The sequence below is a fragment of the Flavobacterium sp. ARAG 55.4 genome (assembly GCF_051846875.1).
Lineage (GTDB): Bacteria > Bacteroidota > Bacteroidia > Flavobacteriales > Flavobacteriaceae > Flavobacterium > Flavobacterium plantiphilum.
Genome location: NZ_JBPYCT010000011.1, coordinates 111,215 through 166,376, shown reverse-complemented (window position 1 = coordinate 166,376; position 55,162 = coordinate 111,215). Strand labels below are relative to the sequence as shown.

The window sequence follows — 55,162 nt, the reverse complement described above, 5'->3', positions numbered from 1 at the left end:
TTAATATTGTAGGATTGTTAAGAATTAAGAGAATGAAATTACTGCTGCATAAAATTTTTCATTGGGAATATTGGCCTTTTCAAGTGGTTTATATTCCTATTTACTTTCTTTGGGGCTATTATGCCATTAGAGCCAAATCGCTTTTTTTCTTTAATGCATCCAATCCGAGTATAAAAAATGGAGGGTTTATTATGGAATCTAAAAAAGCCATCTATAATTTAATTCCACAACAATATTATCCTAAAACCGAATTGGTAAAAGAAGGAACTTCTTTAGCAGAAATTCAAATTTTAATAGAAGAATCAGGAATTCAATTTCCATTTATAGCAAAACCTGATATAGGTTTACGCGGTTCCGGCGTGAAAAAAATCAACAATATTACCGAGTTGAATCAATATGCCCAAAAAGCTAATTTTGATTTTTTATTACAGGATTTGATTCCGTATGAAAATGAAATCGGGATTTTTTATGTGCGTTATCCCAATGAAAATAAAGGCAGAATTACTGGAATTGTTTCTAAGGAATTTTTAATCGTAGTAGGCGATGGAATCTCAACGATTGAAACTTTAATAAAAAAGAATCCACGATTCGAATTGCAATTAGCTACTTTGCAAAAAGAATATGGAACCCAGCTTTTAGAGGTTTTAAAAATAGGAGAGAAGCGCAATTTAGTTCCTTATGGTAATCATGCCCGTGGGGCCAAATTTATCGATGGAAGCCATTGGATTTCTCCAAAATTAGAAGCTACTATTGATGCTATTTGTGTACAAATACCAGAATTCTTTTTTGGAAGATTAGATGTAATGTATACTACTATGGAAGAATTAGAATCGGGTAAAAACTTTGCTATTGTGGAGTTGAACGGTGCTGCCAGTGAGCCTACACATATTTATGATCCTGCTCATTCGGTATTTTTTGCCTGGAAAGAATTAGCCCGACATATTACCTATATGTATGAAATTAGTTTGTTGAATAACAAAAAAGGCGTTCCGTTTTTATCACATAAAGAAGGAATGAAAGAATATCGAATGCATTTGGCGCAAAGTCAAAAAATTGTCAATTTCTAATGATGAAGATAATTCAAAATATTGCGGTTGGATTTATAGTTAGCTTTTTAGGTTCCTTACCATTGGGTTATCTTAATATTGTTGGGCTTGAAGTGTATTCTAAATTAGGCTTGGAACCTTTAGTTTTTTATATTTTAGGAGTTATTTGCATAGAAGCTTTTGTTGCCTATTACACTTTAATATTTGCGCATCAATTGGTTCAGAATAAAAAGCTCATGAAAGGGATTGAGGTTTTTGGAGTATTCTTTTTGTTGGTTGTTGCTTTTATTTTTCACCAAAAATCATCGCACACAGTTCATGGTGAGGGCTATTTAGATGCCTATTTGCAATGGCCTGTTTTTGCAGTGGGTGTTTTCTTGAGCTGTTTTAATTTTTTGCAAATTCCTTTTTGGCTGGCTTGGAACCTGTATTTTCTTAATGGCAATTATATCAGTATTTATAAGCGATTGAAATTTTATTATGTAGGAGGAACTATGGTGGGTGTTTTCTTTGGAATGCTGTTTATCATTTATTTTTTGGATAAAATTCATAAGCAAATTGCCTTTTTAACCGATTATATGATACCTGTAATTATTCCTGTTTTCTTTGTTTGTATGTCTGGATTGCAAGGCTATAAAGTGTACAAAAAGTACTTTTATAACAAAATGGCATTAGAAGAAAAGGAATCTGAATAGGTTCATTGATTTTGTTTATTTTTGTGGCATGAAGAAAATTATTATCACAGGAACCAGCAGAGGAATCGGATTTGAATTGGCTTTAAAGTTCGCCAATGCAGGACATCAGGTTTTGGCCATTTCGAGAAAAATACCTCAGGAATTAATTGCAAATGAAAATATTACTTGCCTTTCAGTAGATTTAGCAAACGAATCCGATTTAGCGCAAGTAGAACAATTTCTTTCTTCCACCTGGAAACAAGTAGATGCTGTGGTTCATAATGCAGGTAGTTTAATTTGTAAACCCTTCGAAACTCTAACTCAAACTGATTTTGAAAATGTATATAAAGTCAATGTTTTTGCTGTTGCAAATTTGACTCGCATTTGTATTCCGTTTTTGCAAAAAGGAAGCCATGTGGTTACTATCAGTTCTATGGGAGGTGTTCAGGGAAGTTTGAAATTTGCAGGTCTTGCCGCTTATAGTTCCAGTAAAGGAGCAGTGATTACGCTTTCGGAATTATTAGCCGAAGAGTACAAAGAACGTGGTATTGCTTTTAATGTTTTGGCACTTGGAGCAGTTCAGACAGAAATGCTAGAAGAAGCTTTCCCAGGTTATCAGGCATCTATTTCGGCAGCAGGAATGGCAAATTATATTTATGATTTTACACTAAACGGAAATAACTATTTTAACGGAAAAGTATTAGAAGTTTCAACAACTAATCCTTAAAGAAGTTATAAGTTAAACGTTAAGAGTTAAGTGAGATTTGATTAATTTTTTTATAGTATTTATTGTTTGAATTTTACTGATAACCCATAACTGATAACTCACAACCCATAACTTAAAAAAAATTGAGCGATACATTAGCTAAATATATTCCGGAACATGCAGTCAAACCCGTATTTGAGTTGATTGTAGAAAACAGAGTACATTTAAAAATTGTTAACGAGCGCCTGACACGTCATGGTGATTATAGAAAAGCGGTGAACGGAAAACATGAAATTACCGTAAACGGAAGTTTGAATAAATACCGTTTTTTAATTACGCTTATTCATGAAATTGCGCATTTAGTGGCTTTTGAAAAATTTGGTCGCAACATCAAACCACATGGAAACGAATGGAAGTATGTTTTTCAGCAACTGATGGTTCCTTACATTCGACCTGAAATTTTTCCCAATCAATTACTACCTTTATTAGCAAGACATTTTAGAAATCCAAGCGCTAGTAGTGATACCGATACCACTTTATCACTGGCTTTGAAACAATTTGATCCCCAAAACGATAAGAATTATGTTTTTGAAATTCCTTACGGCAGTGTTTTCCGAATTAAAAACGGAAAGGTTTTTAAGAAAATAGCGGTGCGTACCAAGCGCTTTGAATGCTTAGAAATTAGTTCCGGAAAGCTATATTTATTCAACCCAAATGCTGAGGTGGAGTTGATTAAAAACACCAATTAAAAATAAATTTTAAAATAAAAATCCCAAATTCAACTATATTTTATAATTGGAATTTAGGATTTTATAATCGTAATTTTTAAAAGAGCTATTCTTTTAAATACGCTTCTCTTACTTTTTTAAATAAATTAGAAGAATAGACAAAGTCTACAACTGCCTGATTATCGGTTTTAAAAATCTCTTCTTTATTCCCCTGCCATTCTTTAAGTCCATTTTTTAAGAAAACAATATTGTCTCCTATTTCCATAACTGAGTTCATATCATGGGTATTGATTACAGTGGTAATGTCGTATTCCTCGGTAATTTCCCTGATTAGGTTGTCAATTAATATGGATGTATTGGGATCTAATCCCGAGTTAGGCTCATCACAAAATAAATATTTAGGCTTGTTTACAATGGCACGGGCAATAGCTACACGTTTTTGCATTCCGCCTGAAATTTCAGAAGGTAATTTATTATGGGCATCTGTCAGCGCAACTCTTTTTAAAACAAAATCCACACGTTCTTTAATTTGTGCTTTGCTGTTATTGGTGAACATTCGGAGGGGAAAAGCTACGTTTTCTGCTACTGTCATGGAGTCAAACAGAGCACTTCCCTGAAATACCATTCCAATTTCAGTTCGGAGTTCTCTTTTTTCATCGTCGTCCAGATTCGAATAAATCCGGCCGTCAAACTCAATGGTGCCAACTTCAGGATGATGAATTCCTAATAAACTTTTTAATAAAACTGTTTTTCCGGATCCACTTTGCCCTATAATCAGGTTCGTTTTTCCTGTTTCAAAAACAGTACTTATTCCTTTAAGGATTTTGCTGTCTCCAAATGATTTTTCTATGTTTTTTACTTCTATCATGATCCTAATAACAACTGAGTTAGTATATAATTAAAAAGTATGATGGATACTGATGTCCAGACAAAAGATACGGTACTTGCTTTTCCTACTTCTAATGCTCCACCTTTCATATAATAGCCGTGAAACGATGGTATGGTTGCCAGTAACATTGCAAAAATGAACGTTTTTATAAAAGCATAAGTAATATGAAACGGAATAAACTGCATTTGGGCACCGGTAATAAAATCATTACTGGTAGTAAAACCCCCGTAAACTCCGGCAAGCCATCCTCCAAAAATTCCTAAGAACATACTGATTCCAATGACAAACGGATATAATAATAAAGCGATGATTTTAGGGAAAACTAAATAATTTAAAGAGTTTACTCCCATAACTTCCAGAGCATCTATTTGTTCCGTAACACGCATAGTTCCTATACTGGAGGTAATGAATGATCCCATTTTTCCGGCCATAATTACCGAAATAAAAGTAGGAGCAAATTCAAGAATTACCGATTGTCGGGTTGCAAAACCAATAAGGTATTTTGGAATTAAAGGATTTGTTAAATTTAAAGCTGTCTGAATTGAAACAACTCCACCAACGAAAAAAGAAATAAAAGCAACAATACCAAGTGAATCTATAATTAAATCGTCTATTTCTTTAAAAATAAGATTGCGCATTACAGACCATTTAGTCTGTTTATTAAAAATTTCTTTCAACATCAGGAAGTATCTCCCTAGTTGTGATATATAGCGGATAAGCATCATAGTTTTTTGATTATGGGCTAATTTACGAAATTAGTTATAAGTTATGGGGTATGAATTACGGGTTTTTGTTTAGAAAAGCTTCTCTTTTATTTTTTTTAAGCGATAATTTCGAATAAATTTTGCTTGTTCTGCATTAACCATTAATGGTTTTTTTTCTGATTTTGCTTTTAGAAAACCATTGATATAATCAAAAAACAATAAAGGTCTCTTTTTCATAAACGATAATTTTGCCGAAGCGATTGCTGTAATCCAGAATCCGTAACCTAAAGTGTAGAAAGCTTCGCCTTGTTTGTAACGGGCTGTTTTGTTATAATTAGCGCCGGTAGGTTTTAAGTGTTTTACATGTAAGCTTTCATCTGTGACAATTTTCCAATTATAGAATTTACAAAGTAATTCGTCTACAGTGTCCCAGCCCATCTGTGGTTTTAAACCGCCAATTTGTTTAAAAGTTTCTTTTCGGTACGCTTTTAATGCACCGCGAATGTGATCTTTATCGGTTAAGTTTTCCAGAACCCAGTCGCCATTTTTTTCGATATAACAAAATCCTCCCACCATCCCGATAGTTGGATCAGAATTAAAATGTTTGGTAATAGTTTCGAAATAATTAGCGGGAAAAATTAAGTCAGCGTCTAATTTTACAATAACATCATAATCTTCATCCAGAGTTTCAAAACCTTTCTGAAATGCCTGAATTACTTTGCTTCCGGGTAAATGAATGGCGCTTGATTTTTTTTCTACCAGTGTAATAAACGGATTTTCTTTGGCGAAAGCCCAAACAATTTCAGCAGTTCGGTCAGTAGAATTATCATTCACAATTACCACTTTTTTAGGTAAAAGCGTTTGCGAAACCAAGGATTCTAAAGTCAGGGCAATAAATTCTTCTTCGTTGTGAGCAGGAATAACTAGGTAGTAGTTCATTGTGATAATTATGAATTATAAATTATGAATTGTAAATTCCAATAACATAATTTGTGGCAATTTTTGAATCATTCAATCTTTTTATCATTCAATTTTTCAGCAAAAACAATGTAGTATCTTGGTGTGAAATAACGTAATAAAGGTCTAAAACCTAATTTCTTTACAGGATGAGTGAATTTTTCTCTCGCTGTGATTGTCCAGCCAGTTTTTTCTAAAAGCCAGTCTAATTGCCAGTCTTCAAATTCATGATAATGTCTGTCCCACATATCAGTTTTACTTCTGTAAGCAGGAGAAAACCATAGTCGTAAAGGGATTGAAATTACTAACTTATCGCATGTTACATTTTCTAAAACGGTATAAGGATTTAATAAATGTTCGAAAATTTCAAAAGCAGTAAAAACAGTGTAGGATTCCATTTGTAAAGCCGTTTGGTCTTTGTCTAAATCTTCTCCTTTAGTGTTTATCACCTGATATCCGTTTTCTTCCATTATTTTTGAAAATGGATTCGGAACTCCTAAGTCAAAAATGGTTTCAGAAACGGAAACGTGTTTTTTTAAAAAATTTAAAGTGTGCCTGAATCTTTTATTAGGAAATGTTTTTTCGTACATTGTTTACAGCGTTATAATAGCAACGGCAAATGTACGAAGATATATTGCTTCTATAGTGTTTTTTATACCGCAAATTCGCAAATTAGAAAACACTTAAGGGATGAAATAATTTGCGAATTTGCGGTTGAATTTTTATGTTTTTGCTTCTAATTAATGAAAAATCCGCAACTTAAATAATTTCAGGTTGCGGACTTTATTATAATATAATTTGATTCTAAAAATTAGTATCTATAAACAAAAGCATTGATGTTCATTCCTGCTCCTACTGAAGCGAAGATTAAGATATCTCCTTTGTTGATTTCGTGGTCTTTAATTTGTCCGTTTAATATCAAATCAAAAAGTGTTGGAACTGTAGCTACACTACTGTTTCCTAAATCATGAATACTCATAGGCATAATATTATCCGGAGCAGTTTTATCATATAATTTGTAAAAACGGTCAATGATAGCTTCATCCATTTTTTCATTAGCCTGATGAATCAGAATTTTTTTAACGTCTTCTATTGCAATACCACTTTTATCCAGACAGCTTTTCATAGCAGTAGGAACGTTGCTTAGCGCAAATTCATAAATTTTTCTACCATACATTTTGATGTATTTGGTATTTTGGTCTAAGCCTGGGTGGTATGATTTTCCGTAGAATAAAAATCCCGCTTCTTCTTCAGTATAAGAGGCCGTTTCATACGAAAGCATTCCGGTTTCGTTATCAGAAGCTTCAATAATTGTTGCTCCGGCACCGTCAGAATAAATCATCGAATCACGGTCGTGATCGTCTACTACTCTCGAAAGCGTTTCAGCACCTATAACCAAACAACGTTTTGCCATTCCGGATTTTATAAAAGCATTCGCTTGTAAAACCCCTTCAACCCATCCGGGACAACCAAAAATAAGGTCATAAGCCACGCATTTTGGATTTTTAATCTGTAATTTATGCTTCACACGACTGGCTAAACTTGGAATCATATCTGATTGTACACTTCCAAATTTTACATCGCCAAAATTGTGAGCAAAAATGATATAATCAATGGTTTCCGGATCGATTCCTGCATTTTTAATTGCTTTCTGTGAAGCCAGAAAAGCCAGATCAGATGTGTTGTAATGACTTTCTGAATAACGCCTCTCTTCAATTCCGGTTATTGCTTTGAATTTTTTTATAATAACTTCATTCGATTGTTTGATAGGTGTTCCATCTTCATTTAAAAATTGATGAAGTTCAAAGTATTTGTCGGAAATCACTCTTTCGGGAATGTAACTTCCTGTTCCAGTTATTTTTATTTTCATTAGGCTGTTTCCATTAAAAATAATAGCGATAATTTAATATTTTCAAAACAAAGAGAAAATAGTAAATGCTATACATTTGGCAAAATTACTGATATTTTTTAAAGAATTTTCAAAATCAGCTGCTTTTAATTTCTGATTTAAGAAAGTTGTTTGAATAAAAAATATTTAGTTGTATAATTTTCTGTGAGTTATAAAAATGCCCCGAAATAAACGAGGCACCTTTTTAATTATGATTTTTCGAACTAGCTTTCCATATACGCTTCAATAGGAGCACAAGAACAAACTAAGTTTCTGTCTCCAAAAGCATCATCGGCTCTGCGAACACTAGGCCAGAATTTGTTTTCAGCGATATATTCTAATGGGAATGCAGCTTCCTCACGGCTGTATGGGAAATCCCAAATCTCATTAGTGAGCATGGCTAAAGTATGCGGTGCATTTTTCAACACATTGTTTTTATCTTCAATCGTAGCAGCTTCAATTTCTTTTCTGATTGATATCATCGCTCCGCAAAAACGATCTAATTCTTCTAAGTTTTCACTCTCTGTTGGTTCAATCATTAAAGTTCCGGCAACCGGGAAAGAAACAGTAGGAGCGTGGAAACCATAATCCATCAAACGTTTAGCAATATCAGTTACTTCAATTCCTTTTTGTTTGAACGGACGGCATTCTAAAATCATTTCGTGTGCTGCACGACCCATTTCTCCGGAATATAAAGTGTCGTAATGACCGCTTAATTTTTCTTTGATATAATTTGCATTCAGGATAGCGTGTTCTGTAGCCGATTTTAAACCTTCAGCACCTAACATTCTAATATATCCGTAAGAAATCAAACAAACTAAAGCGGAACCCCATGGTGCTGCAGAAATAGCTGTAATGGCATTTTCTCCTCCGGTGGCTACTACTGGATTAGTTGGTAAGAACGGAGCTAATTGAGGTGCCACACAAATTGGTCCTACACCTGGTCCACCACCACCGTGAGGGATAGCGAATGTTTTGTGTAAGTTCAGGTGACAAACGTCAGCGCCAATAGTTGCTGGATTCGTCAATCCTACTTGTGCATTCATGTTCGCACCATCCATATAAACCTGTCCGCCGTTATCGTGAATGATTTGAGTAATTTCTTTAATAGCACTTTCGTAAACTCCGTGAGTGGATGGATACGTAATCATAACGCAAGATAAATTGTCTTTGTGTAAAATGGCTTTTTCACGTAAATCTTCAACGTCAATGTTTCCGTTTTCAAGGGTTTTTGTAACGACCACTTTCATTCCTGCCATTGCCGCAGAAGCAGGATTGGTTCCATGAGCTGATGAAGGAATTAAAGCAATGTTTCTGTGGTGGTCACCACGAGATTCATGATAAGCCTGGATAACCATTAAACCGGCATATTCTCCCTGAGCACCAGAGTTAGGTTGTAAAGTAGTAGCCGCAAAACCGGTAATTTCGTTTAAGTATTCTTCCAGTTTAGTAAGCATCTCCTGGTATCCTTGTGCTTGATCTAAAGGCGCAAATGGGTGAATACTGTTCCAGCTTGGAGCACTTAATGGCAACATTTCGGCTGCAGCATTCAATTTCATCGTACAAGAACCTAAGGAAATCATCGAGTGATTTAAGGCTAAATCTTTGCGCTCTAACATTTTGATGTAACGCATCAAAGCGGTTTCAGAATGGTATTTGTTGAATACTTCGTGTTGTAAGAATGTTGAAGTTCTTACCAGACTTTCAGGAAAATGATTTGTATTTGATAATTCATCAATTCTGATGGTAGCTAATCCTTTTGCAGCAGCAAAAATAGAAACTACTTTATTCAAATCAGCAAAACCTATTGTTTCATTCAATGAAATAGAAACTGAATTTTCATTTGGATAAAAGAAATTCACTTCGTTAGCTTCCGCAATTTCTCTTACTTTTTTAGCATCTGCTTTGATTACAATGGTGTCAAAGAAAGCAGTATTGGTTTGTTCGAAACCTAATTTGGCTAAAGTATTTGTCAAAGTCACTGCCGAAGCATGTACTTTGTTAGCAATATATCTTAAACCTCTTGGTCCGTGATAAACCGCATACATACTCGCCATTACCGATAATAAAACCTGAGCTGTACAAATGTTTGAGGTTGCTTTATCACGTTTGATGTGTTGTTCACGTGTTTGTAATGCCATACGCAAAGCACGGTTACCATTAGTGTCTACGGTAACTCCGATAATTCTGCCTGGCATCGAACGTTTGTATTCGTCTTTAGTAGCAAAGTAAGCCGCATGAGGACCACCATAACCCAACGGAATTCCGAAACGTTGCGTAGTTCCAAGAACCACCGCAGCACCCATTTCTCCCGGAGGCGTTAATTTAGCTAAACTTAAAATATCAGCAGCAACGGCTACTTTGATATTGTTTTCGGCAGCTTTTGCAATAAAATCAGTATAATCATTTACTTGTCCAAATTTACCCGGGTATTGTAAAATAGCTCCGTAGAATTCTTCAGAAAAGTCAAAATCTTCGTGATTTCCAACTACTAATTCTACGCCTATTGGAGTAGAACGCGTTTGTAAAACAGATAATGTTTGGGGTAAAATTTCTTCAGAAACGAAGAATTTACAAACATTGGCTTTCTTTTGTTCTCTGGTTCTTACGTCAAATAATAAAGCCATGGCTTCAGCGGCAGCAGTTCCTTCGTCAAGAAGAGATGCATTAGCGATTTCCATTCCGGTTAATTCAATAACCATGGTTTGGAAATTCAAAATAGCTTCCAGACGACCTTGGGCAATTTCTGCCTGATAAGGCGTGTAAGCTGTGTACCAACCCGGGTTTTCAAAAACATTTCGTTGAATAACAGCCGGAACAATAGCCTGGTTGTACCCTAAACCAATGTAGGTTTTGAACATTTTATTTTTATTTCCTAAAAGAGTAATATGTTTTAAATACTCATATTCGGTCATTTCAGGATCTAAATTTAGAGGTGCTTTTAGACGAATGTCATCTGGAAGTGTCTCATAGATGAGTTGTTCTATGGAATCAACTCCAATTGTTTTTAACATCTGTTGTAGGTCGGATTCCTCCGGGCCTATGTGTCTTAGAGCAAAAGCGTCTGTTTTCATTTGTAGATAAATATCTGTTTTAAATCGGAAAATGGAATTAACTCCTTATTTAATAATTACATTTTGGAGACGTTGAATTTTATTTCACATAAATCAGAATTTGTAGGATAACAAATTTAAGTTTATGCTCCTTTCCTGTAGCTATAAAAAAGTTTGTTTTTTCGTGGCGCAAAAATAAACATAATTCCGTTTTAAATCATTGTTTTTTAGGATTCATTTTATTTGAATAAAAGGATTTTGTAAATATTCTGACTAAATGTTTATTTTTGTTAGATGATTCGTATTCAGGCCCTTTTTGATTTTTACCTCAAATCCAGTATTCATGTGGCTTTGTCGGTTTATGCTTTGGTACGAATGACCCAATTTATGTTTGCTATTCCGTATGATGAACCCATAGCTTTATTTGCTTTTTTTGGAACTATTGTGGGGTATAACTTCGTGAAATACGATGCTTTGGCCAGAGCCAAAAAAAGAATGATGCGCAATGAGTTGAAACTAATTGCCGGTTTGAGCTTTTTTTCGTTTTTGGCGGTTGGCTTTTATTTCTTCCAATTGCAGTTGGTGACTCAAGCTGTTGCTGTAGGTGTTTTGATTATGACTCTTTTGTACACGCTGCCTTTTTTTCCTAATCGAAAAAATGCCCGTAACTGGGCTGGTGTAAAAATTTATATTGTTTCGCTGTGCTGGGTAGGAGTCACTTTGATGTTGCCATTGGTCAATGCACATCAGAATTTAGGTTTGGATTTCTTCATCAAATGCATCCAGCGTTTTATATTGGTTTTTGATTTGATATTAGTTTTCGAAATCATTGATTTGGCCAATGACGATCCGCATCTTAAAACCGTTCCGCAGCAAATAGGAGTAAAGCGAACTAAATTGTTAGGTTTGTTGTTACTGATTCCTTTTTATTTTTTAGAGCTTTTTAAAAATAATTTTATCGAAAAACAACTGTGGGTGAACTTGGCTTTAGTAGTGATATTGTCGTTGTTTTTAGTTTTTTCCAATGAAAAACGATCTAAGTATTATTCTTCTTTTTGGGTTGAAAGTGTGCCGATTTTGTGGTGGTTGATGGTGGTTTTGTTTTAAAAATGCTAATATTGGTGATTATAATCACCAAAAACAACATTAAATTGGTGAATATGTTCACTGAAAAACACTTTAAATTGGTGAATATAGTGTTTTTTATGTATCTTTGTTGAAAATTATACGGAGATGATAAATCGATTTCTACTATCAAACATAACCGAAAGACTCAATAAAGGAAAGGTAATTGTGCTTGTTGGTCCACGTCAGGTGGGGAAAACAACTCTCGTTAAAAATTTGTTGAAGGGGATTCCTTTTTTGTTTCTTGATGGAGATGACTCTGTTGTGGTTGAAACCTTATCGAATGCTAATACTGAAACGCTTAAGAATATTATTGGTGATAATAAATATGTTTTTATAGATGAAGTACAGCGCATTCCTAATATTGGTTTGAAATTAAAAATCATCGTAGATCAAATTAAAGATGTTCAGGTTATCGTGAGTGGTTCTTCGGCTTTTGATATTAATCATGTTACTCAGGAACCACTTACAGGTCGAAAATTTGAATATCATTTGTATCCAATTTCCTGGAACGAATTCGAGAAAAATATGGGTTACATGAAAGCCCAACAGCAATTGGAATTACGCTTGTTATACGGAATGTATCCTGATGTGATTAATAATTTAGGGAACGAATATGAAATTCTGAAAAATCTCGTATCGAGTTATTTGTATAAAGATATTTTGAGTTTAGCCGGGATTCGAAAATCAGAAGTTTTAGAGAAAATTTTGCAGGCTTTGGCTTTTCAAATTGGAAGTGAGGTGAGTTATAATGAAATTGCCCAACTGGTAGGTGTAGATAAAAATACGGTCAGTAATTATATTGATTTGCTTGAAAAAAGTTTTGTGATTTTTAGATTAAACAGCTTTAGTCGCAATCATCGAAATGAAATTAAAGCCAATAAAAAAATCTATTTTTATGACAATGGTGTTCGAAATATGTTGATTGGGAATTTTAATTTTTTAGAATTCCGTCAGGACAAAGGAGCACTTTGGGAAAATTTTTTAATTTCCGAAAGAATGAAATTGTTGAGTTATGAAAACAGAAATGCCAAACCGTATTTTTGGCGAACCACCCAACAGCAAGAAGTAGATTATATAGAAGTTGTTGCTGACGAAGTAAATGCTTTTGAAATTAAATGGAAAGTAAAAAAAGCCAAACTACCCAAACCTTTTTCAGATAATTATAAAGGTAGTTTTACTATCGTGACTGCCGATAATTTCAGGGAGTTTTTGAAATAAAAAAAACCGAAGCATCACTACTTCGGTTTGTATTTGAAATCTTATATCTGAAATCTAAATCAATCCTGCTCTTTTTAACAAAGCATCTGGTTTTGGTTCCTGACCTCTAAAACGTTTGTACAAAGTCATTGGATGTTCAGTGCCACCTTTAGACAATACATTGTCTTTGAATTTGGTAGCGACCTCTTTGTTGAAAATGCCATTTTCTTTGAAATATTCAAAAGCATCAGCATCTAAAACTTCGGCCCATTTGTAACTGTAATATCCGGAAGAATAGCCACCCTGGAATATATGAGAGAACGCTGTACTCATAGCATTTTCAACAACGTCAGGATACAATTGGGTATTTTTAAATTGCTCGGTTTCAAAATCTTTTAAATTAGTAATATTTGTTGGATCCTGTCCGTGCCAAGCCATATCTAACAAACCAAAACTCAATTGGCGTAAAGTTGCCATCCCTTCTTGAAAACTAGCACTTTCTTTGATTTTTTCTACATATTCCTGCGGAATTACTTCTCCGGTTTGGTAATGTGTTGCGAATAAAGCCAGAGCTTCCGGTTCGTAGCACCAGTTTTCCATTACTTGAGATGGTAATTCTACAAAGTCCCAGAAGACCGAAGTTCCGGATAAACTTGGGTAAATCGTGTTAGCTAACATACCGTGTAATCCGTGACCAAATTCATGAAACAAAGTCGTTACTTCGTTAAAAGTTAATAAAGATGGTTTGGTTTCGGTAGGTTTTGTAAAGTTGCAAACGTTCGAAATATGTGGTCTTTCATTAACGCCGTCTTTTACATATTGCGATTTAAAAGAAGTCATCCAGGCACCATTGCGTTTTCCTTTTCTTGGGAAGAAATCGGCGTAGAAGATGGAAATTAAGTTGTTGTTTTCGTCTGTAACTTCATAAGTCATTACTTCTTCGTGGTATTTGTCAATATCAAATACTTCGGTAAAAGTCAATCCGTATAATTTTCCAGCAATGGTAAACGCTCCGTTTAAAACCTTTTCTAATTGGAAATATGGTTTTAGTTTTTCGTCGTCTAAATTAAATAATTGCTGTTTTAATTTTTCTGAATAATAAGCACCATCCCATTTTTCAAGTTGCTCAATGCCGTCTAATTCTTTTGCGAAAGCAGTTAATTGTTCGAATTCTTTTAGTGCTGCTGGTTTGGCTTTTGCCAATAAATCATTTTCAAAAGCCATTACTTTTTCAGGACTTTCGGCCATACGTTCTTCCAAAACAAAATTAGCGTGCGTTGCATAACCTAATAAATTAGCTCTTTGCTGACGCAGTTTTACAATCTTCAAAACAATTTCTTCATTGTTGAATTCATTGTCTTGAAAACTTCTGGCACCAAAAGCAATTGCCATTTTTTTACGCAATTCTCTGTTGTCAGCATAAGTCATAAACGGAAGATAACTTGGATGGTCTAAGGTGAAAATCCAACCTTCTTTTTCCTGGGCTTTCGCCAATGAGCGAGCGGCTTCAATAGTTCCTTCTGGTAATCCCGCCAAATCATTTTCATCCGTTAAATGCAATTCGAAAGCATTGGTTTCAGCCAAAACATTTTCGCCAAATTGCAAACTCAACTTCGATAATTGTTTGTCAATTTCTCGTAATTGGTCTTTTTTATCTTCAGGAAGATTGGCTCCGTTGCGGGAAAAACTTTTATATTTTTTATCTAAAAGTGTTGCTTGTTCAGTGCTTAAGTTCAGTGTGTCTTTTTGCTCGTAAACGGCTTTTACACGTGCAAACAAATCAGCGTTTAAGGTAATGTCATTTCCGAATTCAGATAACATAGGCGAAACTTCCTGTGCGATTTTTTGCATTTCGTCATTGGTTTCAGCCGAATTCAGATTAAAAAAGATACTGGACAGCCGATCCAGAATAGCACCTGAATAGTCCATAGCTTCAATGGTGTTTTCAAAAGTTGGTGCTTCCGGATTTTTTACAATGGTATCAATTTCGGCCTTTGCCAAAGCAATGGCTTCCTGAAAAGCAGGGAAATAATCTTCGATATTGATTTGCGAAAAAGGAGCGGTGTTGTGTTTGGTGTCGAAATGTTGGGTAAGGACACTCATTATTTTGTTATTCATAATTATTGAAAATATTATATTGTATTAATAAAGAAAACCATTAAGAGTTAAATGTATTAAGTCTTAATGGTTTTAAAAATTATTTTGGCAAAAAATTATTTTAAACTTTCCGAAGCTTTAATAACGGCTTCTTTCAAACCTAATTTGTAAGCAACAATTTTGTCTAATACGTCAGTATTCGAACTTCCGATGATTTGTGCGGCAAGAATTCCAGCATTTTTAGCTCCGTTTAAAGCAACTGTAGCTACAGGAACTCCGCCCGGCATTTGCAAAATTGATAAAACAGAATCCCAGCCGTCAATAGAATTACTTGATTTTACAGGAACACCAATTACAGGAAGTGGCGACATAGAAGCAACCATTCCTGGTAAATGTGCAGCGCCACCGGCACCTGCAATAATCACCGAAATGCCACGTGTATGTGCATTATTGCTGAAATCGAATAATTTTTCCGGAGTTCTGTGAGCTGAAACAATATCAACTTCTGTTTCGATTCCAAATTCTTTTAATATGTTAATCGCATCCTGCATGACTGGCATGTCAGAGATACTTCCCATGATTACGGCTACTTTGCTCATTATATTTTATTTAAAGATTAAATGATTGAAAGATTTAAAAATTATTATATCACAATCTTTAAATTTTTCAATCTTTAAATTTTTTAATTATTTTGAAATTACTCTAATGGTATTCTTTACATCCTCGGCAATTTTTCTTGCTTCAGCCATGTTTTCATTTACAATAGTTACGTGTCCCATTTTTCTAAACGGGCGTGTTTCTTTTTTACCGTAAATGTGTGGTGTTACGCCATTCCATCCTAATATTTTTTCGATATTCTGATAAACAACATTTCCGGAGAAACCTTCTTCGCCTACTAAATTTACCATAATTCCGGCCACTTTACTGTCCGTTTTTCCTAAAGGTAAATCTAAAATAGCACGTAAATGGTTTTCAAACTGCGAAGTATAACTGGCTTCAATAGAATAGTGACCTGAATTGTGAGGACGCGGAGCCACTTCGTTTACAATAACTTCATCGTCCTGAGTCTGAAACATTTCTACAGCTAACAGTCCCACATGGTTGAAATTTTTAGACACATTCAGGGCAATTGCTCTTGCTTTTTCGGCGACTTTTTCGTCTATTCGGGCTGGACAAATAACATATTCTACCTGATTGGCTTCGGGATGAAATTCCATTTCGACCACTGGGTAGGTTTTGATTTCGCCCGAAGGATTGCGACAAACAATGACTGCCAATTCGTTCTTGAACGGAATCATTTCTTCGGCAATACATTCTACAGTGGCAAGATTATCCAGATCCGCCATTTCACGAATGATTTTTACGCCATTTCCGTCGTATCCAAATTCAGTGCATTTCCAGACAAAAGGCATTTTTACTTTAGCATCTAAAAGTGCTACCACCAGACTTTTTAAATCAGGAAAACGCTTGTAAGGTGCAGTAGGAATATTGTTTTGAGTATAAAAATCTTTTTGTGTTCCTTTATTTTGAATTTTTCTTAATGTTTTAGGAGAAGGATAGACTTTTAGACCTTCGCTTTCCAGTTTTTCTAAGGCTTCAAGATTGACCAATTCAATTTCGAAAGTAAGTACATCAACCTTTTTTCCAAAATTATAAACCGTTTCAAAATCCATTAAATCTCCTTTAAAAAACTGATTGCACGCCATACGGGAAGGTGCTTCGTCACTTGGATCTAAAACGTAAGTTTGTATGTCAAATTTTCTGGTGTCGAATAACAGCATTTTTCCTAATTGTCCGCCTCCCAGAATTCCTAATTTAAAATCAGAAGAAAAATAATTCATTGTGTTGAAAGTTTATTGGCGCAAAGATACTTTTAAATGATTGAATTGGAAAATGCTATTTTATTTTCTTCAAAACTTCCCGTGCCACTGCTTTGTAAGCAGCAGAATGGTTTGCATAATCTTTGCTCAGGATGATCTGAAGTTCGGGATGAATCCAGTCATACTGATTTCCCAAAACATATAAAGTTCTTATTGAATAAGCTTTCGTGGCCACTTTTGTGTCATTTATAAGCCAGTCAAAAGAAGTCTCAATAATATCCTGCAGGTTTTCTTCGGAAAGAAAAATGTTGTTTTTTGTTTTTTTGAAATGGGAAAATACTAATAGCTGAATAATTTTAGCAATGGGTCTCATTGCGCTTTCATCTGTTAAATCTTTAAGATTTTTGCATAAAAAATCAAGATAAGGTTGAAGCCAGTTTAACTTTTTATAGGAAACAAATTCTAAAACCCAGCAGGCTTTATGATTGTTTTTATCTTCAGTAGAAAGGCAAATCGAAATTAATTCATCCAAATCATTTTTGTTTTCTAAAATGTATTCAGCTATTAGAAGCCGGTCTTTAAGGTACGCTTTTAGGTGTTCCAGCTTGGACTGAAGTTCAGTAATCATTTTTAAGTCAAAATAAATCGTTATACCTCATACTGCTATTTATCAGCAGTAACTTTCCAAACCGTATTTCCGCTGTCATCATTTACTAAAAGGGATCCGTCATTCATAACGGTTACAGCAACAGGGCGCCCATAGACTTTTGCTTTCTCTTTATCATCAATAAATCCGGTCAGGAAATCTTCGGGTTTTCCGGAAGGTTTTCCGTCTTTAAAAGGAACAAAAACTACTTTATAACCACTTATTTTAGCACGGTTCCAGGAGCCATGTTGTCCTACAAAAGCACCGTTTTTGTATTTCGCAGGAAATTTATCTTTATCATAAAATGCCAGTCCTAAAGAAGCGGTGTGAGAACCGACAGGAATATCAGGGACAATTGCCTTTGCGGCCAAATCTTTATGAGCACCTTCCAGTCTCGGGTCCAAATTGTTTCCGTAATAAGAATAAGGCCATCCGTAAAAGCCCTCTTTTTTGACACTGGTAATGTAATCCGGAACCAAATCGTCACCCAGTTCATCACGCTCATTAACAGCTGTCCAAAGTTCATTGTTTGCAGGATTCCAGTCCATTCCTACAGGATTTCTAAGTCCCGAAGCATAAGTTATTTCTCCCGTTCCGTCAGGATTTATTTCTAAAATATTAGCACGTCGGATTTCTTTCTCCATTCCGTGCTCTCCTATATTACTTGCTGAACCCACGGATATATAGATTTTAGTTCCATCAGTATTTGCTAGTAAATTTCTGGTCCAGTGATTGTTATATCCGCCGGCAGGGAGTTCCAGAATTTTTTCGCCTTTTGTTTCCAGTTTTAAAGGGTTATTTTTATAAGGATAGCGATATAATCCGTCTGTGTTAGCAATGTAGAAAAAGTTGTTTAAGACAAGCATTCCAAAAGGTTTGTTAAGACCGGAAATAAAAACATTGCGGGTTTCAAATGTGCCATCTTTATTGCCGTCACGAAAAACAGTTATTTGATTTTTACTTGCTTTTGTGCCGCTTTCAACAACAAAAATGTCATTGTTTGGTGCGATATAAGTCCAACGTGGATTTTCTAAATTATCAGCAAATTTTGTTACTGTAAAACCTTCGGGAGCTATTGGAGTTTTTCCTTCCGGCCATCCCACAACATTACTGTTTTTGGTAACTGATTCTGTGGCATAAGGTGGAGGAAGTGTCAAATCGCCTATTGCGGTTTTGACCACAACTGATGGTTTTTCTGCTAATTTTTCTTTTGTTTCTTCTTTTACCTTACCGTTGCAGGCGGTTAAAAGTAGTATTGAAACTGTTGAGAGTATCTGGATTATTGTTTTCATTTTATTCTGTATTAAAATTTAGGTAGCTACAATTTACTTAAATTTAATTTTTTGAAAAAAATATATGTCGAAAAATAAGTCTTATTTAACATTTTTTATGAAAATTACACTGCGTTTATTTTGATACTCAGGTTTAGTTGGAATTCTGTATCTTTGCGCATTATTTTAAAATAAAAAATAATGATTCAACTTCACGATAAACAATTTGTTCCGTTTATTTCTGCCGAAGAAATTGATTTTTCCCTACGGCAAATGGTGAATCAGATAGAAGCTGATTTTGCTGATGAAATTCCGGTTTTTGTAGGGGTATTGAATGGATCTTTTATGGTGGTTTCTGATTTTGTAAAAAAATATAAAAAACCATGTGAAGTGAGTTTTGTGAAAATGGCTTCTTATGAAGGGATGAATTCTACTAATGAAGTTAAGGAATTAATAGGACTGAATCAGGATTTAACAGGACGAACTGTAATTGTAATTGAAGATATTATTGATACAGGCAATACCATAGTAGAACTGAAAGCGTTATTTAAGAAACAAAATCCAAAACATTTTAAGATAGCGACTCTTTTTTTAAAACCCGAAGCGTATAAGAAAGAGGTCAAAATTGATTATATCGGAATTCAGATTCCAAATAAATTTATAGTAGGTTTTGGTTTAGACTATGACGGTTTAGGACGAAATTTACCGGAAGTATATCAATTGAAAGATTGAAAGATTCAAGAATTAAAAGATTAAAAAAAGGAATACATATGAAAGTTTAAGGAGAAAGATTAGAAGTTTCTTAAACCCTTAAATTTTTAAATTTTTAAATTAAATTTTATGACTAACATTGTTTTATTTGGCAAGCCAGGAGCTGGAAAAGGAACTCAGGCAGAGTTTTTAAAAGGGAAATACAATCTGACACATCTTTCAACAGGAGATATTTTTAGATTTAATATCAAAAACGAAACAGCATTAGGCAAACTGGCACAAACTTATATCAACAATGGCGAATTGGTTCCGGATGAAGTTACCATTAAAATGCTGCAAAGTGAGGTAGAAAACAATCCGCAATCTGCAGGATTTTTATTTGATGGTTTTCCAAGAACAATTGCACAGGCAGATGCTTTAGATGCTTTTTTAGCAACAAAAAATGAAAAAATTACCGCTACTATTGCATTGGAAGCAGATGATGAAATTCTTGTAGCAAGATTGTTAGAAAGAGGAAAAACTTCCGGAAGAGCTGATGATCAGGATGAAGAAAAAATTAGAAACAGATACCAGGAATACAATGAAAAAACAGCGCCTTTAATTGGTTTTTATAAAGAGCAGGGAAAATTTCATGCCGTAAATGGTATCGGTTCTATTGCAGAAATTACGGAGCGTTTGAGTAATGTAATTGACAATTTATAATTAAAATTGTTTGTTTTTTAAAGTTTAAAGTTACTAAAGGTTTTTTTAGCAGCTTTAAACTTTAAATTTTTAAAACGAAAACAAAATAATGGAACTATTAATCATTCTTTTTTTAATCTTATTGAACGGGCTTTTTTCAATGTCTGAAATTGCATTGATTTCAGCAAGAAAATCAAGACTTGAAAATTCGGCTAAAAAAGGAAATTCAAGGGCTCAGGCTGCATTAGATTTAGCTAATTCACCTAATAAGTTTCTGTCAACTGTTCAAATCGGGATTACATTAATCGGGATTCTTACCGGTATTTTTAGTGGCGATAAAATTACAACAGATGTTGAAATTTTTGTGTCAGGTTTTGATTTTTTGAAATCTCAGGCACATTCTGTAGCTGTGGGGATTGTAGTGGTAATTTTGACTTTCTTTTCTTTAGTTTTAGGAGAATTATTGCCTAAAAGAATTGGGCTGAATTATCCGGAAACCATTGCTAAGTCGGTGGCTATGCCTATGAAAATAGTTTCTATTGTTACAGCACCGTTTATCTGGCTGTTAACACATTCGACAGAATTTTTATTAAAAGTGCTTCAAATTAAACCTTCTGCTGATGGAAAAGTAACTGAAGAAGAAATTAAAGCCATTATTAAAGAAGGAACCGAAGTAGGCGAAGTTCAGGAAATAGAACAGGATATTGTGGAGCGGGTTTTTCATATTGGAGACCGTAAAATAAATTCGCTGATGACGCACAGAAAATCGGTAGTGATGTTGCCTTTACTGGCAAATAAAGATCAGGTAAAGGAATTTATGCTTCAGGAGCTGCATTCTTTTTATCCTGTGTATAAGGACGATTTTGATAATATCGTAGGGGTGGTAAGTCTTAAAAATATATTTGCTACTATTGAGAAAGAAAATTTCAATTTAGAAGCAATTATAACTGAAGCACCTTATTTAATGGAACATACTACGGCTTATAATGCATTGGAAGGCTTTAAGAAAACGGGGGTGCATTATGCTATTGTAGCCGATGAATACGGGGTTTTTCAGGGAATGATTACGTTAAATGATATCCTGGAAGCATTAGTAGGAAACGCTTCTGATTTTTATAAAGAAGATTTTCAGTTGATAGAAAGAGAAGACGGAACATGGTTAGTTGACGGTCATTATTCGCTACATGATTTTCTCACTTATTTTGAATTAGATGAATTGCTGAGCGACTATGATGTCACTACTGTGAGCGGACTTATGATGACTGAACTTTCACATATTCCGAAACAGGGGGAAAAATTACATTGGCATAAATTTGAATTGGAAGTAATTGATATGGATGGTGTGAAGATTGATAAAGTAATGGTGAAAGCCTTAAAATAATAGTATTCAGGTTTCAGATTTCGTATTCGGTAAAAAGACTGATTGTGAAAAACTGATAATTGATTGCTGAAATATTAAAAAAAATGACAGAGGGAAATTTTGTAGACTACGTAAAAATATTTGTTTCTTCCGGAAAAGGAGGGAAAGGTTCTACGCATTTACATAGAGAAAAATTTATTGAAAAAGGCGGTCCTGATGGTGGAGATGGTGGTCGCGGCGGACATGTTTATTTAGTGGGTAACAAGGGACTTTGGACTTTGTTTCATTTAAAATTTGCCCGTCATATTAAAGCAGGTCACGGTGGAGACGGTGGTGGAGACAGAAGCACAGGAGCTGACGGTGAAGATAAATATATCGAAGTGCCTCTGGGAACTGTTGTGAGAGATAAGGAAACTCAGGAAGTTCTCTTTGAAATTACTGAACATGGAGAGAAAAAAATACTTTGTCAGGGTGGAAAAGGAGGTTTAGGAAACTGGCATTTCAGAAGTTCTACCAATCAAACGCCTCGTTATGCGCAACCAGGATTGCTAGGAGTAGAAATGGATGTGATTTTAGAATTAAAAGTCTTGGCAGATGTAGGTTTAGTTGGTTTTCCAAATGCAGGAAAATCTACTTTGTTGTCTGTGTTGACTTCGGCTAAACCAAAAATAGCAGATTATCCGTTTACCACTTTAAAACCAAATCTGGGAATTGTTGCTTACAGAGATTTTCAATCTTTTGTAATTGCAGATATTCCCGGAATTATTGAAGGTGCAGCCGAGGGAAAAGGCTTAGGTCATTATTTCTTGCGTCATATTGAGCGAAATTCAACTTTGTTGTTTATGGTACCCGTAGATACGCCAGACATCAAAGCGGAATATGATATTCTGGTGAATGAATTGACCAAATACAATCCTGAGATGCTAGATAAAGAACGTCTTTTGATTATTACAAAATGTGATATGCTGGATGACGAATTGAAAGCGGAACTCAAAGTAGAACTCGACGAAGCTTTTAAAGATGTTCCTTATATGTTTATCTCTTCTGTTGCACAGCAGGGATTAACAGAATTGAAAGACAAACTTTGGAAAATGTTGAACGACTAAGAAACATTTTTGAAATATAAAAACCACTAAGAGATTGAATTTCTTAGTGGTTTTTTTGTTTTAAGAAATTCTCATTATATTTTCATTCTTTATACGTATCAAACAAGTATTGTAATGTCTCCGGAATGTTATTGGCTTTCATTTTTGGATAAATGAGGTCTTGATTGAGCCAGTTTTCGATAATTTGTTCGAAATTTTTGCCGACTTCATAAACTACAGGGACGCCCATTTTTTTGAGTGCAGCAGCATTACATTCCTGTTCATAATGATTCATGATAGGTATAGAAAGAACCTTTTTACCCAGATGCAAGGCTTCGGCCGGAGTTTCAAAACCACCTCCTGTGATGATTCCTTCGCAGGAAATTAAGCTGTCATTAAATTTTTGCTGATTTACAGGGAAATACGTAATATTTCCAATGGTGTGTTTGAATTCAACTCCCTGTAGAAACCAGTGAAAATGAATGTCACTTACTTTATTAAAGGCTTTCTCAAGACAATCTTTATCAAAAGAAGGGAGGTAAACCGTTATATGTTTCAGGTTTGTTGGTTCGGCCTGGACAATTTCGTCTTTGATGATGGGTGGAAGAATAAAAGAATCGTATTTTTCAAAATGTAATCCTATGTTTTTAGGAGATGGCGCATAGTGTTTGAGAATCATTTCGCCCATAATACTTTTTCTCTCAGGTCGTGGAGTATTGGCAGAAATAAAACTGGCCTGATGCCCTAATTGCACCGAATGTACTTTTTGCATTTTACAGGCTAGCGCAGTAATAGAATCAAAATCATTGATGATAACATCATAATTTTTTAACGGCAATGCATCGGCATCTTTGTAAATTTGTCTGGGTCTGATGTTTTTTGCAATTTCCCAGTAGTTCAATCCGCCGCATTTGCTGTAATGCAAACTACAACCGTTACTCTTGTATTTTACAGGTAATTGAATGTCTAAAGTGGCATTGCATCCGCTTAAAAGGAAATCGACTTCACCAAATTTTTGCAGGTAAGGATACAATTGCGTGGCTCTGCTGATGTGTCCGTTTCCTGTTGCCTGAATGGCATAGAATATTTTCATATTTACGACTTAAAATGTAATAATTAACATTTTTTTTTCTTTTACGAAAGTATTCTCCGGATGTTATTATAAGGTTGTTTTAAGATTGCTATTCTGTTATTATTTATGTTTTTTATATGAGATAAAGTTTTTATAATCCTTTTTAATTTCCTTATTTTTGAAAAATGAAACAGCTTTTAATTGTCTTTTTATTTCTGCCTTTATTGGTTTTTTCTCAATCAGATTTTGAGAAAGCGCAACAGTTTTTTCAGGCAGGGAAGTGGCAGGAATCTCAGGAAATTTTTGAAAAAATAGTAAAAACAGAACCTTCTAATATAAATGTTTTAGAAAAACTGGGCGATATCGCAGGACATCTTAAAAACTGGGATGCAGCATTAATGTATTATGGAAAATTAAAAAAAATTAAACCTTCAGAAGCTGATTTTTATTTTAAATACGGAGGGGTTTTAGGAATGAAAGCATTAGAAGTAAATAAATTTAGAGCTTTTGGGATGATTGATGAGATTAAAAGCTCTTTTGAAAAAGCAATTCAACTCGATCCAAAACATATAGAAGCAAGGTGGGCCTTAATTGAGTTGTATCTCAAGCTTCCTGGTATTGCCGGTGGTAGCGAAAGTAAAGCACTGAAGTACTCTAATGAATTAATGCAGCTTTCTCCGGTAGATGGTTATTTATCCAGAGGACATATTGAGGAATATTTTAACCGGTATAAAAATGCCGAACAACAATATAAAAAAGCGATTAATGTTGGGAATTCTAAAAAGGCTTATTTAAAACTGGCTAATTTATACAAGAATAAGATGAATCAACAGGAAAAAGCTTCAGCAATTTTAGAAACTTTAAAAAACAGCAATTCAATTCCCAAAAAAAATATATGAAAACTCATTTTATAGCTATTGGCGGAAGTGCTATGCACAATCTGGCTTTAGCACTACACAACAAAGGATATCAGGTCACAGGAAGTGATGATGCTATCTTTGAACCGTCAAAATCCCGTTTAGAGAAAAAAGGAATACTGCCAGCTGAATTAGGCTGGTTTCCCGAAAAAATAACTGGAGATATTGAGGCAGTGATTCTAGGAATGCATGCTAAAGCAGATAATCCAGAATTACTGAAAGCACAGGAATTAGGATTGAAAATTTATTCTTATCCGGAGTTTTTATACGAGCAGTCTAAAAATAAAACCCGTGTTGTTATTGGAGGTTCTCATGGGAAAACCACTATTACTTCTATGATTTTACATGTTATGCATTATCATAATATTGAAGTAGATTACATGGTTGGTGCCCAATTGGAAGGTTTTGACACTATGGTGCATCTTACTGAAGAAAATGATTTCATGGTTCTGGAAGGAGATGAATATTTATCTTCACCGATTGACCGACGACCAAAATTTCATTTGTATCAGCCCAATATTGCTCTGATTTCAGGTATAGCCTGGGATCATATCAATGTGTTTCCAACCTATGAAAATTATGTGCAGCAATTTGAAATTTTTATTGAAAAAATTACCAATGGTGGAATTCTGGTGTACAATGAAAATGATGCTGAAGTATGCCGCGTAGCAGAAGCAGCAACCAATCCTATTAGAAAATTACCGTATTCTACACCAAATTATAAAGTAGAAGACGGAACAACTTTGCTGGAAACTCCAGAAGGCGATATGCCCATCGAGGTTTTTGGAGCGCACAATTTGAATAATCTGGCTGGAGCCAAATGGATTTGTCAAAATATGGGTGTAGATGAAGCCGATTTCTATGAAGCTATCGCCAGTTTTAAAGGAGCCTCTAAGCGTTTAGAAAAAATAGCAGAAAGTAAAGCTAAAGTAGCTTATAAAGATTTTGCACATTCTCCAAGTAAAGTGGCAGCAACGACTAAAGCCGTTAAAGAACAATATCCAGACAGAAAAGTGATAGCGTGTTTAGAATTGCATACTTACAGTAGTTTGAATGCCGAATTTTTAAAAGAATATGAAGGAGCATTGGATCATGCAGATGTTGCCGTAGTTTTCTATTCTCCGGATGCTGTAAAAATCAAACAATTGGAAGAAGTAAGCTATGAGCAGATTGCTCATGCCTTTAATCGCAAAGATTTGATTATTTATACCAATCCAAAAGAATTTAAAGAATATCTTTTTAATTTAAATCTCGATAATACAGCCTTGTTGTTAATGAGTTCAGGTAATTATGGCGGATTGAATTTTGATGAGGTGAAAGGGTTGATAGCGTAGTTTTTATTGTAAGAAAAATTGTTTTCGGTTTAAAGATTAAACGTTATATTTACAAGGTACAATTTGTTGTAAATGAATCTTTTGCTATGGAAAATAATTCCTTCCCGATTACCAATTGGTCTGAAGATGATAAGCCCAGAGAGAAATTAATGCTCAAAGGCAAAAGTGCTTTAAGTGATGCTGAATTAATTGCTATTCTGATAGGGTCAGGAAGCAGAAACGAGTCAGCAGTTGATTTAAGCAAAAGAATCTTAGGCAGTGTGGATGCTAATTTGAATGCCTTAGGTAAATTGACAATGACACAGTTAATCAAATTTAAAGGGATTGGTGAAGCTAAAGCAATTTCTATAATCGCTGCGATGGAATTAGGACGGCGAAGAAGAGGAGAGGAGGTGATTGAATTAACTAAGATTACATCAAGTAAGACAGTTTTTGACATTATGCAACCCATTATTGGCGAATTACCACATGAGGAATTTTGGATTTTATATTTAAATAATTCCAATAAAGTAATTTCGAAAGCACAGCTCAGTATTGGTGGTATTACAGGAACGCTGGTCGATGTTCGTCTGGTTTTTAAAATGGCACTTGAAAAAGGCGCAACCGCATTAATATTATGTCATAATCATCCATCAGGAGCTTTATTACCCAGTGATGCCGATAAGCAAATTACCAAAAAATTAAAACTTGCCGGAGACAGCTTAGATGTTAAAGTTTTGGATCATTTGATTGTGACTGAAACAAAATATTATAGTTTTGTAGATGAAGGAATATTTTAAAAGCAAAAATGAGAATTGAGAATATAAAAGATGTTTTTTTTGACTTAGATCATACACTTTGGGATTTTGATAAAAATTCCAAAATTACCTTTGAAAATATCTTTGCCCGAAATCATCCCACCGTTCTTATTGATACCTTTATCACTCATTATATTCCTATCAATCAAGCCTGCTGGAAATTGTATCAGTATGATAAAATTACGCATCAGCAATTGCGGTATGACAGACTAAAGCTGTCTTTTGATGCTATAGGATATGAAATTACAGATGATGCTATTGCACTTATTTCAGAAGAATACATCGAATTGCTTACTGAAAATAATCATCTTTTTGATGGTACTTTAGAGATATTAAATTATTTGAGTCAAAAATATAAACTGCATGTAATAACCAATGGATTTGCGAATGTTCAGGTTAAAAAAATAAATAATGCCAAACTTAATACTTATTTTGCTACCATTACTAATTCGGAAATGGCAGGGGTAAAGAAACCAAATCCTATTATTTTTGAGTATGCTCTGGATTTGGCAAAAGCCAGAAAGGAAAGCAGTATAATGATTGGGGATTCTATAGAAGCAGATGTTTTAGGAGCATTAGATGCCGGAATTGATGCTATTTATTTTAACGAAAGCAGACAGAATGTAACGCATGCGGTTAAACAAATTAATCATTTATTAGAACTTAAAAACTATTTATAATTATGAAAAATATTTTTCTATTCCTTTTGTTATTATTATCCGGTGTTGGATTTTCACAATCTTTAAATGACTATAAAACAGTTGTTGTTCCATTAAAATATGAGTTTTTAAAATCCGAGAATCAATACAGAATGGCGACTTTATCTAAATTTAATTTGAATAAAGTAGGTTTTGATGTCTATTATTCTAATGAAGTGGTTCCCGATAATATAAACAGATGCTCAGTTTTGAACTATGATATTGTTAAGGAAGGCGGTTTTTTAGTAACCAAATTGTATGTTACTTTTAAAGATTGTTATGGTAAAATAGTTTATCAATCCGAAATTGGTTTAAGTAGAGAAAAGGACTTTCAGGTAGCTTATAATGATGCACTGAATAAAGCTTTTAATTCAATTTATGAATTAGAATACCAGTATAATGGCGGAACAAATGTTGTGGTGGAAGAAAAACCTGAAAAACCTGAAAAATTGCAAAAGCCCGAAAAAGCAGAGAAGCTTGAAACAGCAGCTCCGTCAGTAGCTCTTGATCCGGACGAATTGCTTTTTGCTCAGCCACTTGCAGGAGGAAACTATCAGTTAATTAATAGTAAACCAAGTGTTGTGATTAAACTTTATAAAACTTCGGATGCTAATTCATTTTTGGCTCAAAAGGGAAGTCAGCAAGGTGTTTTGGTTAAGAAAGATAATCAATGGTTTTTTGAATATTTTAAAAATGATCAATTGATTTCCGAAAAAATAAACGTTAAATTCTAATAAAAAACGGCTTTCAAATTATTTGAAAGCCGTTTTTTTTAATATCCGTATTTGTCTTTCCATCGGTTTTTAAGAAACTCGCGAGTAGTTTTTTCTCTGGCATTTTCTCCGGGAACATAAATGGGGGTGTTTTCTATTTCTGTGGGTAAATATTCCTGTTCAGCAAAATTATTAGCGAATTCATGCGAGTATTTATATTCCTCTCCATATCCTAATTCTTTCATTAATTTTGTGGGGGCATTTCGCAAATGAATTGGAACCGATAAATCACCGGTTTGTTTTACAATTTGCTGTGCCGTATTAATAGCCACATATGAAGCATTGCTTTTTGGCGACGTCGCCAGATAAATAGCGCATTGGCTTAATAAAATCCGGCTTTCGGGATAACCAATGGTGGTTACGGCCTGAAAGGTATTATTGGCCATAATTAAAGCGGTAGGATTGGCATTCCCAATATCTTCACTTGCCGAAATAAGCAATCGGCGGGCAATAAATTTTACGTCTTCTCCACCTTCAATCATTCTTGCCAGCCAATAAACGGCACCATTAGGATCACTTCCGCGAATGGATTTTATAAAAGCCGAAATAATGTCATAATGCTGCTCACCACTTTTGTCATATAAAACGGTGTTTTGTTGTACTAATTCCAATACACGTTCATTGGTAATGATAATTTCGTCTCCGGCTGAAGCATTAACAACCAATTCAAAAATATTCAATAATTTGCGTCCATCTCCACCTGAAAGGCGTAATAAAGCTTCCGTTTCTTTTAATTGAATTTTTTTAGTTTTCAGATAAGTATCCGTTTGCATAGCACGCTCCAAAAGCGATTCTAAATCGGCTTTTGTAAAGGCATTCAAGACATACACCTGGCAACGGGATAATAGTGCGGGAATGACCTCGAAGCTTGGATTTTCGGTGGTAGCTCCAATTAAGGTAATCCAGCCTTTTTCTACTGCAGCTAATAAGGAATCCTGTTGCGATTTGCTAAAACGATGAATCTCATCAATAAACAAGATAGGGTTTTTGGCAGTAAAAAGTCCGCCACTTTGTTTGGCTTTTTCAATTACATCCCGAATATCCTTTACTCCTGAATTGATAGCACTCAATATAAAAAAAGGACGTTGTGATTCCTGCGCAATAATTTGAGCCAAAGTGGTTTTTCCTGTTCCCGGTGGTCCCCAAAAAATTAATGACGGAATAATTCCTTTTGCTATTTGTTGTGTCAAAGATCCATTGGGTCCGACCAAATGCAATTGGCTGATGTATTCGTCTAATTTTTGTGGGCGTATGCGTTCTGCCAGTGGTGCTTCCATTTTTAATCGTAATTCAGCTATTATCTGATTTAAAAACCAAATTTAGAACATTATAACTACCTAATCAATAATTATTCGAAATACCGAATTAACTTTATGACAAAATAGCATAATATTCTATTTGGTTACAAAATTGATTGAATTGTTTTAAAGAAAACAAAATGGATAAGAATTTTAAATTTACAAACGCAGTTATAGGACTGCCACTTTTTTTTGTGTTGTTCCTGTGGTTTGTGTATTGGCTCGAAATTCGTTTCGATTTTGACTTTATGGAAAATGGAATCTATCCCCGCACTTTTTCAGGATTACAGGGCGTAATTTTCAGTCCGTTTATTCATTCGGATTTGGAGCATCTGTATAATAATTCTATTCCACTTTTAGTTTTGCTGACCGCTATACAATTTTTTTATTCTAAACAATCGATGCGGGTAGTAGGTTATGGTATTTTATTTTCTGGGATTTTAACCTGGCTGATTGGAAGAGAAAGTTATCATATTGGCGCTAGCGGCTTTATATATGTATTGTTTGCTTTTATTTTTTTTAAAGGAATATTCACTAAATATTATCGATTAGTAGCTTTGTCTTTATCGGTTATTATGATGTATGGGGGTATGATATGGTATGTTTTCCCAAAAGTGGATGATAGGATTTCCTGGGAAGGGCATTTGGCAGGATTGATAACGGGCTTTGTTTTGGCAGTGTTATATCAAACGCCTGAATTTAAAAAAGTACCCAAATACGATTGGGAAATGCCTGACTATGATCCTGCAAAAGATAAATTCATGCAACGTTTTGATGAAAACGGTAATTTTGTAAATCCTCCTATCGTAGAGCCCGAAGAGGAAATACAAGCATATTATTCTTCTAATTATGATATTAATTACAATCTTGTTGAAAATAAAAAAAACGAATCAGAGCCTGAGTCCTAATTCGTTTTGATATTTTCTGAAATCTGAAATCTAAACTCTGCTTTTTTAAAATTGCCTAGCTTCTTTGTCTTACTGCTTCGTACAAGAAAGCACCACAGGCAACTGAAACGTTCAAAGAACCAATTGTTCCAAACATAGGAAGTTTTGCTTTCTCATCCACAATTTTTAATACTGAAGGATTTACTCCTCGGTCTTCAGAACCCATAATAATTGCGACAGCTTCGTTTAGATTTACATTATAGATAGTGTCTTCTGTCTTTTCAGTCGCTGCAACAGTTTTGATTCCGCTTCCCTGCAAAAGAAAAATAGCATCTTTAATGTGTTCTACTTTACAAATAGGAATGTTGAAAACTGCGCCGGCTGAAGTCTTTACAGTGTCGCCATTTACAGGAGCAGACCCTGATTTTTGAATGATGATTCCGTTTACTCCGGTGCATTCGGCAGTTCTGATAATTGCACCAAAATTACGGGCATCTGAAATTTGATCTAAGATTAGGAATAATGGTTTTTTACCATTTTCAACAACAGTTTCAATCAATGTTTCTAAATCAAAAAATGAAATAGGAGAGATGCTAGCTACTGCACCCTGATGATTGTTAGGAGTGAGTTTGTTTAATTTTTCAACAGGAACATAAGAGAAATTGATATTCGCTCGTTTCATTACCTTCATCAGGTCTTTCATCAATTCGCCTGAGGCTTCTTTTTGAATGTACACTTTATCTATTGTTGTACCTGCCTGAATTGCTTCAATAATAGCTCTAATCCCGAATATTTGATGTTCTTTTTCCATGGCGCAAAGGTAAGTAAAAGTTTGTATAAAAAAAACCACCAGCGTTTGCTGGTGGTTTGGAAATAAAAATCTTATAATTTTAATGTTCGTCTTCAAGAAAACCAGTTCTTTTATATCCTACTATTTCATAAATAGTTCCAGGATTTTCATCATCTGAGAATTCTGCTTTAAAGTAGATTTTATCTACAGTGTGTCCTCCAGTAGAGGTAGTACCATTTTTGGTGATTTTACCTTCAGTGATATTTACATTTATATCATAAGTTTCAATGACGTCCGGTGTTGAATCATCGTCATCAATAATGCTGCTTGCTAAATTATTTCCTGAAAATGATAATGAGCTAATGTTTACGGGGGACTTGCATTTAAACGACCAAATGTTGCCGTGGTCATCAATCCACATAGCTTTACCATCATTTGCTGATGTATTGTAAGTAGAAATAAGGGAATAGTCGACCACTACCTCTCCATCAATTAATGTTTGTACATACCAATCTCCAGACATTTTCGCAACTGATGTTCCGCCAGCTTCGGGATTACCTCCTTCATCACAAGAAATGAAGGACACAGAAGTTGCTAGTATTAGTAGAAATGTTTTTATATTTAGGACTTTCATAATGTTATTTTTTATAATCTAGTAAATATTCTTGTTGCCGTTCCGTAAAATGAAGAAGCGTAAATAACCCAATTAAAATTATCTTCATCTTCAATTGTTCCAACATTACTTTCGGCTGATATATCTGTATCGGAAGCATTTTCCTGATATGGTGCATATACTTTAGTGTCGTCAATGTTGTAAAAGATCATTTTTAAATTGTTTTCATCTCCTGTTGTGTAGCCTGCTGCGTTATCACACATGTATTTGCGATCAGCAAGGCGGGTAATATTATTGATATTTGAACCTCGTGCAAATGCACCTGCTAGATTTATTCCACTTGGTGTGGTGCTTAATACTACTACAGTTCTTGTTTTAGTAGCAGGAAAACCATCTACATTGATAGCCGAATATACTATCTTGTAAACATCAGGAACTGCGGTGTTGACAGTGCCCTTAAGAGTTAAATCTATTTCAGTTTCACCTTCTAGAGCCGTTCCTCCTTCTTCAGTATAAGTATCTCCTTGATCAAGTATCATAAGACTATCACCATTGAGTGTTATTACAGGATAGTTAGTTACTCTTGATACATCCTCTGTAGTTGTATCAGAGCATGATACTGTTGTTATTGCTAATATCAAATAAAATATTTTTTTCATTGTATAAAAATTTTAGGTTAATTAGCCCACCATACTGGTGTTGTTATTTTTTCCAAATCTGGGGCAAATCGATTTGTTGTTTGTACTGAGTTTGGATAAACAAATCTTCTTGGGAAAACTCCTGCTGTAGTTCCTTGTATTGAATAGGCTAATTCTCCAGGTACATATGCAGCATTTGTTTGGGGTACTGTTGATATTTTTGGATATCCCGTTCTGTTTTGATCAAAAAATGCTTCAAATCCATTTGCAGGAAATCCGGATATCCATTTTTGAGTAATAATGGCTTTTAAATTAGCTTCAAGAGTTCCATTTGGATATTCATAGGCTCCTCCTGATGCTATGAAAGATGATCCATCTTTTGAGTATCTGTCAAATGCCTCTATAACTGCGGCATCGTATTTTTCTTTTGCTCCTGTTCCTCCAAAATAGCGTGCCAAAGCCTCAGCTTGTAAAAACAAGCTTTCAGTTTTGCTCATAAAATATAGCGGATCAGTAGGTTTTATGATTAACACTCCTATTGCGCTGGAACCAAGGGCAGTATTGTTAAAATCACCCTGATTAAGTGCCACTCCGGGAGTGTAGAAATTCTCTCTTCTGGAATCGTTATTAGCTGTTAAAAAAGAATTCATGGTAGTACTTGTACGGATATTTGTACCCACATTTAGTTTTCTTCTGTCCGTTTCATAAAAAGGATTACTTCTGTTTGGAGCATCTTCAAATTGAGTTATAGCGGCATCAGTATCGAGAAAAGCAACTCCGGAATTAATTAGATTGGTGATTTCGGTCTGCGCTAAAGTAGGATTAACTTTAGTTTGTCTCATATATATTTTTAATAAAAGTGTATTCGCAAATGCTTTCCAATTTTCCATATTACCTCCATATACAAAATCATCTGCACCTGGTGTTTCAGTACTTGTTGTAGATAAATCTTTTGAAAGTGCTGTTTTTAAATCTGCAATCATTAAGTTATACACTTCCTGACCAGTGTTAAATTTTGGTTCTAAGATTTCTTGTTGATTTGCTTCGGCATAGGGAATGTCACCATAAAAATCAGTCATTAACTGTGATGCGTATACTTCCATAGTTGTTGCTATTAGATAGTATTTCCAATTGCTCTGCTCTAAGGCTTTTCGTTTAACATTTCTTAGATCGCCTAAACCATCATACATTGCTGACCAGGCTCTGTTATAGTCATTTGTACCTGCATTATAAGCATCAAGGTTTCTGTATTGAGCTGCAGTGTTGCTTTGAGTGTAATATTGTGCCCAAAATCCTCCGAATATGGTATAGTATGCTCCTTGAGCTCCAGCTATTCCTGCCATACCGGCTGGTAGTTGTAATGCTAAAGTAGTTTGTTGAGGAGGCAAATTATCCGGATCGTAATTTATATCAAAATCTTTGTCACTACATGCTGAAAAGATTGATAAAGCTATAAATAATATAAATATTTTTTTCATTTTGTATGATTTAGAATGATAATTTAAGTATGCAGCCGTATGCTCGTTGAGATGGATTTGCTGCAAATTCTCCATATTCGCTTAACAAGTCGTTACCAAAAGAAGTTACTTCAGGGTCAACGTATGGATTCTCATCAGGAGTCCACATGAATAAGTTTCTTCCATATAACCCAATCGTTACTTTTGTTAAACCTAGTTTTTCAACAATTTTTCTGTCTAAATTATAATAAAGGCTGAGGTCTCTCATACGAACGAATGTTTTGTCGATTAAGAAAGAACCTTGTGATGAAGGGTTGTCATTGTCATTATAAAAAGCGTATAAGTTTTCTAAAGGGATTGGAGTTGTGTTTTCTGAAAAAGTTCCATCTTCGTTTTGATTTACAGAGTTAGGAACAATGAATGTGTTTCTGTCATTGTAAGTTGTTTCAATACCATTACCCACAAAATGAGATAAATCTTTAGTTCTGGAGTACATTTTACCACCTTGTTTCCAATCAAAAGCAAAAGATAAACTGAAGTCTTTATATTTTAATACGTTTTGTAGTCCCATAATAAATTTTCTCTGTCCATTGCCTAATAATACAACATCATCGGATTGAATAGGGAAACCTGTACTTGCATCAACGATAATCTCACCAGCATCATTTTGCTTTGGAACTAAACCGTAATAAGATCCGATAGGCTGTCCTTCTTTAGCTGAAAATGTTATACCATTTGAAGTAGGGCCAAAGTCAATTCTGCGATCGTCTAGTACTTTAGTAACTTCATTCAGGTTTTTTGTAAATGTATAGTTGATTTCCCAGGAAAAATTTTCTCCTTTGAATGGCTTTAAACCTAAGGCAATTTCTATACCTTTATTTTCTACGTCTCCAATATTTAATGCTTTAGTGGTAAAGCCTGTCGATGGATCAAGAGGAACAGAAACAATTAAATCTTTAGTCTTTCTGTTGTATATCGCTGCATCTAATGTGATGCGTCTTTCAAAGAAACTTGCTTCGGTTCCAATTTCAATTTCGGTCGTCCTTTCCGGTTTTAAATCTGGATTTCCGAGAATTCCGGAAGCTTCAAAGAAACCAACTCCTCCTAATGGTGAAACAATGTCTCCAAAACCTGAATCTGCACTACCGTTAATAAATGAATTTGCTGTTAGGTAAGGGTCTGTGTCATTTGCAACCTGTGACCATGAGCCTCTTAATTTTAAAAAGGTTTCCTGATTGTCTATTGCTATTGCGCTTAAGGAAGCGGAAGGATAGAAATATGAATTGTTATTTGGCGGTAAGGTAGATGATTTGTCTTGTCTTCCTGTAAGAGTAAGGAAGTATTTGTTTATGTATGATAGTTCTGCCTGACCATAAACCCCAAAGCTTTTTCTTAAAGAGTTATTCTGTGATATTTCAGGTCTTGCTGCGGTGTTAGTTAATTCGTAAAAATCAGAAATGATAAGATTGGTTATCGAAGCATTTAAAAAATCTGTTTCTCTTTTGTTGTAACTAACCCCGGCTAATAAGTTTAGCTTGAAATTATCGTTTATGTTTTTAATGTAATTTAAATTAAAATACGTGTCAAACTCGCTTCTTTCCAGTCTGCTTTCAGTAACTCCTCCAACAGTTTCTATTGTACCTGCTAAATTTTGAGGAGACCCAGGTTCGAATTTAACAATTGCGCCATGACTTTTGATTTTCTCTAGTCTGTAGTTTCCTCCTATCTGCCATGTTGCAGTCAGATTTTCGGTTATGTTATAATTGAAACTAGTATTTCCAAAAAAACTTTGTCCTAAAATTTTTGTTTTATTTTCATTCAAAGCCCAATAAGGATTTGATGAATAAGGGGTGTAATAATAACTAGGTGAATTGAATATATTGTTATTATAATCTTTTAAATCAATAACGCTGATGTCTCTTGGGATTTGTAGTAATTCCGGAATAAAAGTGTCGCCTTCTCCAGCGCTGTCACTTTGACCAGTATTGACTGCGTTTTGGTCTTTATTCGTATAATTAAAACTTAAACGGATAGCTCCTTTTTTGTTTTTTATTCCACCATTAAAAGTTAAGCTGTTTTTTAAGTAGCTATCGGCCGAAGTAGGGATAACACCATCACTTTTTAATCTGGTGAATCCTAATGAGAAATCTGAAAACTCTCCACCTTGACTAAGATTTATATTGTTAGATGTCAGTATACCTATTTTGTAAAAGTCTCGTATGTTATCTTCTAATGCAACATAGGGTTTGATTTGCTGGGAGTTATTGTATATGGATCCCCAAGGTCTTACTTCGCCGTTAAAAGCGGGACCCCACGATCCGTTTTCATTGCTTGAACCTGGTCCGGTTGGAAGTTGAGAATAGGCTAAACCGCTCCATCCTTGTCCGTATGAGTTTTGTAAATGTGGGATGCGTGCTACTTCACTCATTTCCACGGTAGATGAGAAATCCACATTTATTTTAGATTCGTTTTTTCCTCTTTTCGTAGTTATAATAATAGCTCCGCGTCCGGCTCTTGCACCATATAAAGCAGTTGCTGCAGCTCCCTTTAAAAATGTTATTGTTTCAATGCTGTTTGGGTCAATATCATTTATACCTGTACCGGCATCGTATGACCTGTCAATTGAAGATCCGTCTTGTCTCGTTTTGCTTGCATTCCCATCGTTGTTTATAGGTGTTCCGTCTACAATATATAGAGGCTGGTTTGTTCCTGTTATGGAACCAATTCCTCTTACGATTACTTTTGTAGAAGAGCCTGGCTGTGTAGGGGCGCTAATGTCGACTCCTGCAATTTTCCCAGATAAACTTTCAAGTGGGTTGTTTGTGGTTACGTTCGTAATTTGATCTTTGTTTATTGTGGTTGCAGCATATCCCAGAGATTTTTTCTCTCTTTTAATACCTAATGCGGTAACAACGACTCCTTCAAGTTCAAGAGCATCTTCCTGAAGTTTTACATTAATATTTGTTGAGCTGGCTGGTATTTCCTGTGTCTTCATACCAATGTAGCTAAATACTAATGTTTGAGATGCTGTGGCTTTGATGCTGAATTTTCCATCAAAATCTGTTTGGGTACCTGATTGTGTCCCTTTTATTAAAACACTGGCGCCTGGCAGTGGAAGTCCTGTATTATCTAATACAGTACCAGTTACGGTTCTTTCTTGTGAATAAGAAAGTTGGGTGATTATCATTAATAATAATAATGACAAAAATACATTAAGTTTTCGTTTCATTGATTGTAGCTTTTGGGTTCCAGAAACAAATCTCTTAATTTTTTGTTAAACAACCTAATTGTTGTGTGTTGTTTTTTTGTTTCAAAGGCTTTTTTGAGAATGTGTTTAAAATATCACTTTTTTTTAAGTTAATGTTATAAAATTATTGTCTTTTTTTTAATTTTTAATAGTGTAAGATGATGTTATTGAAAATTAATGAATTAACATTTGTAGAGTAAAAAATAATTTATACATTTGCAGCCCGTAAAAAGCGGGATTTAAATTTACATAATAATTTTTAGTATTAATTATGCCAACAATTCAACAATTAGTAAGAACAGGAAGAACTCAGATAACTAAGAAGAGTAAATCGGTTGCTTTAGATTCTTGCCCTCAACGAAGAGGAGTTTGTACGCGTGTTTACACTACTACACCAAAAAAACCAAACTCAGCGATGCGTAAAGTAGCGCGTGTACGTTTGACAAATGGTAATGAGGTAAATGCTTACATTCCTGGTGAAGGTCACAATCTGCAAGAGCACTCGATAGTATTAGTTAGGGGTGGAAGGGTAAAAGATTTACCAGGAGTTAGATATCACATCGTTCGTGGTGCGCTTGATACATCAGGTGTGGCTGGAAGAACGCAAAGAAGATCTAAGTATGGTGCTAAACGCCCAAAAGAAGCAAAAAAGTAATTTAAAACGTTAAGAGTTAAAGGTTAGGAGTTGAGGGTTGATGATTGCTGTTGTTGATAGCGTCTATAACACATGACATTTAACGGATAACCCATAACTTTTTATTAAAAAAAAGACATGAGAAAAAGAGCGGCAAAAAAGAGACCCCTTTTACCAGATCCAAGATTTAATGATCAATTGGTAACGCGTTTTGTGAACAACTTAATGTGGGATGGTAAGAAATCTACAGCTTTTAAAGTTTTTTATGATGCAATTGATATCATTGAAACTAAAAAGCAAAATGACGAAAAAACTTCGTTAGAAATTTGGAAAGATGCTTTAACTAACGTTATGCCTCACGTAGAAGTACGTAGCCGTAGAGTAGGTGGAGCTACATTTCAAATTCCAATGCAAATTCGTCCAGACAGAAAAATTTCTATGGCAATGAAGTGGTTGATACTTTATTCCAGAAGAAGAAACGAAAAGTCAATGGCGCAAAGGTTAGCTTCAGAATGTTTAGCTGCGGCTAAAGAAGAAGGAGCGGCTGTTAAGAAAAGAATGGATACTCACAAAATGGCAGAAGCTAATAAAGCTTTCTCTCACTTTAGATTTTAATTCGTAAGAAATGGCTAGAGACTTAAAATATACAAGAAATATAGGAATTGCGGCTCACATTGATGCTGGTAAAACAACAACAACGGAGCGTATTCTTTTTTATACAGGTAAATCACATAAGATTGGTGAGGTGCACGATGGTGCTGCAACAATGGACTGGATGGCACAAGAGCAAGAAAGAGGTATTACTATTACTTCTGCTGCTACAACTTGTGAGTGGAATTTTCCAACTGAGCAAGGTAAGTTGTTGCCAGAATCGTTACCATATCACTTTAATATTATTGATACTCCTGGACACGTTGACTTTACTGTAGAGGTAAACCGTTCGTTACGTGTATTGGATGGATTAGTTTTCTTGTTTTCTGCAGTTGATGGTGTTGAGCCTCAATCAGAAACAAACTGGAGACTTGCTGATCAATACAAAGTTCCACGTATGGGGTTTGTTAATAAAATGGACCGTCAAGGATCTAACTTTTTGGCAGTTTGTCAACAAGTTAAAGATATGTTGAAATCAAATGCTGTTGCTATTACTTTGCCAATTGGTGAAGAGAATGATTTCAAAGGAGTTGTTGATTTAGTGAAAAACCAAGCGATTGTTTGGCATGACGCTACTCAGGGGGCAACTTTTGATATTGTTGATATCCCGGCTGATATGGTTGATGATGTGAAGCATTATCGTTCTATTCTTATCGAAGAAATCGCTACTTATGACGAGAATCTTTTAGATAAGTACATGGAAGATGAAAACTCTATTACAGAAGAAGAAATTAACACTGCTTTAAGAGCTGCTGTTATGGATATGGCTATCATTCCTATGATTGCTGGTTCTTCTTTTAAAAACAAAGGGGTTCAGTTCATGTTAGATGCAGTATGTAAATATTTGCCATCTCCATTAGATAAAGAAGGTATTCAGGGGATTCATCCTGATGACGCTGAGTTATTGGAAGAGGATCAAACTAAAATCTTGCGTAAGCCAGATGTAAAAGAGCCTTTTGCTGCTTTGGCGTTTAAAATTGCTACTGACCCATTTGTTGGTCGTTTAGCGTTCTTCCGTGCTTATTCAGGAAGATTAGATGCGGGTTCTTATGTATTGAATACTCGTTCAGGAAATAAAGAAAGAATTTCTCGTATCTATCAAATGCATGCTAACAAACAAAATCCAATCGAATATATTGAGGCTGGAGATATTGGAGCTGCTGTTGGATTTAAAGATATTAAGACTGGAGATACATTGTGTGATGAAAAACACCCAATTATTCTTGAATCTATGAAATTCCCTGCACCGGTAATTGGTATTGCTATTGAGCCTAAAACTAAGGCTGACGTAGATAAAATGGGTATGGCTTTGGCTAAATTAGCTGAAGAGGATCCTACGTTTACGGTTAGAACTGATGAGGCTTCAGGGCAAACTATTATCTCTGGTATGGGTGAGCTTCACTTAGATATCTTGGTGGATCGTATGAAGCGTGAATTTAAAGTTGAGGTGAATCAAGGAGAGCCTCAGGTAGAGTATAAAGAAGCGTTTACAAAATCTGCTCAACACAGAGAGGTTTATAAAAAACAATCTGGAGGTCGTGGTAAATTCGGTGATATCGTATTTAGAGTTGAACCTGCTGATGAAGTTGATGGTAAAGTTCCTGTGGGATTACAGTTTGTGAATGAAGTAAAAGGTGGTAACGTTCCTAAGGAATATATTCCTGCTGTTGAAAAAGGTTTCAGAGAAGCTATGAAAACTGGTCCTTTAGCTGGATACCAAGTTGATAGTTTAAAAGTAACTTTATTAGATGGATCTTTCCATCCGGTGGATTCAGATGCGCTTTCTTTTGAATTAGCAGCTAGAATGGGTTACAGAGAAGTAGCTAAAGCTGCCGGAGCTGTGATTCTTGAGCCAATTATGAAAATGGAAGTTATTACTCCGGAGGAAAATATGGGAGATATCGTAGGAGATATTAACCGTCGTAGAGGTCAGGTAAATGATATGGGTGACAGAAATGGAGCTAAGACTATCAAAGCTGATGTGCCTTTATCAGAAATGTTTGGTTATGTAACAACATTAAGAACATTGTCTTCTGGTAGAGCTACTTCAACAATGGAATTCTCTCACTATTCAGAAACGCCTTCTAATATTTCAGAAGCAGTAATCAAAAAAGCAAAAGGAAACGCTTAATCTTTAAGAAAATGAGTCAAAAAATCAGAATAAAATTAAAATCTTACGATCATATGTTGGTAGATAAGTCTGCTGAAAAGATTGTAAAAACGGTTAAGACTACCGGAGCAGTGGTAACGGGACCAATTCCTTTGCCAACTCATAAAAAATTGTTTACTGTATTGCGTTCTCCGCACGTAAACAAAAAAGCAAGAGAACAATTTGAAGTAATGTCATACAAGAGATTGATTGATATTTATTCATCTTCATCTAAAACTATCGATGCTTTGATGAAATTAGAATTACCTAGTGGAGTTGAAGTAGAAATTAAAGTTTAAGTTTTTTTTCAAGAGTAAATTAGAGCACTTCGTTTAAGTGAAAAGTTTTTTTGGTTTGTGTGTAAATAAGTTATACTTTTGCACCACTTTTAAAAACAGCTTCACTTAAACGAATGTGTTCTGTTTTTATATTTAATAATTAATAATTAATATTTATGTCTGGGTTAATTGGTAGAAAAATCGGCATGACTAGTCTTTTTGATGAGAACGGGAAGAATATTCCTTGTACTGTTATTGAGGCTGGACCATGTGTTGTTACCCAAGTCAGAACCAATGAGGTTGACGGGTATGAAGCGTTGCAACTTGGTTTCGATGACAAAAACGAGAAACATTCCACAAAAGCGGCTTTAGGTCACTTTAAAAAAGCGGGAACTGTAGCTAAGAAAAAAGTCGTTGAATTCAAAGAATTTGCAACTGAACAAAAATTAGGAGATCTTATCGATGTTTCTATTTTTGAAGAAGGAGAATTTGTAGATGTACAAGGTGTGTCTAAAGGTAAAGGTTTTCAGGGTGTTGTAAAACGTCACGGTTTTGGTGGTGTTGGACAAGCAACTCATGGTCAGCACAACCGTTTAAGAGCGCCAGGTTCTGTGGGAGCTTCTTCTTATCCATCTAGAGTATTCAAAGGAATGCGTATGGCTGGAAGAATGGGAGGAGATAATGTAAAAGTACAAAACCTTAGAGTTTTAAAAGTGGTTTCTGAAAAGAATCTGCTTGTTGTAAAAGGATGTGTTCCTGGTCATAACAACTCTTATGTAATCATTCAGAAGTAATGGAAGTAAAAGTATTAGATTTCAACGGAAAAGATACTGGGAGAAAAGTTCAACTTTCTGATTCAGTATTCGCAATTGAACCAAACAATCACGCTGTGTATCTTGATGTAAAGCAATATCTTGCTAATCAAAGACAAGGAACTCATAAGGCTAAAGAAAGAGCTGAGGTTGCGGGAAGTACGCGTAAGATTAAAAAACAAAAAGGAACAGGTACTGCTCGTGCGGGTAGTGCAAAAAATCCTTTGTTTAAAGGTGGGGGAACTGTTTTTGGGCCTAGACCAAGAAGTTATTCATTTAAATTGAATAAAAACTTGAAGCGTTTAGCTAGAAAATCAGCATTCTCTATTAAGGCAAAAGAATCAAGTATTATCGTCTTGGAAGACTTTAATTTTGAAGTTCCAAACACTAAAAATTTCATTAACGTTTTGAAAGCTTTAGAGTTAGAAAATAAAAAATCATTATTTGTGTTGGGTGATACTAATAAAAATGTATATTTGTCGTCACGCAATTTAAAAGCGTCTAATGTTGTAAGTAGTTCAGAATTAAGTACTTACGATATTTTAAATGCTAATAATTTAGTGCTTTTGGAGAGTTCTTTGGAGGTAATTGAAGAAAATTTAAGTAAATAATAGGAGTATGAGTATCATAATTAAACCTATAGTAACGGAAAAAGTAACCAAAGAAAGTGAAGTTTTAAACCGTTTTGGATTTGTGGTTAACAAAAAAGCAAACAAAGTTGAGATTAAGAAAGCTGTTGAAGCTGCTTATGGAGTAACTGTTTTGAGTGTTAACACCATTAATGTAAGACCAGACAGAACTACAAAATACACTAAAAGTGGTTTAATCAGTGGAAAGACAAATGCTATTAAAAAAGCAATTGTACAAGTACAAGAAGGAGAAACAATTGATTTTTACAACAATATCTAAGATATAACAATGTCAGTAAGAAAATTAAAACCTATTACCGCAGGTCAGCGATTTAGAGTTGTGAATGGTTATGACGCCATTACAACTGATAAGCCGGAACGCTCTTTGATAGCGCCGATAAAAAACTCTGGAGGTAGAAATAGTCAAGGAAAGATGACCATGCGTTATACGGGTGGTGGTCACAAGCAAAGATATCGTATTATTGATTTCAAAAGAACTAAAGATGGGATTCCAGCTACAGTGAAATCAATTGAGTACGATCCAAACAGAACTGCATTTATCGCTTTGTTAGCTTACGCTGATGGAGAGAAAACATATGTAATTGCTCAAAATGGTTTGAAAGTAGGTCAGAAATTAGTTTCTGGTGCTGAAGCTCAGCCGGAAATTGGTAATACATTACCTTTAAGCAGAGTTCCACTAGGAACTGTGATTTCTTGTATCGAATTGAGACCTGGTCAGGGAGCTGTAATTGCTCGTTCGGCAGGAACATTTGCTCAATTAATGGCAAGAGATGGAAAATATGCTACAATTAAAATGCCATCTGGTGAAACAAGATTAATCTTGTTGACTTGTTCGGCTACAATTGGAGCGGTTTCTAATTCTGATCACCAATTAGTTGTGTCTGGAAAAGCAGGTAGAACTAGATGGTTAGGAAGAAGACCAAGAACAAGACCGGTTGCGATGAACCCTGTTGATCACCCTATGGGAGGTGGTGAAGGACGTTCTTCTGGAGGTCATCCACGTTCAAGAAACGGAGTACCGGCTAAAGGTTATAGAACTCGTTCTCCGAAAAACCCGAGTAGTAAGTATATCGTAGAACGTAGAAAGAAATAATTAAGATATGGCACGTTCATTAAAAAAAGGACCTTTCGTTCATTATAAGTTAGAAAAGAAAGTTGAAGAGAACATTGCAGGTGGAAATAAAGGAGTGGTTAAGACTTGGTCTAGAGCTTCTATGATTACTCCTGACTTTGTTGGACAGACTATCGCAGTTCATAACGGTCGTCAGTTTGTACCGGTTTACGTAACAGAGAACATGGTAGGTCACAAATTAGGAGAGTTTTCACCAACTAGATCTTTTAGAGGTCATGCTGGAGCAAAAAATAAAGGTAAAAAATAGAAGCAATGGGAGTTCGTAAAAGAGAAACAGCAGATGCGAGAAAAGAGGCTAATAAGTCTATTGCTTTCGCAAAATTGAATAACTGCCCTACTTCACCTAGAAAAATGCGCTTAGTAGCGGACTTGGTAAGAGGTCAGAAGGTAGAAAGAGCACTTAACATTTTAAGATTCAGTTCTAAAGAAGCATCAAGAAAATTAGAAAAACTATTATTATCTGCAATCAACAACTGGGAGCAAAAAAATAGTGAAGGTAATTTAGAAGAAGCTGGATTATTTGTTAAAGAGATCAGAGTAGATGGTGGAATGATGTTAAAAAGACTTCGTCCAGCTCCTCAAGGTCGCGCACATAGAATTAGAAAACGTTCAAATCACGTAACAATCGTGTTAGGAGCTATTAATAATAACACACAAGCAAATTAATAAGATGGGACAAAAGACAAATCCAATTGGAAATAGACTTGGTATCATCAGAGGATGGGACTCTAACTGGTATGGTGGAAATGATTACGGCGATAAATTAGCTGAAGATCACAAAATCAGAAAGTATGTACATGCTCGTTTATCAAAAGCTAGTGTATCAAAAGTAATCATTGAGAGAACTTTAAAACTTGTAACCGTTACTATCACTACTGCCAGACCTGGTATCATTATCGGAAAAGGTGGTCAAGAGGTAGACAAGTTGAAAGAAGAACTTAAAAAGATTACAGACAAAGAGGTTCAGATTAATATCTTTGAAATCAAAAGACCTGAGTTAGATGCTTATCTTGTGGCGACAAGCATCGCTCGTCAAATCGAAAGCCGTATTTCTTACAGACGTGCAATCAAAATGGCTATTGCTGCTTCTATGCGTATGAACGCTGAAGGTATCAAAGTTTTGATTTCTGGTCGTTTAAATGGTGCTGAGATGGCGCGTTCAGAAGGTTTCAAAGAAGGAAGAATTCCTTTGTCAACTTTCAGAGCTGATATTGATTATGCACTTGCTGAAGCTCATACTACTTATGGTAGAATGGGAATTAAAGTGTGGATCATGAAAGGTGAAGTTTACGGAAAGAGAGATCTTTCTCCGCTTGCTGGAATGGATAAAAAACAATCTGGTGGAAAAGGTGGAGATGCTCCTCGTGGTAAATCTAACTTTAACAAAGGTGGTAAACCAGACGCTCGTAAAAGAAAGTAATTTTTAAATTAAAGAAAAATGTTACAGCCTAAAAGAACAAAATACCGTAAGGTACAAAAAGGTAGAATGAAAGGGAACTCTCAAAGAGGGCATGAACTTTCAAATGGAATGTTTGGTATTAAATCTGTTCATGAAGATGGTATGTTTCTTACTTCACGTCAAATCGAGGCTGCGCGTATTGCTGCAACTCGTTACATGAAAAGAGAGGGACAATTATGGATTAAAATATTTCCAGACAAACCTATTACTAAGAAACCATTAGAGGTACGTATGGGTAAAGGTAAAGGTGCCGTTGAATATTGGGCAGCTGTTGTTAAACCCGGAAGAATTATGTTTGAAGTTGGTGGAGTTCCATTGTCAGTTGCAAAAGAGGCTTTACGTCTTGCAGCTCAAAAACTACCAGTAAAAACTAAGTTCGTCGTTGCTAGAGATTTCGAAGCATAATCTATATTATTATGAAACAATCAGAAATAAAAGATCTTTCTGCAGCACAGTTGCAAGAAAATCTTAGCCAGGCTAAGAAAACATATGCTGACCTAAAATTGGCTCATGCAATATCTCCAATTGAGAATCCGCTTCAAATCAGAAGTATGAGAAGAACAGTTGCTAGATTAGCTACAGAGCTTACAAAAAGAGAGTTGCAATAATTGTAATCTGCGAAAGATGGAAAAAAGAAATTTAAGAAAAGAAAGAATTGGTGTGGTAACTTCAAACAAAATGGATAAATCTATTGTTGTTGCTCAGGTTACTAAAGTAAAGCACCCATTATACGGTAAATTCGTATTGAAAACAAAGAAATTTGTTGCACATGACGAAACAAACGACTGTAACATTGGAGATACTGTAAGAATTAGCGAAACGCGTCCTTTAAGTAAATCTAAATGTTGGAGATTAGTTGAAATCCTAGAAAGAGCTAAATAATTATGGTACAACAAGAATCAAGACTAAAAGTAGCAGATAACACAGGAGCTAAAGAAGTTTTAACTATCCGTGTTTTAGGAGGTACCAAAAGAAGGTATGCTTCTGTAGGTGATAAGATTGTAGTGTCTATAAAAGATTCAACTCCGAACGGAAACGTGAAAAAAGGAGCTGTTTCAACTGCAGTTGTTGTACGTACCAAAAAAGAAGTGAGAAGAGCTGATGGTTCTTATATCCGTTTCGATGATAATGCATGTGTTCTTTTGAATGCTGCAGGTGAAATGAGAGGAACTCGTGTTTTTGGTCCGGTAGCAAGAGAACTTCGTGAAAAACAATTCATGAAAATTGTATCATTAGCACCAGAAGTGCTTTAATTCGTTTTTAAGATGATAAAGCTAAAAATAAAATCAGGTGACATTGTAAGAGTAATTGCCGGAGATCACAAAGGTGCTGAAGGTAAAGTATTACGTGTTGACCGTGAGAAAAACAAAGCGATTGTTGAAGGTGTAAACATGGTTTCAAAACACACGAAACCAAGTGCGAAAAACCCTCAAGGTGGTATCGTAAAGAAAGAAGCTCCTATTCAAATTTCTAATATCTCTTTGATTGATCCTAAAACTAAGGAAACAACAAGAGTAGGTGTAAGAGTTGAAGGAGATAAGAAAGTAAGATTTTCAAAAAAATCTAATCAAGTACTATAGTAATGGCGTATATACCTAGATTAAAAGAGGAATATAAGAGTAGAGTAATCTCTGCTCTTAAAGAAGAATTCGGATACACAAACGTAATGCAAGTTCCTAAATTGGAAAAAATCGTTTTAAGCCGAGGAGTTGGTGCAGCAGTATCTGATAAAAAATTAATTGACTATGCAGTTGATGAATTGACTAAGATCACTGGACAAAAGGCAGTTTCTACAATCTCTAAGAAAGACGTTGCGTCTTTTAAATTGAGAAAAGGAATGCCAATTGGAGCAAAAGTTACTTTGCGTGGAGAAAGAATGTATGAGTTTTTAGACAGACTTATTACTTCAGCATTACCACGTGTAAGAGATTTTAGTGGTATCAAAGCTACTGGATTCGATGGTAGAGGTAACTATAACCTTGGAGTTTTAGAGCAAATCATTTTCCCTGAAATTGATATTGATAAAGTGAACAAAATTTCAGGAATGGATATCACTTTTGTTACAACTGCTCAAACAGACAAAGAAGCAAAGTCATTATTGGCTGAATTAGGTTTACCTTTTAAAAAGAATTAAGATATGGCTAAAGAATCAATGAAAGCCCGTGAGGTTAAGAGAGAGAAAACGGTAGCTAAATATGCTGAGAAAAGAAAAGCTTTGTTAGAAGCCGGAGATTTCGTAGGTTTGCAAAAATTACCGAAAAATGCTTCACCTGTTCGTTTACACAATCGTTGTAAATTAACAGGAAGACCAAGAGGGTACATGCGTCAATTCGGTATTTCACGTGTAACTTTCCGTGAGATGGCTAATAATGGATTGATACCAGGAGTTAAAAAAGCCAGCTGGTAAAAAAAAGAATTTTAATTGGTTAAAGGTTCAATGAGAAAGACTCAGAGAAAACCATAACCGCAAATTAATAAATATGAATACAGATCCTATTGCAGATTATTTGACGCGAGTTAGAAACGCTGTGGCTGCAAACCACAAAGTTGTTGAAATTCCGGCATCTAATCTAAAAAAAGAAATTACCAAGATCTTATTTGATCAGGGTTATATCTTAAGTTACAAATTTGAAGACAACACTGTTCAGGGTTCTATCAAAATTGCTTTAAAGTATGATAAAGATACTAAAGAGCCAGTTATTAAAGATATCCAGAGAATTAGTAAACCAGGTTTACGTAAGTATTCAAGTTCTTCAAATATTCCTAGAATCCTTAACGGATTGGGTATTGCTATTGTTTCTACTTCAAAAGGTTTGATGACAGGAAAGAAAGCTAAGCAATTAAATGTAGGTGGTGAAGTAATTTGCTACGTATACTAATTTAAAAAGACTTATAAGAGATGTCAAGAATAGGAAAGAGTCCAATTGTAATCCCTGCTGGAGTAACTATAGAAGTTAAAGATGGTATTATTACAGTAAAAGGAAAAAACGGTCAACTAACACAGGAGTTTTCGGATGTAACTGTAACAGTTGAAGGTGATCAGGTTCAAGTAGAAAGATCATCTGATCATAAAGATCAAAGAGCAAAACACGGTTTATACAGATCATTAATCAATAACATGATTATTGGTGTGACTGAAGGTTTTACAAAATCTTTAGAGTTGGTAGGAGTAGGTTACAGAGCTTCAAACCAAGGACAAAAATTAGATTTAGCACTTGGATTTTCTCACAATATTATTTTGGAAGTTGCTCCTGAAGTAACTGTTGAAACTATATCTGAAAAAGGTAAAAACCCAATTGTAAAGTTAACATCATTAGATAAACAACTTTTAGGTGCTGTTGCTGCGAAAATCAGAGGTTTCCGTAAGCCAGAGCCATATAAAGGAAAAGGTGTTAAATTTGTAGGTGAAGTATTAAGAAGAAAAGCAGGTAAATCAGCTTAAAAAATAAGATTATGTCATTAACAAAACCTGAAAGAAGACAGAGAATCAGATTCAGAATCAGAAAAACGATAAGCGGTACTGCTGCTAATCCAAGATTGTCTGTATTTAGAAGTAACAAAGAAATTTATGCTCAACTTATTGATGACGTAAATGGTGTTACATTATTATCTGCTTCTTCAAGAGAAAAGGAAATAGGAAAAGGTACTAACGTTGAAGTTGCAGCTGCAGTTGGAAAACTTGTTGCAGAAAAAGCGTTAAAAGCTGGGGTTGAAACAGTAAAATTCGATAGAGGAGGATACTTATACCACGGTCGTATTAAATCATTAGCAGAAGGCGCAAGAGCGGCTGGACTTAAATTCTAATATATTATGTCTAAATACAAAAATGTAGAATTGGTAAAACCAAGTGGTCTTGAACTTAAAGATCGTCTGGTAAGTGTTAATCGTGTTACTAAGGTTACAAAAGGAGGTAGAGCTTTTGGTTTTTCTGCGATTGTAGTTGTAGGTGATGAAAATGGAGTAGTTGGTCACGGATTAGGAAAATCTAAAGACGTTTCTGAAGCAATTGCGAAAGCAGTAGAAGATGCTAAGAAAAATTTAGTAAAAATTCCTTTGAATGGTCAGTCAGTTCCTCACGAACAAAAAGGTAAATTTGGTGGTGCACGTGTATTCTTAATTCCTGCCTCTCATGGTACAGGAGTTATTGCTGGTGGAGCTGTTCGTTCAGTTCTTGAATCAGTAGGTATTCACGATGTATTGTCTAAATCTCAAGGATCATCAAATCCTCACAACGTAGTGAAAGCAACTTTTGATGCATTATTACAAATGAGAAGTGCTCATACTGTTGCAAAACAAAGAGGAGTATCTTTAGAGAAAGTTTTTAAAGGTTAATTCAAGGAAATTATGGCTAAATTATTAGTAAAACAAGTTAGAAGTAAAATCAACTGTCCACTTGATCAAAAAAGAGGATTAGAGGCTTTAGGTCTACGTAAAATGGGTCAGGTTGTGGAACATGATTCAAACCCTGCAATCCTTGGGATGATAAACAAAGTTAAACACTTAGTTTCTGTAGAAGAAGCTAAATAACAAAAATATTGTTATGAATTTAAGTAACTTACAACCAGCTGAAGGGTCAACACACAATCAAAATAAAAGATTAGGTAGAGGAGAAGGTTCTGGAAAAGGTGGTACCGCTGCACGTGGACACAAAGGAGCAAAATCTCGTTCTGGATATTCTAAGAAGATTGGTTTTGAAGGAGGTCAAATGCCGCTTCAAAGACGTGTTCCTAAGTTTGGTTTTACAAACATCAATCGTAAAGAATACGAAGGTGTAAATCTTGATACGCTTCAATTATTAGTTGATAATGGTGTGGTTACAGATACTGTTGATATGACAGTTTTTGTTGCAAACCGCTTAGCTACTAAGAATGAAATTGTTAAGATTTTAGGAAGAGGAGAATTGAAAGCTAAATTAAAAGTAACTGCTCACAAATTTACTGCTACTGCAAAAGCTGCTATTGAAGCTGCTGGCGGAGAGGCTGTAACAATATAATTTTTCAATTAACTATGAAGAAATTTATTGAATCAATAAGCAATGTTTGGAAAATCGAAGAGCTAAAAAACAGGATTCTAATCACTTTAGGATTACTTTTAGTTTATCGTTTTGGAGCACATGTTACGCTACCAGGAATTGACGCTACACAATTAAACAGTTTAGCAGGCCAGACCGAAAATGGTATAGGGTCTATTTTAGATATGTTTACTGGAGGAGCTTTTTCTAAAGCGTCAGTTTTTGCTTTAGGAATTATGCCTTATATTTCTGCATCTATCGTTGTACAGCTTATGGGAATTGCTATTCCTTATTTGCAAAAATTACAAAGTGATGGAGAAAGTGGTAGAAAGAAGATTAACCAAATTACTCGTTGGCTTACTATTGTTATTACTTTAGTTCAAGGGCCTACGTATATTTATAATCTTTACAGAACTTTACCAGGAAGTGCATTTTTATTAGGTTTTAGTTCTTTTGAATTCTTATTTTCTTCGGTAATTATCTTAGTTACAGGTACAATTTTTGCCATGTGGTTAGGAGAAAAGATAACTGATAAAGGGATTGGAAACGGAATTTCACTATTAATTATGGTGGGTATCCTTGCAAGATTTCCTCAAGCATTTATTCAGGAATTTACAACTAGAGTTACTAATAACAACGGAGGTCCAATGTTGTTAGTGATTGAAATAATTATTTGGCTTTTAGTTATCATTGCTTGTGTATTGTTAACTATGGCTATTCGAAAAATACCAGTTCAGTATGCACGTCGTACTGCTTCTGGTGATTTTGAACAAGATATGTTAGGAGGAAATAGACAATGGATTCCTTTAAAGCTGAATGCTTCAGGGGTTATGCCAATTATTTTTGCGCAAGCAATTATGTTTATTCCTGCTGCTTTAGCAGGATTGTCAAAGTCCGATACTTCGCAGTCTATTGTAGGTACATTTAGTAATATGTTTGGGTTTTGGTATAATTTTGTATTTGCTACATTAATTGTAGTATTTACTTTCTTTTACACAGCAATTACAGTTCCTACTAATAAGATGTCAGATGATCTAAAAAGAAGTGGTGGTTTTATTCCGGGTGTAAGACCTGGAGCTGAAACTTCTGATTTTCTTGACAAAGTAATGTCTTTGATAACTTTTCCAGGTTCTTTATTTCTTGCTCTAATAGCTGTGTTCCCAGCCATAGTTGTAAGTCTTATGGATGTTCAGCAATCTTGGGCAATGTTTTTTGGAGGTACTTCATTGATAATTATGGTAGGTGTTGCAATTGACACAATTCAGCAAATCAATTCGTATTTGTTGAATAAACATTATGATGGTTTAATGAAAAGCGGAAAAAATAGAAAAGCAGTAGCTTAATTTTATGGCAAAACAATCAGCAATAGAACAGGACGGATCAATCATTGAAGCATTATCAAATGCAATGTTCCGTGTAGAATTAGAGAATGGACATGTTGTAATTGCTCATATTTCAGGAAAAATGCGCATGCATTATATCAAATTATTACCTGGTGATAAAGTGAAATTGGAGATGAGCCCTTACGATTTGTCTAAAGCAAGAATTACTTATAGATATTAAAGATATTCACAATGAAAGTAAGAGCATCAGTAAAAAAGAGAAGTGCCGAGTGCATTATCGTACGTAGAAAAGGTAGATTATACGTAATAAACAAAAAGAATCCTAGATTTAAACAAAGACAAGGATAATTATGGCAAGAATAGCAGGGGTAGATATCCCAAAAAACAAGAGAGGTGTTATTGCACTTACCTACATCTTCGGATTAGGAAAAAGTAGAGCTATAGAGATTTTAGAGAAAGCTCAGGTTAGCCAGGACAAAAAAGTTCAAGATTGGAATGATGACGAGATCGGAGCAATTCGTGAGGCTGTTGGAGCATTCAAAATTGAAGGAGAATTGCGTTCAGAAGTTTCTTTGAATATCAAACGTTTAATGGATATTGGATGTTACAGAGGTATTCGTCACAGAACTGGTCTTCCGTTAAGAGGACAAAGAACTAAAAACAACTCTAGAACTAGAAAAGGTAAAAGAAAAACTGTTGCTAACAAGAAAAAAGCAACTAAATAATAAGTAATATGGCTAAAGCAACTACAAAAAAACGTAAAGTTATCGTTGAATCAACGGGAGAAGCTCATATTTCTGCTACCTTCAATAACATCATCATTTCTTTGACAAACAAAAAAGGTGAAGTTATTTCTTGGTCTTCAGCTGGTAAAATGGGTTTTAGAGGTTCTAAAAAGAACACTCCATACGCAGCTCAGATGGCCGCAGAAGATTGTAGTAAAGTAGCTCTTGAAGCTGGATTGAAAAAAGTTAAGGTTTATGTAAAAGGACCAGGAAACGGACGTGAGTCTGCTATCCGTTCTATTCATAACGGAGGAATCGAAGTAACTGAAATCATTGATGTTACTCCAATGCCTCACAACGGATGTCGTCCTCCAAAGAGACGTAGAGTTTAATAATATAATTTAAGTATAACTAGGTAGAAAATACGATTATCGAAGGATATGACCTGAATTCATAATCTCTACCTTAATTAATTCATTGAAATGGCAAGATATACTGGTCCTAAAACTAGAATTGCTCGTAAATTTGGCGAAGCAATCTTCGGAGATGACAAATCTTTCGAAAAAAGAAATTACCCTCCTGGACAACACGGGATGGCTAAAAAAAGAGGTAAAAAATCTGAATATGCTATCCAGTTAATGGAAAAGCAAAAAGCTAAATATTCTTACGGGATTTTAGAAAAACAATTCAGAGGTTTATTTAAAAAAGCATCAGCTACTAAAGGTGTTACTGGTGAAGTTCTTTTACAATTATGTGAGGCAAGATTGGATAATGTAGTTTTTAGAATGGGGGTTGCTCCATCTCGAAGAGGTGCAAGACAATTAGTTTCTCACAGACACATTACTGTTAATGGTGAAGTTGTAAATATTCCTTCTTACCACCTTAAACCTGGTGATAAAGTTGCTGTTCGTGAGAAATCTAAATCTTTAGAAGCAATCGAACGTTCTTTATCTAATTCAAGTCAAGTTTATGAATGGATTACCTGGAACAATGACGTTAAAGAAGGTACTTTTGTAAGTGTACCTGCAAGACTTCAAATTCCAGAAAACATTAAAGAACAATTAATCGTAGAGTTGTACAACAAATAATAATTGACTTAGTCGAAATTTATGGCAATATTTAATTTTCAAAAGCCCGATAAAGTTATCATGATCGATTCAACCGATTTTGAAGGTAAATTCGAATTTAGACCTTTAGAACCTGGTTATGGATTGACTGTTGGTAATGCACTTAGAAGAGTTTTGCTTTCAGCATTGGAAGGGTATGCAATTACATCTGTTCGCATAGAAGGTGTAGATCATGAGTTTTCTACTATTTCAGGGGTTGTTGAAGATGTTACCGAAATTATCCTTAATCTAAAACAAGTACGTTTCAAACGTCAGATTGAAGATATCGATAATGAATCAGTTTCTGTTTCTGTTTCTGGTAAAGATCAATTAACAGCTGGTGATTTTCAAAAATTTATTTCAGGTTTTCAAGTTTTGAACCCAGAACTTGTTATCTGTAATTTAGATCCAAAAATCAAATTGAGTCTTGATTTAACAATCGAGAAAGGTAGAGGATATGTTCCTGCTGAGGAGAACAAAAAACAAAATGCTGCAATTGGAACCATATTTACAGATTCTATTTTTACTCCGGTAAAAAATGTAAAATATGCAATAGAAAACTTCCGTGTGGAGCAAAAAACAGATTATGAAAAATTAGTTTTTGAAATAAAAACTGATGGTTCTATTAATCCTAAAGATGCACTAACTGAAGCTGCTAAAGTTCTAATTCACCATTTCATGTTGTTCTCTGACGAAAGAATTACACTTGAGGCTGATGAAATTGCACAAACAGAATCCTATGATGAGGAATCATTACATATGAGACAATTGCTTAAAACTAAGCTTGTTGATATGGATTTATCTGTGAGAGCCTTAAATTGTTTGAAAGCGGCTGAAGTTGATACACTTGGTGATTTAGTATCGTTCAATAAAAATGACCTAATGAAATTCCGTAATTTTGGTAAAAAATCTTTAACAGAGCTAGATGAACTTGTAGCAGTTAAGAATTTGACTTTCGGAATGGATTTAGCAAAATACAAACTAGATAAAGAATAATTTACTTCATATTTTGCTCTCCATAGTGGATTGTAGCAAGATGAAGTTAAAATAAATTGGTCATGAGACACGGAAAAAAATTCAATCACTTAAGCAGACAGACTGCGCATAGAAAATCTATGTTAGCTAATATGGCTTGTTCTCTAATTGAGCACAAACGTATTAACACTACTGTTGCTAAAGCAAAAGCACTTAAACAATTTGTTGAGCCGCTTATAACAAAATCTAAAAATGATACGACTCACAATCGTCGTATTGTTTTTGCTAACTTACGTAGCAAATATGCTGTAACTGATTTATTCAGAGATGTAGCTGCTAAAGTTGGTGACCGTCCGGGAGGATACACTCGTATCATTAAAGTTGGAAATCGTTTAGGAGATAATGCTGATATGGCAATGATCGAATTAGTAGATTTTAACGAGCTTTACAACGGAGGTAAAAAAGAAGTTAAAAAAGCAAAAAGCCGTCGTGGTGGTAAAGCTAAGAAAACAGAAGAAGCTCCGGTTGCCGAAGCTCCTGCTGCAGAAACTGAAGCTACTGACGAAACTGCTGCCGAATAATTATGAAGATAATCATTCTATAGAATCAAGGATAAACTATTTTTTTAGTTTATCCTTTTTTTTTGACTTTTTAGTAATGAAGTTTGTGTTAGTCTAAAATGCTATAATTATTTTCAATTCTAAAATAATTTTTAAAATTGTTGCTTTCACTGCTTTAATGAATTAAATTTGCATCATATTTAACAACAAATGAAATACACAACACGAAAAAGCGCCATCCTTTTATTAAGTGATGGAACTATATTCCACGGAAAATCTATCGGAATCAGCGGAACCACTTTTGGTGAAGTATGTTTTAATACTGGTATGACAGGATATCAGGAAATTTTTACAGACCCATCCTATTTTGGACAAATTATGGTCGCGACTAATCCACACATTGGAAATTATGGCGTTAACGATAAAGAAGTAGAGTCAAACGGTATTAAAATTGCCGGTTTGGTTTGTAAAAATTTTAGCTTTAATTATTCCAGAGAAGATGCTTCAGGGAGTTT

The 55,162-nt window shown here is 34.8% G+C and carries 68 protein-coding genes (2 of these 68 cut by a window edge); 50 read left to right on the top strand and 18 right to left on the bottom strand.

The features are described 5' to 3' along the window. The 5 genes from ACSV4D_RS13350 to ACSV4D_RS13330 form a co-directional block, all read left to right on the top strand. On the top strand, positions 1–4 hold the 3' portion of the coding sequence (locus ACSV4D_RS13350) for an NRDE family protein (RefSeq protein ID WP_439228648.1). Its footprint begins 707 nt before the window's first position; only the last 4 of its 711 coding nucleotides appear in the window; the start codon falls outside the window, past its left edge; it ends in the stop codon at positions 2–4. 28 nt (positions 5–32) lie between these two features. Beyond that, the gene (locus tag ACSV4D_RS13345) at positions 33–1,067 is read left to right on the top strand and encodes a D-alanine--D-alanine ligase (RefSeq protein WP_439228647.1); all 1,035 of its coding nucleotides are present in this window, start codon (positions 33–35) and stop codon (positions 1,065–1,067) included. Next, positions 1,067–1,741, top strand: a complete 675-nt coding sequence (locus ACSV4D_RS13340; RefSeq protein ID WP_439228646.1) for a hypothetical protein — start codon at positions 1,067–1,069, stop codon at positions 1,739–1,741. Before ACSV4D_RS13345 ends, ACSV4D_RS13340 begins: the two co-directional genes overlap by 1 nt. A 28-nt stretch (positions 1,742–1,769) precedes the next feature. Continuing rightward, positions 1,770–2,447, top strand: coding sequence for an SDR family NAD(P)-dependent oxidoreductase (locus ACSV4D_RS13335; RefSeq protein WP_439228645.1), 678 nt, complete (start codon positions 1,770–1,772; stop codon positions 2,445–2,447). A 122-nt stretch (positions 2,448–2,569) separates the two neighbouring features. Next, positions 2,570–3,175: a SprT-like domain-containing protein gene (locus ACSV4D_RS13330; protein ID WP_439228644.1), complete on the top strand. Its 606-nt coding sequence runs from the start codon at positions 2,570–2,572 to the stop codon at positions 3,173–3,175. Between the two features lie 85 nt (positions 3,176–3,260). Here ACSV4D_RS13330 and ACSV4D_RS13325 read toward each other — a convergent pair whose 3' ends face one another. The 6 genes from ACSV4D_RS13325 to gcvP form a co-directional block, all read right to left on the bottom strand. Next, positions 3,261–4,022 (bottom strand): ABC transporter ATP-binding protein, encoded by a 762-nt coding sequence (locus ACSV4D_RS13325; RefSeq protein ID WP_439228643.1) that lies wholly within the window; start codon positions 4,020–4,022, stop codon positions 3,261–3,263. Continuing rightward, complete coding sequence (locus ACSV4D_RS13320; RefSeq protein ID WP_408082322.1) at positions 4,019–4,768, bottom strand: MlaE family ABC transporter permease; 750 nt, start codon at positions 4,766–4,768, stop codon at positions 4,019–4,021. The genes ACSV4D_RS13325 and ACSV4D_RS13320 overlap by 4 nt, the downstream gene beginning before the upstream one ends. 69 nt (positions 4,769–4,837) lie before the next feature. Beyond that, the gene (locus ACSV4D_RS13315; RefSeq protein ID WP_439228642.1) at positions 4,838–5,686 is read right to left on the bottom strand and encodes a glycosyltransferase; all 849 of its coding nucleotides are present in this window, start codon (positions 5,684–5,686) and stop codon (positions 4,838–4,840) included. 68 nt (positions 5,687–5,754) lie between these two features. Then, on the bottom strand, positions 5,755–6,294 hold the full coding sequence (locus ACSV4D_RS13310) for a methyltransferase (RefSeq protein ID WP_439228641.1): 540 nt from the start codon (positions 6,292–6,294) through the stop codon (positions 5,755–5,757). 221 nt (positions 6,295–6,515) lie between these two features. Further along, positions 6,516–7,574: a 3-oxoacyl-ACP synthase III family protein gene (locus ACSV4D_RS13305; protein WP_408082325.1), complete on the bottom strand. Its 1,059-nt coding sequence runs from the start codon at positions 7,572–7,574 to the stop codon at positions 6,516–6,518. A 242-nt stretch (positions 7,575–7,816) separates the two neighbouring features. Further along, the gene (gcvP, locus tag ACSV4D_RS13300) at positions 7,817–10,666 is read right to left on the bottom strand and encodes an aminomethyl-transferring glycine dehydrogenase (protein ID WP_439228640.1); all 2,850 of its coding nucleotides are present in this window, start codon (positions 10,664–10,666) and stop codon (positions 7,817–7,819) included. Positions 10,667–10,939: 273 nt separating this feature from the next. Here gcvP and ACSV4D_RS13295 point away from each other — a divergent pair, with 273 nt between their 5' ends. Together ACSV4D_RS13295 and ACSV4D_RS13290 are read left to right on the top strand one after the other, a co-directional pair. Further along, positions 10,940–11,752 (top strand): hypothetical protein, encoded by an 813-nt coding sequence (locus ACSV4D_RS13295; RefSeq protein ID WP_439228639.1) that lies wholly within the window; start codon positions 10,940–10,942, stop codon positions 11,750–11,752. Between the two features lie 126 nt (positions 11,753–11,878). Beyond that, positions 11,879–12,991, top strand: a complete 1,113-nt coding sequence (locus ACSV4D_RS13290) for an ATP-binding protein (RefSeq protein WP_439228638.1) — start codon at positions 11,879–11,881, stop codon at positions 12,989–12,991. Positions 12,992–13,045: 54 nt separating this feature from the next. Here the strand turns inward: ACSV4D_RS13290 and ACSV4D_RS13285 are convergent, their stop codons facing one another. The 5 genes from ACSV4D_RS13285 to ACSV4D_RS13265 all read right to left on the bottom strand — a co-directional run bounded on the left by ACSV4D_RS13285 (position 13,046) and on the right by ACSV4D_RS13265 (position 18,825). Further along, the gene (locus ACSV4D_RS13285) at positions 13,046–15,073 is read right to left on the bottom strand and encodes a M3 family metallopeptidase (protein WP_439228660.1); all 2,028 of its coding nucleotides are present in this window, start codon (positions 15,071–15,073) and stop codon (positions 13,046–13,048) included. A 110-nt stretch (positions 15,074–15,183) separates the two neighbouring features. Further along, a complete protein-coding gene (purE, locus tag ACSV4D_RS13280; RefSeq protein WP_439228637.1) occupies positions 15,184–15,666 on the bottom strand; it encodes a 5-(carboxyamino)imidazole ribonucleotide mutase in 483 nt (160 codons plus the stop codon). An 87-nt stretch (positions 15,667–15,753) separates the two neighbouring features. Further along, on the bottom strand, positions 15,754–16,908 hold the full coding sequence (locus tag ACSV4D_RS13275; RefSeq protein WP_439228636.1) for a 5-(carboxyamino)imidazole ribonucleotide synthase: 1,155 nt from the start codon (positions 16,906–16,908) through the stop codon (positions 15,754–15,756). 55 nt (positions 16,909–16,963) lie between these two features. Then, a complete protein-coding gene (locus tag ACSV4D_RS13270) occupies positions 16,964–17,515 on the bottom strand; it encodes a hypothetical protein (RefSeq protein ID WP_439228635.1) in 552 nt (183 codons plus the stop codon). A 35-nt stretch (positions 17,516–17,550) separates the two neighbouring features. Further along, entirely contained in the window at positions 17,551–18,825 is a 1,275-nt protein-coding gene (locus ACSV4D_RS13265; protein WP_439228634.1) for a PQQ-dependent sugar dehydrogenase, read from the bottom strand. A 180-nt stretch (positions 18,826–19,005) separates the two neighbouring features. On the opposite strand from ACSV4D_RS13265, the gene hpt reads away from it, so the two are divergent. From hpt to obgE, 4 genes are all read left to right on the top strand, one after another. Next, positions 19,006–19,536 (top strand): hypoxanthine phosphoribosyltransferase, encoded by a 531-nt coding sequence (gene hpt, locus ACSV4D_RS13260; protein WP_439228633.1) that lies wholly within the window; start codon positions 19,006–19,008, stop codon positions 19,534–19,536. A 108-nt stretch (positions 19,537–19,644) separates the two neighbouring features. Then, complete coding sequence (locus tag ACSV4D_RS13255) at positions 19,645–20,217, top strand: adenylate kinase (protein WP_439228632.1); 573 nt, start codon at positions 19,645–19,647, stop codon at positions 20,215–20,217. 88 nt (positions 20,218–20,305) lie between these two features. Next, on the top strand, positions 20,306–21,577 hold the full coding sequence (locus tag ACSV4D_RS13250; protein ID WP_408082335.1) for a hemolysin family protein: 1,272 nt from the start codon (positions 20,306–20,308) through the stop codon (positions 21,575–21,577). An 83-nt stretch (positions 21,578–21,660) separates the two neighbouring features. After that, positions 21,661–22,662: a GTPase ObgE gene (gene obgE, locus ACSV4D_RS13245; protein WP_439228631.1), complete on the top strand. Its 1,002-nt coding sequence runs from the start codon at positions 21,661–21,663 to the stop codon at positions 22,660–22,662. A gap of 82 nt (positions 22,663–22,744) precedes the next feature. On the opposite strand, the gene ACSV4D_RS13240 is transcribed toward obgE, so the two are convergent. After that, on the bottom strand, positions 22,745–23,734 hold the full coding sequence (locus ACSV4D_RS13240; protein ID WP_439228630.1) for a glycosyltransferase family protein: 990 nt from the start codon (positions 23,732–23,734) through the stop codon (positions 22,745–22,747). A 164-nt stretch (positions 23,735–23,898) separates the two neighbouring features. Here ACSV4D_RS13240 and ACSV4D_RS13235 point away from each other — a divergent pair, with 164 nt between their 5' ends. From ACSV4D_RS13235 to ACSV4D_RS13215, 5 genes are all read left to right on the top strand, one after another. Continuing rightward, entirely contained in the window at positions 23,899–24,612 is a 714-nt protein-coding gene (locus tag ACSV4D_RS13235) for a tetratricopeptide repeat protein (RefSeq protein WP_439228629.1), read from the top strand. After that, positions 24,609–25,964 carry a UDP-N-acetylmuramate--L-alanine ligase gene (locus tag ACSV4D_RS13230; protein ID WP_439228628.1) on the top strand — a complete coding sequence of 452 codons (1,356 nt, stop codon included), beginning with the start codon at positions 24,609–24,611 and terminating at the stop codon, positions 25,962–25,964. The genes ACSV4D_RS13235 and ACSV4D_RS13230 overlap by 4 nt, the downstream gene beginning before the upstream one ends. Positions 25,965–26,050: 86 nt before the next feature. Beyond that, on the top strand, positions 26,051–26,743 hold the full coding sequence (radC, locus tag ACSV4D_RS13225; RefSeq protein ID WP_439228627.1) for a RadC family protein: 693 nt from the start codon (positions 26,051–26,053) through the stop codon (positions 26,741–26,743). Positions 26,744–26,751: 8 nt separating this feature from the next. Then, on the top strand, positions 26,752–27,441 hold the full coding sequence (locus ACSV4D_RS13220) for a YjjG family noncanonical pyrimidine nucleotidase (RefSeq protein WP_439228626.1): 690 nt from the start codon (positions 26,752–26,754) through the stop codon (positions 27,439–27,441). 2 nt (positions 27,442–27,443) lie between these two features. Next, positions 27,444–28,193, top strand: a complete 750-nt coding sequence (locus ACSV4D_RS13215; protein ID WP_439228625.1) for a hypothetical protein — start codon at positions 27,444–27,446, stop codon at positions 28,191–28,193. Positions 28,194–28,231: 38 nt separating this feature from the next. On the opposite strand, the gene ACSV4D_RS13210 is transcribed toward ACSV4D_RS13215, so the two are convergent. Then, positions 28,232–29,509 carry a replication-associated recombination protein A gene (locus ACSV4D_RS13210; RefSeq protein WP_439228624.1) on the bottom strand — a complete coding sequence of 426 codons (1,278 nt, stop codon included), beginning with the start codon at positions 29,507–29,509 and terminating at the stop codon, positions 28,232–28,234. A gap of 161 nt (positions 29,510–29,670) precedes the next feature. Here ACSV4D_RS13210 and ACSV4D_RS13205 point away from each other — a divergent pair, with 161 nt between their 5' ends. Continuing rightward, positions 29,671–30,438 carry a rhomboid family intramembrane serine protease gene (locus tag ACSV4D_RS13205; protein ID WP_439228623.1) on the top strand — a complete coding sequence of 256 codons (768 nt, stop codon included), beginning with the start codon at positions 29,671–29,673 and terminating at the stop codon, positions 30,436–30,438. 55 nt (positions 30,439–30,493) lie between these two features. On the opposite strand, the gene rlmB is transcribed toward ACSV4D_RS13205, so the two are convergent. The 5 genes from rlmB to ACSV4D_RS13180 form a co-directional block, all read right to left on the bottom strand. Beyond that, positions 30,494–31,228, bottom strand: a complete 735-nt coding sequence (gene rlmB / locus ACSV4D_RS13200; protein ID WP_439228622.1) for a 23S rRNA (guanosine(2251)-2'-O)-methyltransferase RlmB — start codon at positions 31,226–31,228, stop codon at positions 30,494–30,496. A gap of 79 nt (positions 31,229–31,307) precedes the next feature. Continuing rightward, on the bottom strand, positions 31,308–31,793 hold the full coding sequence (locus tag ACSV4D_RS13195) for a lipid-binding protein (protein WP_439228621.1): 486 nt from the start codon (positions 31,791–31,793) through the stop codon (positions 31,308–31,310). Positions 31,794–31,852: 59 nt separating this feature from the next. Further along, positions 31,853–32,479 carry an immunoglobulin-like domain-containing protein gene (locus ACSV4D_RS13190; RefSeq protein WP_439228620.1) on the bottom strand — a complete coding sequence of 209 codons (627 nt, stop codon included), beginning with the start codon at positions 32,477–32,479 and terminating at the stop codon, positions 31,853–31,855. Positions 32,480–32,496: 17 nt separating this feature from the next. Beyond that, positions 32,497–33,936 (bottom strand): SusD/RagB family nutrient-binding outer membrane lipoprotein, encoded by a 1,440-nt coding sequence (locus tag ACSV4D_RS13185; RefSeq protein WP_439228619.1) that lies wholly within the window; start codon positions 33,934–33,936, stop codon positions 32,497–32,499. Positions 33,937–33,946: 10 nt separating this feature from the next. Continuing rightward, positions 33,947–37,144, bottom strand: a complete 3,198-nt coding sequence (locus ACSV4D_RS13180; RefSeq protein WP_439228618.1) for a SusC/RagA family TonB-linked outer membrane protein — start codon at positions 37,142–37,144, stop codon at positions 33,947–33,949. A gap of 289 nt (positions 37,145–37,433) precedes the next feature. Between ACSV4D_RS13180 and rpsL the strand changes: the two genes are divergently transcribed. From rpsL to carA, 33 genes are all read left to right on the top strand, one after another. Next, complete coding sequence (rpsL, locus tag ACSV4D_RS13175; protein WP_007136570.1) at positions 37,434–37,817, top strand: 30S ribosomal protein S12; 384 nt, start codon at positions 37,434–37,436, stop codon at positions 37,815–37,817. Positions 37,818–37,934: 117 nt separating this feature from the next. Then, positions 37,935–38,411: a 30S ribosomal protein S7 gene (gene rpsG / locus ACSV4D_RS13170; RefSeq protein ID WP_026727879.1), complete on the top strand. Its 477-nt coding sequence runs from the start codon at positions 37,935–37,937 to the stop codon at positions 38,409–38,411. 10 nt (positions 38,412–38,421) lie between these two features. Then, complete coding sequence (fusA, locus tag ACSV4D_RS13165; RefSeq protein WP_408082348.1) at positions 38,422–40,578, top strand: elongation factor G; 2,157 nt, start codon at positions 38,422–38,424, stop codon at positions 40,576–40,578. An 11-nt stretch (positions 40,579–40,589) separates the two neighbouring features. Continuing rightward, positions 40,590–40,895, top strand: coding sequence for a 30S ribosomal protein S10 (gene rpsJ, locus ACSV4D_RS13160; protein WP_007803605.1), 306 nt, complete (start codon positions 40,590–40,592; stop codon positions 40,893–40,895). Between the two features lie 155 nt (positions 40,896–41,050). After that, on the top strand, positions 41,051–41,668 hold the full coding sequence (rplC, locus tag ACSV4D_RS13155) for a 50S ribosomal protein L3 (protein WP_408082349.1): 618 nt from the start codon (positions 41,051–41,053) through the stop codon (positions 41,666–41,668). Further along, positions 41,668–42,297 (top strand): 50S ribosomal protein L4, encoded by a 630-nt coding sequence (gene rplD, locus ACSV4D_RS13150; RefSeq protein ID WP_408082350.1) that lies wholly within the window; start codon positions 41,668–41,670, stop codon positions 42,295–42,297. The genes rplC and rplD overlap by 1 nt, the downstream gene beginning before the upstream one ends. Before the next feature lie 7 nt (positions 42,298–42,304). Further along, positions 42,305–42,595, top strand: a complete 291-nt coding sequence (gene rplW / locus ACSV4D_RS13145) for a 50S ribosomal protein L23 (protein WP_035659234.1) — start codon at positions 42,305–42,307, stop codon at positions 42,593–42,595. A 9-nt stretch (positions 42,596–42,604) separates the two neighbouring features. After that, positions 42,605–43,429 carry a 50S ribosomal protein L2 gene (gene rplB, locus ACSV4D_RS13140; RefSeq protein ID WP_408082351.1) on the top strand — a complete coding sequence of 275 codons (825 nt, stop codon included), beginning with the start codon at positions 42,605–42,607 and terminating at the stop codon, positions 43,427–43,429. Positions 43,430–43,436: 7 nt separating this feature from the next. Continuing rightward, complete coding sequence (gene rpsS / locus ACSV4D_RS13135; protein WP_024981511.1) at positions 43,437–43,715, top strand: 30S ribosomal protein S19; 279 nt, start codon at positions 43,437–43,439, stop codon at positions 43,713–43,715. A gap of 5 nt (positions 43,716–43,720) precedes the next feature. Further along, positions 43,721–44,134 (top strand): 50S ribosomal protein L22, encoded by a 414-nt coding sequence (rplV, locus tag ACSV4D_RS13130; RefSeq protein ID WP_408082352.1) that lies wholly within the window; start codon positions 43,721–43,723, stop codon positions 44,132–44,134. A 4-nt stretch (positions 44,135–44,138) separates the two neighbouring features. Next, positions 44,139–44,888, top strand: coding sequence for a 30S ribosomal protein S3 (gene rpsC, locus ACSV4D_RS13125; protein WP_073245931.1), 750 nt, complete (start codon positions 44,139–44,141; stop codon positions 44,886–44,888). 18 nt (positions 44,889–44,906) lie between these two features. Continuing rightward, entirely contained in the window at positions 44,907–45,332 is a 426-nt protein-coding gene (gene rplP, locus ACSV4D_RS13120; protein ID WP_008464295.1) for a 50S ribosomal protein L16, read from the top strand. 11 nt (positions 45,333–45,343) lie between these two features. Continuing rightward, positions 45,344–45,535 (top strand): 50S ribosomal protein L29, encoded by a 192-nt coding sequence (rpmC, locus tag ACSV4D_RS13115; RefSeq protein WP_073245933.1) that lies wholly within the window; start codon positions 45,344–45,346, stop codon positions 45,533–45,535. A gap of 16 nt (positions 45,536–45,551) precedes the next feature. After that, positions 45,552–45,809 (top strand): 30S ribosomal protein S17, encoded by a 258-nt coding sequence (gene rpsQ, locus ACSV4D_RS13110; protein ID WP_024981515.1) that lies wholly within the window; start codon positions 45,552–45,554, stop codon positions 45,807–45,809. 2 nt (positions 45,810–45,811) lie between these two features. Continuing rightward, the gene (gene rplN, locus ACSV4D_RS13105; protein ID WP_026714640.1) at positions 45,812–46,180 is read left to right on the top strand and encodes a 50S ribosomal protein L14; all 369 of its coding nucleotides are present in this window, start codon (positions 45,812–45,814) and stop codon (positions 46,178–46,180) included. Between the two features lie 12 nt (positions 46,181–46,192). Beyond that, positions 46,193–46,507, top strand: coding sequence for a 50S ribosomal protein L24 (gene rplX, locus ACSV4D_RS13100; RefSeq protein WP_073245935.1), 315 nt, complete (start codon positions 46,193–46,195; stop codon positions 46,505–46,507). A gap of 2 nt (positions 46,508–46,509) precedes the next feature. Next, positions 46,510–47,061 (top strand): 50S ribosomal protein L5, encoded by a 552-nt coding sequence (rplE, locus tag ACSV4D_RS13095; RefSeq protein ID WP_073245937.1) that lies wholly within the window; start codon positions 46,510–46,512, stop codon positions 47,059–47,061. Between the two features lie 3 nt (positions 47,062–47,064). Further along, positions 47,065–47,334 carry a 30S ribosomal protein S14 gene (gene rpsN / locus ACSV4D_RS13090; protein ID WP_026707007.1) on the top strand — a complete coding sequence of 90 codons (270 nt, stop codon included), beginning with the start codon at positions 47,065–47,067 and terminating at the stop codon, positions 47,332–47,334. A 73-nt stretch (positions 47,335–47,407) separates the two neighbouring features. Then, positions 47,408–47,806, top strand: a complete 399-nt coding sequence (gene rpsH / locus ACSV4D_RS13085; protein WP_408082353.1) for a 30S ribosomal protein S8 — start codon at positions 47,408–47,410, stop codon at positions 47,804–47,806. Between the two features lie 20 nt (positions 47,807–47,826). Continuing rightward, the gene (gene rplF / locus ACSV4D_RS13080; RefSeq protein ID WP_408082354.1) at positions 47,827–48,369 is read left to right on the top strand and encodes a 50S ribosomal protein L6; all 543 of its coding nucleotides are present in this window, start codon (positions 47,827–47,829) and stop codon (positions 48,367–48,369) included. A gap of 11 nt (positions 48,370–48,380) precedes the next feature. Beyond that, a complete protein-coding gene (rplR, locus tag ACSV4D_RS13075) occupies positions 48,381–48,731 on the top strand; it encodes a 50S ribosomal protein L18 (protein ID WP_035659219.1) in 351 nt (116 codons plus the stop codon). A gap of 3 nt (positions 48,732–48,734) precedes the next feature. Then, positions 48,735–49,259 carry a 30S ribosomal protein S5 gene (gene rpsE, locus ACSV4D_RS13070; RefSeq protein ID WP_085950926.1) on the top strand — a complete coding sequence of 175 codons (525 nt, stop codon included), beginning with the start codon at positions 48,735–48,737 and terminating at the stop codon, positions 49,257–49,259. Between the two features lie 12 nt (positions 49,260–49,271). Further along, positions 49,272–49,454: a 50S ribosomal protein L30 gene (rpmD, locus tag ACSV4D_RS13065; RefSeq protein ID WP_026707002.1), complete on the top strand. Its 183-nt coding sequence runs from the start codon at positions 49,272–49,274 to the stop codon at positions 49,452–49,454. Positions 49,455–49,467: 13 nt separating this feature from the next. After that, the gene (rplO, locus tag ACSV4D_RS13060) at positions 49,468–49,920 is read left to right on the top strand and encodes a 50S ribosomal protein L15 (protein WP_408082355.1); all 453 of its coding nucleotides are present in this window, start codon (positions 49,468–49,470) and stop codon (positions 49,918–49,920) included. Positions 49,921–49,934: 14 nt separating this feature from the next. Next, positions 49,935–51,281, top strand: coding sequence for a preprotein translocase subunit SecY (secY, locus tag ACSV4D_RS13055; RefSeq protein ID WP_408082356.1), 1,347 nt, complete (start codon positions 49,935–49,937; stop codon positions 51,279–51,281). A gap of 4 nt (positions 51,282–51,285) precedes the next feature. After that, positions 51,286–51,501, top strand: coding sequence for a translation initiation factor IF-1 (gene infA, locus ACSV4D_RS13050; RefSeq protein WP_026714631.1), 216 nt, complete (start codon positions 51,286–51,288; stop codon positions 51,499–51,501). 11 nt (positions 51,502–51,512) lie between these two features. After that, positions 51,513–51,629 (top strand): type B 50S ribosomal protein L36, encoded by a 117-nt coding sequence (ykgO, locus tag ACSV4D_RS13045; protein ID WP_002987490.1) that lies wholly within the window; start codon positions 51,513–51,515, stop codon positions 51,627–51,629. A 2-nt stretch (positions 51,630–51,631) separates the two neighbouring features. Further along, positions 51,632–52,006: a 30S ribosomal protein S13 gene (gene rpsM, locus ACSV4D_RS13040; protein WP_035659214.1), complete on the top strand. Its 375-nt coding sequence runs from the start codon at positions 51,632–51,634 to the stop codon at positions 52,004–52,006. A gap of 8 nt (positions 52,007–52,014) precedes the next feature. After that, positions 52,015–52,398, top strand: coding sequence for a 30S ribosomal protein S11 (rpsK, locus tag ACSV4D_RS13035; protein ID WP_026714629.1), 384 nt, complete (start codon positions 52,015–52,017; stop codon positions 52,396–52,398). Positions 52,399–52,488: 90 nt separating this feature from the next. Beyond that, the gene (rpsD, locus tag ACSV4D_RS13030; RefSeq protein WP_073245948.1) at positions 52,489–53,094 is read left to right on the top strand and encodes a 30S ribosomal protein S4; all 606 of its coding nucleotides are present in this window, start codon (positions 52,489–52,491) and stop codon (positions 53,092–53,094) included. Positions 53,095–53,115: 21 nt separating this feature from the next. After that, complete coding sequence (locus tag ACSV4D_RS13025; protein WP_408082357.1) at positions 53,116–54,108, top strand: DNA-directed RNA polymerase subunit alpha; 993 nt, start codon at positions 53,116–53,118, stop codon at positions 54,106–54,108. Between the two features lie 62 nt (positions 54,109–54,170). Next, positions 54,171–54,668, top strand: a complete 498-nt coding sequence (rplQ, locus tag ACSV4D_RS13020; protein WP_439228617.1) for a 50S ribosomal protein L17 — start codon at positions 54,171–54,173, stop codon at positions 54,666–54,668. Positions 54,669–54,857: 189 nt separating this feature from the next. Continuing rightward, positions 54,858–55,162 carry the 5' end (the start) of a glutamine-hydrolyzing carbamoyl-phosphate synthase small subunit gene (carA, locus tag ACSV4D_RS13015; protein WP_439228616.1) on the top strand. It continues 796 nt past the right edge of the window, so 305 of the gene's 1,101 nt are visible here — the first part of the coding sequence; it begins with the start codon at positions 54,858–54,860; the stop codon falls past the right edge of the window.

Bases quoted from the DNA above. Each gene is read 5' to 3' on its own strand.
- ACSV4D_RS13210 (WP_439228624.1), bottom strand. From the start codon at position 29,509: ATGGAAGCACCACTGGCAGAACGCATACGCCCACAAAAATTAGACGAA.
- rpsM (WP_035659214.1), top strand. From the start codon at position 51,632: ATGGCAAGAATAGCAGGGGTAGATATCCCAAAAAACAAGAGAGGTGTT.
- ACSV4D_RS13220 (WP_439228626.1), top strand. From the start codon at position 26,752: ATGAGAATTGAGAATATAAAAGATGTTTTTTTTGACTTAGATCATACA.
- ACSV4D_RS13310 (WP_439228641.1), bottom strand. From the start codon at position 6,294: ATGTACGAAAAAACATTTCCTAATAAAAGATTCAGGCACACTTTAAAT.
- ykgO (WP_002987490.1), top strand. From the start codon at position 51,513: ATGAAAGTAAGAGCATCAGTAAAAAAGAGAAGTGCCGAGTGCATTATC.
- ACSV4D_RS13335 (WP_439228645.1), top strand. From the start codon at position 1,770: ATGAAGAAAATTATTATCACAGGAACCAGCAGAGGAATCGGATTTGAA.
- rplR (WP_035659219.1), top strand. From the start codon at position 48,381: ATGTCATTAACAAAACCTGAAAGAAGACAGAGAATCAGATTCAGAATC.
- ACSV4D_RS13235 (WP_439228629.1), top strand. From the start codon at position 23,899: ATGAAACAGCTTTTAATTGTCTTTTTATTTCTGCCTTTATTGGTTTTT.
- ACSV4D_RS13285 (WP_439228660.1), bottom strand. From the start codon at position 15,073: ATGAGTGTCCTTACCCAACATTTCGACACCAAACACAACACCGCTCCT.
- ACSV4D_RS13275 (WP_439228636.1), bottom strand. From the start codon at position 16,908: ATGAATTATTTTTCTTCTGATTTTAAATTAGGAATTCTGGGAGGCGGA.
- rpsQ (WP_024981515.1), top strand. From the start codon at position 45,552: ATGGAAAAAAGAAATTTAAGAAAAGAAAGAATTGGTGTGGTAACTTCA.
- fusA (WP_408082348.1), top strand. From the start codon at position 38,422: ATGGCTAGAGACTTAAAATATACAAGAAATATAGGAATTGCGGCTCAC.
- ACSV4D_RS13190 (WP_439228620.1), bottom strand. From the start codon at position 32,479: ATGAAAAAAATATTTTATTTGATATTAGCAATAACAACAGTATCATGC.
- ACSV4D_RS13025 (WP_408082357.1), top strand. From the start codon at position 53,116: ATGGCAATATTTAATTTTCAAAAGCCCGATAAAGTTATCATGATCGAT.
- rplE (WP_073245937.1), top strand. From the start codon at position 46,510: ATGGCGTATATACCTAGATTAAAAGAGGAATATAAGAGTAGAGTAATC.
- obgE (WP_439228631.1), top strand. From the start codon at position 21,661: ATGACAGAGGGAAATTTTGTAGACTACGTAAAAATATTTGTTTCTTCC.
- rpsL (WP_007136570.1), top strand. From the start codon at position 37,434: ATGCCAACAATTCAACAATTAGTAAGAACAGGAAGAACTCAGATAACT.
- ACSV4D_RS13250 (WP_408082335.1), top strand. From the start codon at position 20,306: ATGGAACTATTAATCATTCTTTTTTTAATCTTATTGAACGGGCTTTTT.
- ACSV4D_RS13255 (WP_439228632.1), top strand. From the start codon at position 19,645: ATGACTAACATTGTTTTATTTGGCAAGCCAGGAGCTGGAAAAGGAACT.
- ACSV4D_RS13325 (WP_439228643.1), bottom strand. From the start codon at position 4,022: ATGATAGAAGTAAAAAACATAGAAAAATCATTTGGAGACAGCAAAATC.
- gcvP (WP_439228640.1), bottom strand. From the start codon at position 10,666: ATGAAAACAGACGCTTTTGCTCTAAGACACATAGGCCCGGAGGAATCC.
- rpsK (WP_026714629.1), top strand. From the start codon at position 52,015: ATGGCTAAAGCAACTACAAAAAAACGTAAAGTTATCGTTGAATCAACG.
- rplV (WP_408082352.1), top strand. From the start codon at position 43,721: ATGGGAGTTCGTAAAAGAGAAACAGCAGATGCGAGAAAAGAGGCTAAT.
- rplP (WP_008464295.1), top strand. From the start codon at position 44,907: ATGTTACAGCCTAAAAGAACAAAATACCGTAAGGTACAAAAAGGTAGA.
- rpsJ (WP_007803605.1), top strand. From the start codon at position 40,590: ATGAGTCAAAAAATCAGAATAAAATTAAAATCTTACGATCATATGTTG.
- rpsG (WP_026727879.1), top strand. From the start codon at position 37,935: ATGAGAAAAAGAGCGGCAAAAAAGAGACCCCTTTTACCAGATCCAAGA.
- ACSV4D_RS13340 (WP_439228646.1), top strand. From the start codon at position 1,067: ATGATGAAGATAATTCAAAATATTGCGGTTGGATTTATAGTTAGCTTT.
- rplC (WP_408082349.1), top strand. From the start codon at position 41,051: ATGTCTGGGTTAATTGGTAGAAAAATCGGCATGACTAGTCTTTTTGAT.
- rpsN (WP_026707007.1), top strand. From the start codon at position 47,065: ATGGCTAAAGAATCAATGAAAGCCCGTGAGGTTAAGAGAGAGAAAACG.
- ACSV4D_RS13185 (WP_439228619.1), bottom strand. From the start codon at position 33,936: ATGAAAAAAATATTTATATTATTTATAGCTTTATCAATCTTTTCAGCA.
- rplX (WP_073245935.1), top strand. From the start codon at position 46,193: ATGATAAAGCTAAAAATAAAATCAGGTGACATTGTAAGAGTAATTGCC.
- rlmB (WP_439228622.1), bottom strand. From the start codon at position 31,228: ATGGAAAAAGAACATCAAATATTCGGGATTAGAGCTATTATTGAAGCA.
- infA (WP_026714631.1), top strand. From the start codon at position 51,286: ATGGCAAAACAATCAGCAATAGAACAGGACGGATCAATCATTGAAGCA.
- ACSV4D_RS13295 (WP_439228639.1), top strand. From the start codon at position 10,940: ATGATTCGTATTCAGGCCCTTTTTGATTTTTACCTCAAATCCAGTATT.
- rplD (WP_408082350.1), top strand. From the start codon at position 41,668: ATGGAAGTAAAAGTATTAGATTTCAACGGAAAAGATACTGGGAGAAAA.
- ACSV4D_RS13305 (WP_408082325.1), bottom strand. From the start codon at position 7,574: ATGAAAATAAAAATAACTGGAACAGGAAGTTACATTCCCGAAAGAGTG.
- ACSV4D_RS13205 (WP_439228623.1), top strand. From the start codon at position 29,671: ATGGATAAGAATTTTAAATTTACAAACGCAGTTATAGGACTGCCACTT.
- ACSV4D_RS13320 (WP_408082322.1), bottom strand. From the start codon at position 4,768: ATGATGCTTATCCGCTATATATCACAACTAGGGAGATACTTCCTGATG.
- ACSV4D_RS13215 (WP_439228625.1), top strand. From the start codon at position 27,444: ATGAAAAATATTTTTCTATTCCTTTTGTTATTATTATCCGGTGTTGGA.
- rpmD (WP_026707002.1), top strand. From the start codon at position 49,272: ATGGCTAAATTATTAGTAAAACAAGTTAGAAGTAAAATCAACTGTCCA.
- radC (WP_439228627.1), top strand. From the start codon at position 26,051: ATGGAAAATAATTCCTTCCCGATTACCAATTGGTCTGAAGATGATAAG.
- rplQ (WP_439228617.1), top strand. From the start codon at position 54,171: ATGAGACACGGAAAAAAATTCAATCACTTAAGCAGACAGACTGCGCAT.
- ACSV4D_RS13315 (WP_439228642.1), bottom strand. From the start codon at position 5,686: ATGAACTACTACCTAGTTATTCCTGCTCACAACGAAGAAGAATTTATT.
- rpsC (WP_073245931.1), top strand. From the start codon at position 44,139: ATGGGACAAAAGACAAATCCAATTGGAAATAGACTTGGTATCATCAGA.
- hpt (WP_439228633.1), top strand. From the start codon at position 19,006: ATGATTCAACTTCACGATAAACAATTTGTTCCGTTTATTTCTGCCGAA.
- ACSV4D_RS13180 (WP_439228618.1), bottom strand. From the start codon at position 37,144: ATGAAACGAAAACTTAATGTATTTTTGTCATTATTATTATTAATGATA.
- rplW (WP_035659234.1), top strand. From the start codon at position 42,305: ATGAGTATCATAATTAAACCTATAGTAACGGAAAAAGTAACCAAAGAA.
- secY (WP_408082356.1), top strand. From the start codon at position 49,935: ATGAAGAAATTTATTGAATCAATAAGCAATGTTTGGAAAATCGAAGAG.
- rplO (WP_408082355.1), top strand. From the start codon at position 49,468: ATGAATTTAAGTAACTTACAACCAGCTGAAGGGTCAACACACAATCAA.
- rplF (WP_408082354.1), top strand. From the start codon at position 47,827: ATGTCAAGAATAGGAAAGAGTCCAATTGTAATCCCTGCTGGAGTAACT.
- rpmC (WP_073245933.1), top strand. From the start codon at position 45,344: ATGAAACAATCAGAAATAAAAGATCTTTCTGCAGCACAGTTGCAAGAA.
- rpsD (WP_073245948.1), top strand. From the start codon at position 52,489: ATGGCAAGATATACTGGTCCTAAAACTAGAATTGCTCGTAAATTTGGC.
- rpsS (WP_024981511.1), top strand. From the start codon at position 43,437: ATGGCACGTTCATTAAAAAAAGGACCTTTCGTTCATTATAAGTTAGAA.
- purE (WP_439228637.1), bottom strand. From the start codon at position 15,666: ATGAGCAAAGTAGCCGTAATCATGGGAAGTATCTCTGACATGCCAGTC.
- ACSV4D_RS13230 (WP_439228628.1), top strand. From the start codon at position 24,609: ATGAAAACTCATTTTATAGCTATTGGCGGAAGTGCTATGCACAATCTG.
- rpsH (WP_408082353.1), top strand. From the start codon at position 47,408: ATGAATACAGATCCTATTGCAGATTATTTGACGCGAGTTAGAAACGCT.
- ACSV4D_RS13270 (WP_439228635.1), bottom strand. From the start codon at position 17,515: ATGATTACTGAACTTCAGTCCAAGCTGGAACACCTAAAAGCGTACCTT.
- ACSV4D_RS13290 (WP_439228638.1), top strand. From the start codon at position 11,879: ATGATAAATCGATTTCTACTATCAAACATAACCGAAAGACTCAATAAA.
- rplN (WP_026714640.1), top strand. From the start codon at position 45,812: ATGGTACAACAAGAATCAAGACTAAAAGTAGCAGATAACACAGGAGCT.
- ACSV4D_RS13265 (WP_439228634.1), bottom strand. From the start codon at position 18,825: ATGAAAACAATAATCCAGATACTCTCAACAGTTTCAATACTACTTTTA.
- rplB (WP_408082351.1), top strand. From the start codon at position 42,605: ATGTCAGTAAGAAAATTAAAACCTATTACCGCAGGTCAGCGATTTAGA.
- ACSV4D_RS13345 (WP_439228647.1), top strand. From the start codon at position 33: ATGAAATTACTGCTGCATAAAATTTTTCATTGGGAATATTGGCCTTTT.
- ACSV4D_RS13240 (WP_439228630.1), bottom strand. From the start codon at position 23,734: ATGAAAATATTCTATGCCATTCAGGCAACAGGAAACGGACACATCAGC.